At 64.5% G+C, this 55568-nt stretch carries 54 protein-coding genes (2 of these 54 only partly in view); 28 read left to right on the top strand and 26 right to left on the bottom strand.

Features of this window, described 5'->3' with window-relative positions; translation table 11 throughout:
• Nucleotides 1–831: the 3' portion of a retropepsin-like aspartic protease family protein gene (locus tag ISP20_RS12110; RefSeq protein ID WP_204636353.1), read on the top strand. The gene continues 501 nt to the left of window position 1, outside the view; only the last 831 of its 1332 coding nucleotides appear in the window; its start codon lies off the left edge, out of view; the stop codon is at nt 829–831.
• A 6-nt stretch (nt 832–837) separates the two neighbouring features.
• Here ISP20_RS12110 and ISP20_RS12105 read toward each other — a convergent pair whose 3' ends face one another.
• The 3 genes from ISP20_RS12105 to ISP20_RS12095 are packed head-to-tail and all read right to left on the bottom strand — an operon-like array spanning nt 838 to nt 3788.
• Nucleotides 838–1641 carry an amidohydrolase gene (locus ISP20_RS12105; protein WP_204636352.1) on the bottom strand — a complete coding sequence of 268 codons (804 nt, stop codon included), beginning with the start codon at nt 1639–1641 and terminating at the stop codon, nt 838–840.
• Nucleotides 1629–2774: a pyridoxal phosphate-dependent aminotransferase gene (locus ISP20_RS12100; RefSeq protein WP_204636351.1), complete on the bottom strand. Its 1146-nt coding sequence runs from the start codon at nt 2772–2774 to the stop codon at nt 1629–1631. The genes ISP20_RS12105 and ISP20_RS12100 overlap by 13 nt, the downstream gene beginning before the upstream one ends.
• Before the next feature lie 60 nt (nt 2775–2834).
• Nucleotides 2835–3788, bottom strand: coding sequence for a LysR substrate-binding domain-containing protein (locus tag ISP20_RS12095; RefSeq protein WP_204636350.1), 954 nt, complete (start codon nt 3786–3788; stop codon nt 2835–2837).
• A gap of 114 nt (nt 3789–3902) precedes the next feature.
• Between ISP20_RS12095 and ISP20_RS12090 the strand changes: the two genes are divergently transcribed.
• Nucleotides 3903–4487, top strand: a complete 585-nt coding sequence (locus tag ISP20_RS12090) for an FMN-dependent NADH-azoreductase (protein WP_204636349.1) — start codon at nt 3903–3905, stop codon at nt 4485–4487.
• Between the two features lie 39 nt (nt 4488–4526).
• On the opposite strand, the gene ISP20_RS12085 is transcribed toward ISP20_RS12090, so the two are convergent.
• Together ISP20_RS12085 and ISP20_RS12080 are read right to left on the bottom strand one after the other, a co-directional pair.
• Nucleotides 4527–6203 carry an amidohydrolase gene (locus ISP20_RS12085; protein ID WP_204636348.1) on the bottom strand — a complete coding sequence of 559 codons (1677 nt, stop codon included), beginning with the start codon at nt 6201–6203 and terminating at the stop codon, nt 4527–4529.
• 114 nt (nt 6204–6317) lie between these two features.
• The gene (locus ISP20_RS12080; RefSeq protein WP_204636347.1) at nt 6318–6554 is read right to left on the bottom strand and encodes a hypothetical protein; all 237 of its coding nucleotides are present in this window, start codon (nt 6552–6554) and stop codon (nt 6318–6320) included.
• A 172-nt stretch (nt 6555–6726) separates the two neighbouring features.
• Between ISP20_RS12080 and ISP20_RS12075 the strand changes: the two genes are divergently transcribed.
• Together ISP20_RS12075 and ligD are read left to right on the top strand one after the other, a co-directional pair.
• Nucleotides 6727–7122 carry a hypothetical protein gene (locus ISP20_RS12075; RefSeq protein ID WP_204636346.1) on the top strand — a complete coding sequence of 132 codons (396 nt, stop codon included), beginning with the start codon at nt 6727–6729 and terminating at the stop codon, nt 7120–7122.
• Between the two features lie 26 nt (nt 7123–7148).
• A complete protein-coding gene (gene ligD, locus ISP20_RS12070; RefSeq protein WP_204636345.1) occupies nt 7149–8051 on the top strand; it encodes a non-homologous end-joining DNA ligase in 903 nt (300 codons plus the stop codon).
• 3 nt (nt 8052–8054) lie between these two features.
• Here ligD and ISP20_RS12065 read toward each other — a convergent pair whose 3' ends face one another.
• From ISP20_RS12065 to ISP20_RS12055, 3 genes are all read right to left on the bottom strand, one after another.
• Nucleotides 8055–8450 carry a response regulator gene (locus ISP20_RS12065; protein WP_204636344.1) on the bottom strand — a complete coding sequence of 132 codons (396 nt, stop codon included), beginning with the start codon at nt 8448–8450 and terminating at the stop codon, nt 8055–8057.
• 156 nt (nt 8451–8606) lie between these two features.
• Nucleotides 8607–9257, bottom strand: a complete 651-nt coding sequence (locus ISP20_RS12060; RefSeq protein ID WP_204636343.1) for a response regulator — start codon at nt 9255–9257, stop codon at nt 8607–8609.
• A complete protein-coding gene (locus tag ISP20_RS12055; RefSeq protein WP_239535748.1) occupies nt 9218–10768 on the bottom strand; it encodes a sensor histidine kinase in 1551 nt (516 codons plus the stop codon). Before ISP20_RS12055 ends, ISP20_RS12060 begins: the two co-directional genes overlap by 40 nt.
• A 398-nt stretch (nt 10769–11166) precedes the next feature.
• On the opposite strand from ISP20_RS12055, the gene ISP20_RS12050 reads away from it, so the two are divergent.
• Nucleotides 11167–11862, top strand: coding sequence for a response regulator (locus ISP20_RS12050; protein ID WP_204636341.1), 696 nt, complete (start codon nt 11167–11169; stop codon nt 11860–11862).
• Nucleotides 11863–11921: 59 nt separating this feature from the next.
• Nucleotides 11922–12380 (top strand): glycine zipper domain-containing protein, encoded by a 459-nt coding sequence (locus ISP20_RS12045; protein WP_204636340.1) that lies wholly within the window; start codon nt 11922–11924, stop codon nt 12378–12380.
• A gap of 40 nt (nt 12381–12420) precedes the next feature.
• Here ISP20_RS12045 and ISP20_RS12040 read toward each other — a convergent pair whose 3' ends face one another.
• From ISP20_RS12040 to ISP20_RS12030, 3 genes are all read right to left on the bottom strand, one after another.
• A complete protein-coding gene (locus ISP20_RS12040) occupies nt 12421–13602 on the bottom strand; it encodes a BamA/TamA family outer membrane protein (protein ID WP_239535746.1) in 1182 nt (393 codons plus the stop codon).
• 64 nt (nt 13603–13666) lie between these two features.
• Nucleotides 13667–14569, bottom strand: coding sequence for a DUF2950 domain-containing protein (locus ISP20_RS12035; RefSeq protein WP_204636338.1), 903 nt, complete (start codon nt 14567–14569; stop codon nt 13667–13669).
• A gap of 11 nt (nt 14570–14580) precedes the next feature.
• Complete coding sequence (locus ISP20_RS12030; protein ID WP_239535744.1) at nt 14581–16011, bottom strand: DUF3300 domain-containing protein; 1431 nt, start codon at nt 16009–16011, stop codon at nt 14581–14583.
• 235 nt (nt 16012–16246) lie between these two features.
• Here ISP20_RS12030 and ISP20_RS12025 point away from each other — a divergent pair, with 235 nt between their 5' ends.
• The 3 genes from ISP20_RS12025 to ISP20_RS12015 all read left to right on the top strand — a co-directional run bounded on the left by ISP20_RS12025 (nt 16247) and on the right by ISP20_RS12015 (nt 18612).
• A complete protein-coding gene (locus tag ISP20_RS12025; RefSeq protein WP_204636337.1) occupies nt 16247–17095 on the top strand; it encodes a hypothetical protein in 849 nt (282 codons plus the stop codon).
• 27 nt (nt 17096–17122) lie between these two features.
• Nucleotides 17123–18292 (top strand): hypothetical protein, encoded by a 1170-nt coding sequence (locus ISP20_RS12020; protein ID WP_204636336.1) that lies wholly within the window; start codon nt 17123–17125, stop codon nt 18290–18292.
• A 104-nt stretch (nt 18293–18396) separates the two neighbouring features.
• Nucleotides 18397–18612: a rubredoxin gene (locus ISP20_RS12015; protein WP_204636335.1), complete on the top strand. Its 216-nt coding sequence runs from the start codon at nt 18397–18399 to the stop codon at nt 18610–18612.
• 204 nt (nt 18613–18816) lie between these two features.
• Here the strand turns inward: ISP20_RS12015 and ISP20_RS12010 are convergent, their stop codons facing one another.
• The gene (locus tag ISP20_RS12010; RefSeq protein ID WP_204636334.1) at nt 18817–19740 is read right to left on the bottom strand and encodes a DUF2950 family protein; all 924 of its coding nucleotides are present in this window, start codon (nt 19738–19740) and stop codon (nt 18817–18819) included.
• A 47-nt stretch (nt 19741–19787) separates the two neighbouring features.
• Nucleotides 19788–21161, bottom strand: a complete 1374-nt coding sequence (locus ISP20_RS12005; protein ID WP_204636333.1) for a DUF3300 domain-containing protein — start codon at nt 21159–21161, stop codon at nt 19788–19790.
• A 496-nt stretch (nt 21162–21657) separates the two neighbouring features.
• On the opposite strand from ISP20_RS12005, the gene ISP20_RS12000 reads away from it, so the two are divergent.
• On the top strand, nt 21658–22698 hold the full coding sequence (locus ISP20_RS12000; RefSeq protein WP_204636332.1) for a helix-turn-helix domain-containing protein: 1041 nt from the start codon (nt 21658–21660) through the stop codon (nt 22696–22698).
• Nucleotides 22699–22715: 17 nt separating this feature from the next.
• On the opposite strand, the gene ISP20_RS11995 is transcribed toward ISP20_RS12000, so the two are convergent.
• Nucleotides 22716–24107: an aminotransferase-like domain-containing protein gene (locus ISP20_RS11995; protein ID WP_204636331.1), complete on the bottom strand. Its 1392-nt coding sequence runs from the start codon at nt 24105–24107 to the stop codon at nt 22716–22718.
• A gap of 178 nt (nt 24108–24285) precedes the next feature.
• Here ISP20_RS11995 and ISP20_RS11990 point away from each other — a divergent pair, with 178 nt between their 5' ends.
• Together ISP20_RS11990 and ISP20_RS11985 are read left to right on the top strand one after the other, a co-directional pair.
• Nucleotides 24286–24666, top strand: a complete 381-nt coding sequence (locus ISP20_RS11990) for a hypothetical protein (protein WP_239535742.1) — start codon at nt 24286–24288, stop codon at nt 24664–24666.
• Between the two features lie 5 nt (nt 24667–24671).
• Nucleotides 24672–25883 (top strand): lipase family protein, encoded by a 1212-nt coding sequence (locus tag ISP20_RS11985; RefSeq protein WP_204636330.1) that lies wholly within the window; start codon nt 24672–24674, stop codon nt 25881–25883.
• A 2-nt stretch (nt 25884–25885) separates the two neighbouring features.
• On the opposite strand, the gene ISP20_RS11980 is transcribed toward ISP20_RS11985, so the two are convergent.
• The 3 genes from ISP20_RS11980 to ISP20_RS11970 all read right to left on the bottom strand — a co-directional run bounded on the left by ISP20_RS11980 (nt 25886) and on the right by ISP20_RS11970 (nt 28856).
• Nucleotides 25886–26314, bottom strand: a complete 429-nt coding sequence (locus ISP20_RS11980) for a hypothetical protein (RefSeq protein ID WP_204636329.1) — start codon at nt 26312–26314, stop codon at nt 25886–25888.
• Between the two features lie 3 nt (nt 26315–26317).
• Nucleotides 26318–26644 (bottom strand): autorepressor SdpR family transcription factor, encoded by a 327-nt coding sequence (locus tag ISP20_RS11975; RefSeq protein ID WP_204636328.1) that lies wholly within the window; start codon nt 26642–26644, stop codon nt 26318–26320.
• A gap of 142 nt (nt 26645–26786) precedes the next feature.
• Nucleotides 26787–28856: an alkaline phosphatase D family protein gene (locus ISP20_RS11970; RefSeq protein ID WP_239535740.1), complete on the bottom strand. Its 2070-nt coding sequence runs from the start codon at nt 28854–28856 to the stop codon at nt 26787–26789.
• 314 nt (nt 28857–29170) lie between these two features.
• Here ISP20_RS11970 and ISP20_RS11965 point away from each other — a divergent pair, with 314 nt between their 5' ends.
• Complete coding sequence (locus ISP20_RS11965; RefSeq protein ID WP_204636326.1) at nt 29171–30016, top strand: class I SAM-dependent methyltransferase; 846 nt, start codon at nt 29171–29173, stop codon at nt 30014–30016.
• 1 nt (nt 30017) lies between these two features.
• Here the strand turns inward: ISP20_RS11965 and fosX are convergent, their stop codons facing one another.
• Together fosX and ISP20_RS11955 are read right to left on the bottom strand one after the other, a co-directional pair.
• Nucleotides 30018–30425, bottom strand: coding sequence for a FosX/FosE/FosI family fosfomycin resistance hydrolase (gene fosX / locus ISP20_RS11960; protein ID WP_239535812.1), 408 nt, complete (start codon nt 30423–30425; stop codon nt 30018–30020).
• A gap of 62 nt (nt 30426–30487) precedes the next feature.
• Nucleotides 30488–31852 (bottom strand): amidohydrolase family protein, encoded by a 1365-nt coding sequence (locus tag ISP20_RS11955; RefSeq protein ID WP_204636325.1) that lies wholly within the window; start codon nt 31850–31852, stop codon nt 30488–30490.
• A gap of 412 nt (nt 31853–32264) precedes the next feature.
• Here ISP20_RS11955 and ISP20_RS11950 point away from each other — a divergent pair, with 412 nt between their 5' ends.
• Nucleotides 32265–34493 (top strand): DUF5916 domain-containing protein, encoded by a 2229-nt coding sequence (locus tag ISP20_RS11950; RefSeq protein ID WP_204636324.1) that lies wholly within the window; start codon nt 32265–32267, stop codon nt 34491–34493.
• Here ISP20_RS11950 and ISP20_RS11945 read toward each other — a convergent pair.
• Entirely contained in the window at nt 34475–35725 is a 1251-nt protein-coding gene (locus ISP20_RS11945) for a LysR family transcriptional regulator (protein ID WP_204636323.1), read from the bottom strand. The genes ISP20_RS11950 and ISP20_RS11945 overlap by 19 nt on opposite strands.
• A gap of 269 nt (nt 35726–35994) precedes the next feature.
• On the opposite strand from ISP20_RS11945, the gene ISP20_RS11940 reads away from it, so the two are divergent.
• The 6 genes from ISP20_RS11940 (at nt 35995) to ISP20_RS11915 (ending at nt 42375) form a co-directional block, all read left to right on the top strand.
• Entirely contained in the window at nt 35995–36852 is an 858-nt protein-coding gene (locus ISP20_RS11940) for an amidohydrolase family protein (RefSeq protein WP_204636322.1), read from the top strand.
• Nucleotides 36849–37748: a substrate-binding domain-containing protein gene (locus ISP20_RS11935; protein WP_204636321.1), complete on the top strand. Its 900-nt coding sequence runs from the start codon at nt 36849–36851 to the stop codon at nt 37746–37748. The genes ISP20_RS11940 and ISP20_RS11935 overlap by 4 nt, the downstream gene beginning before the upstream one ends.
• A 62-nt stretch (nt 37749–37810) precedes the next feature.
• On the top strand, nt 37811–39103 hold the full coding sequence (gene dctA, locus ISP20_RS11930) for a C4-dicarboxylate transporter DctA (protein ID WP_204636320.1): 1293 nt from the start codon (nt 37811–37813) through the stop codon (nt 39101–39103).
• 89 nt (nt 39104–39192) lie between these two features.
• Complete coding sequence (locus ISP20_RS11925; RefSeq protein WP_204636319.1) at nt 39193–40650, top strand: carbohydrate porin; 1458 nt, start codon at nt 39193–39195, stop codon at nt 40648–40650.
• Nucleotides 40651–40670: 20 nt separating this feature from the next.
• A complete protein-coding gene (locus tag ISP20_RS11920) occupies nt 40671–41342 on the top strand; it encodes a 4-carboxy-4-hydroxy-2-oxoadipate aldolase/oxaloacetate decarboxylase (protein ID WP_204636318.1) in 672 nt (223 codons plus the stop codon).
• Between the two features lie 10 nt (nt 41343–41352).
• Complete coding sequence (locus ISP20_RS11915; protein WP_204636622.1) at nt 41353–42375, top strand: amidohydrolase family protein; 1023 nt, start codon at nt 41353–41355, stop codon at nt 42373–42375.
• 28 nt (nt 42376–42403) lie between these two features.
• On the opposite strand, the gene ISP20_RS11910 is transcribed toward ISP20_RS11915, so the two are convergent.
• Nucleotides 42404–42871: a hypothetical protein gene (locus ISP20_RS11910; RefSeq protein ID WP_204636317.1), complete on the bottom strand. Its 468-nt coding sequence runs from the start codon at nt 42869–42871 to the stop codon at nt 42404–42406.
• A gap of 391 nt (nt 42872–43262) precedes the next feature.
• Here ISP20_RS11910 and ISP20_RS11905 point away from each other — a divergent pair, with 391 nt between their 5' ends.
• From ISP20_RS11905 to ISP20_RS11895, 3 genes are read left to right on the top strand one after another with little or no spacing between them, the layout of a single operon-like run.
• Nucleotides 43263–44786: an efflux transporter outer membrane subunit gene (locus tag ISP20_RS11905; RefSeq protein WP_204636316.1), complete on the top strand. Its 1524-nt coding sequence runs from the start codon at nt 43263–43265 to the stop codon at nt 44784–44786.
• Nucleotides 44787–44806: 20 nt separating this feature from the next.
• Entirely contained in the window at nt 44807–45976 is a 1170-nt protein-coding gene (locus tag ISP20_RS11900) for an HlyD family secretion protein (RefSeq protein ID WP_204636315.1), read from the top strand.
• Nucleotides 45973–46992 (top strand): DUF2955 domain-containing protein, encoded by a 1020-nt coding sequence (locus tag ISP20_RS11895; protein WP_204636314.1) that lies wholly within the window; start codon nt 45973–45975, stop codon nt 46990–46992. The genes ISP20_RS11900 and ISP20_RS11895 overlap by 4 nt, the downstream gene beginning before the upstream one ends.
• Nucleotides 46993–46997: 5 nt before the next feature.
• Here ISP20_RS11895 and ISP20_RS11890 read toward each other — a convergent pair whose 3' ends face one another.
• Nucleotides 46998–48641: an alpha/beta hydrolase gene (locus tag ISP20_RS11890; RefSeq protein WP_204636621.1), complete on the bottom strand. Its 1644-nt coding sequence runs from the start codon at nt 48639–48641 to the stop codon at nt 46998–47000.
• Nucleotides 48642–48682: 41 nt separating this feature from the next.
• A complete protein-coding gene (locus tag ISP20_RS11885; RefSeq protein WP_204636313.1) occupies nt 48683–49354 on the bottom strand; it encodes a MarC family protein in 672 nt (223 codons plus the stop codon).
• Between the two features lie 191 nt (nt 49355–49545).
• Here ISP20_RS11885 and ISP20_RS11880 point away from each other — a divergent pair, with 191 nt between their 5' ends.
• Nucleotides 49546–49929: a lysozyme inhibitor LprI family protein gene (locus ISP20_RS11880; RefSeq protein WP_204636312.1), complete on the top strand. Its 384-nt coding sequence runs from the start codon at nt 49546–49548 to the stop codon at nt 49927–49929.
• 109 nt (nt 49930–50038) lie between these two features.
• A complete protein-coding gene (locus ISP20_RS11875; protein WP_204636311.1) occupies nt 50039–50323 on the top strand; it encodes a hypothetical protein in 285 nt (94 codons plus the stop codon).
• Between the two features lie 657 nt (nt 50324–50980).
• Here ISP20_RS11875 and ISP20_RS11870 read toward each other — a convergent pair.
• Together ISP20_RS11870 and ISP20_RS11865 are read right to left on the bottom strand one after the other, a co-directional pair.
• The gene (locus ISP20_RS11870; RefSeq protein WP_204636310.1) at nt 50981–52111 is read right to left on the bottom strand and encodes an FAD-dependent monooxygenase; all 1131 of its coding nucleotides are present in this window, start codon (nt 52109–52111) and stop codon (nt 50981–50983) included.
• Nucleotides 52112–52157: 46 nt separating this feature from the next.
• Nucleotides 52158–53084, bottom strand: coding sequence for a helix-turn-helix transcriptional regulator (locus ISP20_RS11865; RefSeq protein ID WP_204636309.1), 927 nt, complete (start codon nt 53082–53084; stop codon nt 52158–52160).
• A 167-nt stretch (nt 53085–53251) separates the two neighbouring features.
• Between ISP20_RS11865 and ISP20_RS11860 the strand changes: the two genes are divergently transcribed.
• Nucleotides 53252–53851 carry a TetR/AcrR family transcriptional regulator gene (locus ISP20_RS11860; RefSeq protein ID WP_204636308.1) on the top strand — a complete coding sequence of 200 codons (600 nt, stop codon included), beginning with the start codon at nt 53252–53254 and terminating at the stop codon, nt 53849–53851.
• Between the two features lie 511 nt (nt 53852–54362).
• On the opposite strand, the gene ISP20_RS11855 is transcribed toward ISP20_RS11860, so the two are convergent.
• Entirely contained in the window at nt 54363–54605 is a 243-nt protein-coding gene (locus tag ISP20_RS11855; RefSeq protein WP_204636307.1) for a hypothetical protein, read from the bottom strand.
• Between the two features lie 207 nt (nt 54606–54812).
• Between ISP20_RS11855 and ISP20_RS11850 the strand changes: the two genes are divergently transcribed.
• Both ISP20_RS11850 and ISP20_RS11845 read left to right on the top strand, forming a co-directional pair.
• Complete coding sequence (locus ISP20_RS11850; protein ID WP_204636306.1) at nt 54813–55124, top strand: hypothetical protein; 312 nt, start codon at nt 54813–54815, stop codon at nt 55122–55124.
• Between the two features lie 167 nt (nt 55125–55291).
• A protein-coding gene (locus ISP20_RS11845) for a LysR substrate-binding domain-containing protein (protein WP_204636305.1) crosses the window boundary here: on the top strand, nt 55292–55568 show its 5' portion. Its footprint extends 653 nt past the window's final position; only the first 277 of its 930 coding nucleotides appear in the window; its start codon is at nt 55292–55294; its stop codon lies off the right edge, out of view.

Below are 55568 nucleotides of genomic sequence, written 5' to 3'. Positions count from 1 at the left end.
CCCGAAGCGGTGAAGCGCGACAAGGTCGGCCTGCCCCGCTCGCTCGCCGCCATCAACGGCAAGCCGCAGGAAGTGGTGCTCGACACCGGCGCCAATCTCTCCGTCGTTTCGCTGTCCACCGCGCACAAACTCGGCCTGCGCCTGCTCGACGGTGCGGCCAGCGTGGGCAGTGCCAGCCGCCAGGCGGTGGCCTCGCGCATCGGCGTTGCCGATCGCCTGGAATTCGCGGGACTCACCCTGAGCCATGTGGCGTTCCTGGTGCTCGACGACCAGCAACTGAACATGCCGGTGCCCGGCGGCTACCAGATCGACGCCATTCTCGGCTTTCCCGTGCTGCGCCAATTGCAACGGCTGGAGTTCACTGCCAACGGCAAACTGCTGCCATCGCGCAGCGAGACGGCGCAGCCCGGCGAAGGCAACCTGCGCATGGCCGGCAGCGACCTGTATGTGGAAGTGATGCTCAACGACCTGCCGGTGGCCATGCATCTGGACAGCGGCGGCGCTGCCTCGTCGCTCTCTTCGCAGTTTGCGGCGGAACATCCGACGGTGGTGAAGGGCCTGAAATCCAGGCAGGAGCATGTTGCCGGTGCCGGCGGCTCGCGTGCCCGTCAAGCCGCCAGCTGGCCGCAGGTGCGCGTGCGCATCGGCGACCAGCAGACGGTGTTGCCGGCGATCGGCATCTCGCTGAGCGACGCAGGCAACGTGAAGGAACCGAACGTGTTGGGCGGCGACATCCTGCAGTCGTTCGATCACTGGACGATCGATTTTCCGCGCATGCAGTTCGAAGTGGGCCATCCGCTGCCGCGCCCGCTGGCCAAGCCCGCGGGCTGAGCGGCATCAACCCGGATCGAGCGTGAAGCGGTCCGCGTCCATCCAGGCTGGAAAACGCTCACGATGGGCGAGCAACGGCGCCGGATCGATGGTGACGGTGACCACCTGCTCCTGCGGGCCCAGCTCCACCAGCGGCTCGCCGACGGGATCGAGCACCGCACTGTCGCCGGCGTACGGCAGGTCGTTGCCGTCGACGCCCACGCGATTGAGGCCGATCACGTAGCTGAGGTTTTCGATGGCACGCGCACGCAGCAACGTGCGCCACGGCTGGCGGCGCGGCGCCGGCCAGTTCGCCACGAAGATGGCCAGGTCGTAGTCCATGCCGCCCGCTGCTTCTTCAAGGCGACCGTTGCGCAGCCACACCGGGAAACGCAGGTCGTAGCAGACTTGCGGAAGAATGCGCCAGCCCTTGAGTTCGACGATGAGTCGCTCGGTGCCGCCGCCGTAGCGCGTGTGCTCGCCCGCCATGCGGAACAGATGGCGCTTGTCGTATTGCTCGAAGCTGCCGTCCGGGCGAGCCCAGATCAGGCGGTTGTAGACCGTGTCGTTCTCACGAATGGCCAGGCTGCCGCAGAGTACCGCGTCCACTTCCTGCGCGAGCGCGCGCATCCACGCGACACCTTCGCCTTCCATGGTGTCGGCGCTGGCACGCGTGTCATTGCTGAAGCCGGAGAGAAACGTCTCCGGCAAAACGACGAGGTCGCTCTTCCCGGCGACGCGGCGCACCAGCTCGCCGTAGTACTCGCGATTGGCGGGGGCATCGTGCCAGCGCGTGGCACCCTGGATCAGGCTGACCCTCAGAGCTTGCATAGGCGCTCCGCGGCGGCTTCCATGGTGGCATCGCTCTTGGCAAAGCACAGGCGCAGATAGTGCGTGCCCGGTGCCTTGTCGTAGAACGGCGTCAGCGGAATGGCGGCCACGCCCCCTTCCTTCACCATCCACTCGCAGAAGGCCACGTCGTCCTTGTCGCTGATGGCCGAGTAATCGACCAGCTGGAAATAGCCGCCCGGCACGTCGAGCAGCTTGAAGCGCGAGGGCTTGATCAGTTCGCGGAAGCGGTCGCGTTTGACCTGGTAGAACGAAGGCAATTCCAGATAATGCCCGGGCGTGCTCGCCATGAATTCGGCGAACGCCACCTGCGCCGGATGGAAGGTGCAGAACGTGAGGTACTGGTGCACCTTGCGGAATTCCGCCGACAGCGCCTTGGGCGCCACCGCATAACCGAGCTTCCAGCCGGTGCAGTGATAGGTCTTGCCGAACGACGACACCACGAAACTGCGCGCCGCCAGTTCGGCATGGCGCAGCACGCTTTCATGCTGCGCGCCGTCGTACACGATGTGCTCGTACACCTCGTCGGACAACACCACGATCTCGGTATCGCGCACGATCGCGGCCAACTCGTCCAGATCGGCCGCGGACAGCACCGCGCCCGTAGGATTGTGCGGGCTGTTGATCAGGATCATTCGCGTCTTTGGCGTGACTGCATCGCGCACGCGCTGCCAATCGATGCCGAAGCTGGGCGCCTGCAGCGGGATATGCACGGCACGTGCGCCCTGCAGCTCGATGGCCGGCTCATAGCTGTCGTAAGCGGGATCGAACACGATCACTTCGTCGCCCGCGCGCACCACGGCGGCAATGGCGGCGAACAGCGCTTCGGTCGCGCCCGAGGTCACGGTGATCTCGGTGTTGGGATCGAGCTTGTGGCCGTACAGACGCTCGGTCTTCAGCGCGATCTGCTCGCGTAGCGGCTGCAGACCGATGCCCGGCGCGTACTGGTTGCGGCCTTCGGCCATGGCGCGGGTGATCGCGTCGCGCAGCGGCTGGGGCGGTTCGAAGTCCGGAAAGCCCTGGCCGAGGTTCACGGCCTTGTGCTCCACAGCGAGCTGGCTCATGACGGTGAAGATGGTAGTTCCAACTTTGGGAAGCTTGGTTTCGATCTGCATGATCCGGATGTCTGGATGGCTAAACGAGGATGCTAACACGCGACGTATGGCGTGCCAGCGTCAGAGATATTTACCGCACTGCGCGTGCTTCTCGCGTACGGTATCGGGCAGCTTCTCCGCAAGAAAATCCACGAAGGCGCGCACGCCGGGCAACAGGCCGCGGCGGCTGGGGTAGACGAAGTGCATTGTGCCTTGCGGCACGCTCCATTCGGGCAGTACCACTTCCAGCTCGCCACGTTCGATCGCCGGGCCGCAGACGAATTCCGGCAGCAGGGTGATGCCGATGCCTTGCTTGCAGCACTGCAGCAACGTGTTGAAGTCGCCGCAGATCAGGCGCGGGTGGATGTCCACCAGCACGCGTTCGTTGTTGCCATCGAGCAACTCCCAGCTCTGGGCGCCTTCGTGCTCCTGGTTGGTGAGCGCGGGCAATTGGGAGAGATCGGCCAGTTCCTTGGGATGGCCATAGCGCTTGAGCAACTCGGGGCTGGCGACCAGCAGCACGCGCGACTGGCCGAACGTGCGCACGACCAGGGTGGCGTCGGTATCGAGCTTGCTGCGCACGCGGATGGCGATGTCGAAACCCTCGCCGATGACGTCGACGCGGCGGTCGGTGGCGTGCAGCCGCACCTGCATCTTCGGATGCAGCGCGAGGAACTCCGGCAGCATGTGGCCCACCACCGTCTGCACCAGTGACACCGGGCAGCTGACGCGCACCACGCCGCGCGGCTCGGAGCGCACCTCTTCCACCGCCTCCTGCGCCGCCCTCGCCTCTTCCAGTACGGCGCGGCAATGGCCGTAGAAGCGTTCGCCGACCTCGGTGACCACGAAGCGGCGGGTGGTTCGCTGCAGCAGGCGCACGCCCAGGCGCTCTTCCAGTTGCGCGATGCGCTTGCTCAGGCGGGACTTGGGAATCCCCAGGGCGCGGCCCGCGGAGGAAAAACCGCCGTGTTCGACCACCGCGGCGAAGAAATACAAATCGTTGAGATCCTGAAGGGCGCCTTCCAAAACCGCCATCGCCGTTTCCTTATCAGAACAATACGTTCGAATTCCGCCGACTTATCAGCTGATTGTCCGAAGAATACCTTAGTCACGTCGCCGGCGGACCCGGCCCGTCACTGAGGAAATACCATGAAACTGCTGCATCTCGACGCAAGCGCCCTGGGTAGCCACTCCGTCTCGCGTGGCCTTACCGCTGCCATCGTAGGCGAATTCACCCGTAATAACCCGGGTACGGAGGTCATCTACCACGATCTGGTGGCCAATCCCCTGAACCACTGGACTCCGGTGGCCGATGCCAGCGACCCCGTCGCCGTGCAGGGCAGCCAGATGATCGAAGAGTTCCTGGCCGCCGACGTGGTGGTGATCGGTGCCCCGATGTACAACTTCTCGGTGCCCAGCCAGCTGAAGGCCTGGATCGACCGTATCGCCGTCTCCGGCAAGTCGTTCCGCTATACCGCCAACGGTCCGGAAGGCCTGGCCGGCGGCAAGCGGGTGATCATCGCCTCCTCGCGCGGCGGCATCTACAGCGAGGGCAGCGCCGCCCAGCCGATGGACTTCCAGGAGACCTACCTGCGCGCCCTGTTCGGCTTCCTCGGCGTGACGGACCTCGAGTTCGTGCGTGCCGAAGGCGTCAACTTCAGCGAAGACCACAAGGTCGAAGCCCTCAAGTCGGCGCACGCCGCCATCGGCGTGGCCACTCGCAAGGCCGCGTAAGCAACACCACGCTGCACCGTCCCCCGCAGACGCCGCACCTCAGGGTGCGGCGTTTGTCGTTCCGGCGCGATAGACCGCCTTGCCATCCACCCAGGTGCTGAGCGGCTTGAGGTCGGCGATCTGGCGTGGCGGCACGGTGAGCGGGTCGCCGCTGAGCACCACGAAGTCGGCACGCATGCCGGGGCGCAAGGCGCCCACCTGGTCTTCCATGAAGGACGCATAGGCGGCACCGCGCGTGAAACCGGCCAGCGCCTGGATGCGGCTCACGCGCTGGTCCGGCAGCCAGCCGGCCGGCGGTTGTCCGTTGAGATCCTGCCGCGTCACGGCCGCATATAAGCCCAGCATCGGATTGACCTGCTCCACGGGGAAATCCGAACCGAACGCCAGTGGCACCTTCTCCTGGATGAAGCGCTGCCACGCGTAGGCGCCCTTCAAGCGCTCCGCACCGAGCCGCTGCTCGGCCCACGGCATATCGGACGTGGCGTGGGTTGGCTGCATCGATGCGATCAGATGCAAGGAGGCGAAGCGCGGGATGTCGTCCAGCGCCACGATCTGCGCGTGCTCCACGCGCCAGCGATGATCGCTGTCGGCGTGATCGCCCAGCACGGCCTGATAGGTATCGAGCACATGGCGGTTGCCGCGATCGCCGATGGCGTGCGTGGCGACCTGCACGTGGCAGCGATAGGCCTTGTCCACCGCCGTGCGGTAGGCCTCCGGCGAGGTCACGAAGATGCCCTTGTTGCCATGGTCGTCGCTGTAGTCGGCGAGCAATGCCGCGCCGCGGCTGCCCAACGCGCCGTCCATGTAGAGCTTCACCGTGCGCATCTGCAGACGGCCGCTGGCATCCGCCCAGCGACCGCCCTGGTTGCACAGCCACTCGAGCGCCTCATGGTTGCCGTCGGCCATTTCATAGAGGCGCAACGGGATCTCGCCGGCCGCTGCCATCTCCTGCAGCACCTTGAAGTCCTGCAGGCTTACGCCCGGATCGTGCACGCCGGTCAGGCCTGCCGCGACGGCATCCGCGAAAGCAGCCTTGTAGGCATCGCGCGTCTGCTCGTGCGTCAGCGGAGGAATGGCCTGGCCGACCAGGGCCTGGGCGCCATCCACCAGCACGCCGGTCGCGCGCTTGCCGACGCGTTCGATGCGGCCGCCTTCGGGTTGCCAGTCGCCGTCCAGCGATTTCGTGGCGTGCTTCATCGCCGCCGTGTTTGCCCAGGATGCATGGCCGTCCACGCGCTCGAGGTACACGGGCCGGTCGGGAAAGGCCGCATCGAGATCGGCCGCCGAGGGAAAGTGCTTGTCGGCCCAACGGTTCTGATCCCAGCCACGACCGATCAGCCACACCCCGGCCGGCAGTTTTGCCGCGGCGGCCTTGAGGCGGGAAACCACTTCCGCGCGGGATGCACTGCCGACCAGGTCCACCTGGATGTGGGTCATGCCCAATCCCAGCATGTGCCCGTGGGCATCGATCAAGCCGGGGATGACGGTGGCGCCTTTGGCGTCTTCGATGGTGCTGCCGGGAAATTGCTTCTGCAGGTCAGCGGTATCGCCGACGGCAAGTAGGCGTCCATCGTCCTTCCAGGCCAGCGCAGTGGCTTCCGGACGTGAGGGATCCATCGTGTGGATATGGGCGTTGACCAGCAGCGTGGTCGCCTGAAGCGGCAGTGCGGCAAGTGCGAGCAGAACGATCGAAGAACAGCGAAGCGGCAGTCGCATGAGGGAATTCCGGGCGGAAGGATCAGGCGACTTTGCCCAGCCCGGCTTCGGCACACAAGCGGCCCTGCAGCATGGATGTACCCAGGGCGCCCCTACGCCCCGTGTACAAAGGACTTACGCGGCCTGTTCCAGCACCGCCGCCGGACGCGCGTACTGCGCCAGGCGAATGGAGGTGTCGGTGCCTGGCATCTCCACGCACACCGAACGACCGGAACGCAGGTGTTCGTCGCGCGCCACTTCGCGGGCAAGCTTGATGGCACTGCCAAGCCGCAGATCACTGAACAAGGAAGAACCGAGCCGGCATACGGACCACGAACCGTCCGCAGACTGCTTGAGTGAATAGGTGACCATGGATGCAACCCTGTGGGGGAAAAAGAGGTTCCTGCCACTAGCTGATCGTGTACGCCTCCGGCGCGACGATCTGTCCGTTACGGACTAAGAGAGCATGCCGTTGTTACAAGAATCGTCCTATCGGGACGACGCCTGAAAATGTGTAGGAATGTGACTACGACAATTGGGATAGATGCGCCTCTGCATCTGTTTCACCAGAGATACACATGCGCTTGTTGTCCATGAACGCCGCGGCACGCCGATGGCCTTGCTGGCGGAATTCACATCGATCTATCACCCGTCGTTAACTGTCACGTCGTCAATTTCGGAGACCCGATCATGGAGTCTTCCGATGACGGATGGCACGCAAGAATTTCACCCGCCGTTGCATCCCGCGTTCGATGAACTGCTGCAGCTTTATCGCATGCTCGAACTGGAAAACGAGCTGTTGCGCGGACAGCTCCGCAGGCATCCGGTCGGTGAGCTGCAGATCCGCGAAACGGAGCGCAAGATGATGGAACTGCGCGGCAACACGCCGCTGGCCATGCCGGAGCACCTGACGGCGTTGATGGCTCCGCGGCCGGACTAGACCGCAACCACGGCATGAGAGCGTCCATGGCGACCAACGAACTCAACGGTGTAGTGGTGACGCATCCCAAGCGCGTCGTGTTTCCCGATGACGACATCACCAAGCAGGACGTTGCCGACTACTACGATGCGGTGATGGATGCGTTCCTGCCGGGCGTCCAGGGACGGCCGACGTCGGTATTCCGCTTCCCGGAAGGACTCGCCGAGACGGGTTTCTTCCAGAAGCACCCGATGCGCGGACTGCGCCGCGTGGGCCACGTCCGGCTGCGCGAGGAAAGCGGCTCGCTGGACGACTACCTTTGCCCCGGCGACGCGGCCTCGGTGATCGAACTGGTTCAGTACGGCACCATCGAATTCCATCCTTGGGCGTCGCGAGCCGATGCGCTGGAACAACCCGACTACCTCGTGTTCGATCTCGATCCGGGCCCGGGCGTGGCGTGGCGCGAGGTGATCGAGGCGGCGCGCTGGCTGCGCGATCGACTGTCCAAGGTGGCGCTCAAGAGCTTCGTGCGCACCACCGGCGGCAAGGGCCTGCATGTGCTGGTGCCGCTGCGTTCCGCTTGCCGCTGGGAAGATGCCAGCGGCTTCAGCAGCGCCTTTGCCCATCAGCTGGCCAGCGAACGTTCCGACGGCTTCACGGCGACATCGGTGATGAGCGAACGCAAGGGACGCATCTTCATCGACTACCTGCGCAATACCCGCGGCGCCACCAGCGTGGCCTCGCTGTCCTTGCGCGCACGCGCCGGCGCACCCGTCGCCATGCCCTTGCGCTGGCAGGACCTGGGGCGATGCGCGAGCGGACATGCTTTCGACATCCGCAGTGCCAGGCAGCGGCTTGCGCGACTGCGCAGCGATCCGTGGGAGGGTTTTGCGGTCATGCGGCAAAGCCTCGAGCAGGCGATGCGTTCGTACGGCGCGTCCAGTGAATGACGCTCAGCGTCCCAGCAACGCATCGAGGCGGCCCAGCGCCGGCGACAGGAAATAGCGGCCTTCCAGCACCTGCCGCAGCGCCTCGACCAGTTCGTCGCCGGCCGAGGCTTTCAACACATAGCCCTTGCCGAGCGACAAGGCGGCCTTCGCCAACATCGCATCGTCGTACATGGTGATGAACACCACCGGCAACCCGGGACGATCGGCAAGCAGCTCGCGGGCCGCCTGCAGGCCGTCCATGCGCGGCATGCTGATATCGGTCACGACCACGTCCGGATGCAGGCGGCGCACCGCTTTCACCAGGGCCTCGCCGTGGCCTACCACCGCCAGCACGTCGAATTCCTCGCCCAGCAGTTCGCGCAGTTGCTCGGCGACCGGCACGTGATCCTCAGCCAACACCAGACTGGCTCGCTTCGGGCGTGTTTCCGGCGCGTGACCGTGCATTGAACGAGCATCGTCCAATGCCAATTGTTCCGCCACCGAAAGAGAACGACCCTCCGCTAAGTAAATCTACCCATCCGCACGGTCAGCTCTGACTGCGAGCGCGGCATGGCATCAGAACAGCAGTCCGAGATCCTGTGCGCGACGCACCAGCTCCAGCGTGGAATGCACGCCCAACACCTGCATCATGGTGTACTTGTGCGCTTCCACCGTGCGCACCGACAAGCCCAGTTGCAGGGCGATCTGCTTGGAGCGCAGACCCTCGCCGACCAGGCGTAGCACCTGCAGCTGCTTGGAGGTGAGGTTGCGCATGTCGGTCATCTGGCCGCCGATGTAACGCGCACCAAGTGCCGGCGTGACATAGGTGGCGCCTGCCATGACCTGCAGCGCCGCGTTGCGCAGGTCTTCTCCCGCCGAATTCTTCAGGATGTAACCCCGCGCGCCGGCACGCAGCGCGGCAACTGCCAGCGCCGGTTCCATATGCATGGTGAGGAATACGAAACGCGTGTCGAAACCGGCCTGCCGCAATCGCTTGAGCGCATCCATGCCGTTGCAGCGCGGCATGTTGATGTCCGCCACGACCAGGTCCGGCTGCAACCTCTGCACCGCGTCGACCAGTGCATCGCCGTCGGCCACGATGTCCAGCAGGTCGAAATCGTCGTCGAGAATATGTTGGACGCCCTCCGCCACCATGCGGTGATCGTCGGCAATGATGAGCTTGGGCTTTACGCTGGCCCGAGGGCTTCTAGCGGAATTCGTATGCATAGCTCAGTCCCTTTTCCCAGAGTTGATTGCAGGCGACAACTGCCACCGAGCAGTTTCGTGCGTTCGTCGATGCTCATGAGTCCCAGCCCTCGACGGCCCTCTCCTTCCGTGACAAATCCCTTGCCGTTGTCCGTAATGGTGAGTTGAACCTGGTGATGCGCCATCTGCAGCGCCACCTCGATGCGTTGCGCATCCGCATGTCGAAGCGCATTGCCCAGGCCCTCCTGGGTCACGCGATACAGGCAAAGCGCCACGTCTTCCGGAAGATCCTTGGCGTGCGGCGAGACCAGCAACTCGATGCTTGGACCGCCTCGCCGGCGCAGGTTCTGGCACATGCCCGCCAGGGCGGCGGTGAGGCCGGTCTGGGTAAGCATGCTGGGATGCAGATCGTGCGACAGATGGCGCACGTCTTCCGACAAGGCGATCAGATCGCTCTGCAGCTGGCTCACGTCCTGCTTGTTGCAGTCGTCCACCTTGCGCCGTAATGCGCTGAGCCGGATCGATGCCACCGCGAGGCGCTGGTTGATATCGTCGTGCAGGTCGCGTGCGATGCGTGCACGCTCCTCCTCCTGGGCAACGATCAACCGGCCCGCCAGCTCGCGCACTTCGGTGCTGGTGACCATCAGGTCGCGTTGCGTGGTCCTGCGCTGCTCGACCAGCGCCGCCAGGTAGAGCGAGGCGATGGACACGGCCAGCATCCACAGCTGCACGCTGATGGTGGTGAACTCCGATTCCGGCTGCACGAACGGACCTTGATGCGAGAGGCTCAGCTCGATCGCCATCAGGCCGACCACCAGATTCACCACGCAGGCGCCGACGACTTGCGCGCGCAAGGCCACGAACAAGGCCAGCGGCACCGGCGCCAGCAACAGCAGCGGACGTATCGTGGCGATCCCGCCCAGTTCGCGCCAGGCGAGCCAGAGCAGCACGAGTGCCGCCACGGTGATGAGCGGCATGTTCCACCCGGGCAACGTGTCGCGCCGCAGCGACGAACCCGGATTGAGCAGGCTCAGGATGGCCGGCGTCAGCAAGACATAGCCAAGCGAATCGGCCAGCCCCACGTGCCACCATTCCCTGGACAGCCAGGAAGGCAATTCGACCAGCGAAGACATGGCCGATATGACAACGCCTGTCGCTATCGGCAAGGCCACCACGGCGACCACGAGGAAGAGCAGCAACTGGAGGAAATTGCCGGTCGCCTGCTCCCTGCGCAGGTGGCTGAGCGTCCACGCGGCAAGCGTGATGAGCAGGGCGACGGCCAGATTGATGGTGGCGATGCCTTTGGCGGGCAACCCCATCAACAGGGACAGCGACAGCATGCCGAGTATCCAGCCGACGCCGTAAGCCATCCAATACTTGTAGGGAGAACAAAGTAGCAGCGCCAACAACAATGGCCCCGACAACCAGATCACCTGAAAATCGAGCGCGTGATCCCACAAGGCCAACGACAACCACTGCGCAGCCATCGCAGCCAGGCCCGCGCCTATGCCACGCGTCAGATGCTGAGGCAAGGCACCGATAGGTGCTTTGCCAGCGATGATCCCCTCTGCTCCGTGCATCCTTTCGCCCTGCTGCAATCAACAGCTGCGGCCCCTCGAGTGACTCGCCGGACTATCGAAGCCACCCTGCATTTGCCCACGATGCCCGTCATTGCCCCGTGATGGTTTAGGTAGTTCTACGATGCGCGGCTCCCGGAGGTCTTCCTGCACTGCAAGTCCGCCGGATTGAGTCGATGCATATGGGTCAGCGCCGCTCAATGCAGCGGAAAAATCGCTCCGCAAGAGGCTTTTCAGGCCCCAATCCGTAGATTTACGGATGTCGTTTGAGTGAAAGTTCGCTTACCAAGCGGACCTCGAAAGCCCAAGCTGCAGCAGGCGCAAGCAGCGGCTTGGCAGGGGTCTGAGCGATCATGAAAGCGAACGCACGCATCGCTTCCAAAAGTACCCGCAAGCTTCGCGTGCTGCTGGCGGACGAGCACCGTTGCGTCGCCGAAGGCCTGGCAGGACTGCTCGCCAAGCGCACCAGTTCGGTTCGCCTGGTGCACGACGGCGAGGCGCTGATCGAGGCGGTGCTGGAAGGCCAGGTGGATCTGCTCATCACCGACATCGCCATGCCTCCCTTCAGCGCCCTGCAGGCGCTGCAACGATTGCGGCAACAAGGCAGCGACATTCCCGTGGTGGTGCTGTCCACCCACAGCGAGCCCTTGATCGTGCGCGAAGCGATGCAGGCGGGCGCCAACGGCTATGTGCTCAAGCAATCGCCCAGCAGCGAATTGTTCAATGCGATGGCCGAAGTGTGCGCGGGCAACCAGTTCATCAGCCCGCAGTTGATGGCCTCGCTGCTGGAAGCGCCCGAATCGCTGCATCGCCTCACCCGCCGCCAGCGCGAAGTGATCGAATCGATGGCCAAGGGAAAGCGGACCAGCGAAATCGCAGCCGAGCTGGGCATTTCGATACGTACCGTGGAAAGCCATCGCCAGTCGCTGCTCGACCTGCTGGGCGTGCACAGCGGCGTCGCGCTCATTCGCGAGGCGGAGCGTCTTGGACTGATTCCGGTCGCGCCGTACGAGCTGTATGTGGCCGCGGAGGACGAATCGTTGCACTAGCCCCGCTACCACGAGGCTGGCCCGGTCCGCCTCTTCTCACACCGTCAAAGGGAGCACACATGAACATCTCAAGCCTGCGGCACACCGGATGGGCGCTCGTCTTCATCGCTTCGGCGGCGGCGGCCCAGCAACTGCCCGCCACCTACCCGGCCAACGGACAGAACGCCAACCAGCAACAGGCCGACAAGAGCGCGTGCATGTCCTGGGCGCAGACCAATGCACCGACCCAGGCCGCGCCTCCGCCGCAAACGGGACCGGCGGTGGGCGGCGGCCAGCGCGTTGCCGGAGCCGCGCGTGGCGCCGCGGCAGGTGCGGTGATCGGCGGTGTGGCGAATGACGACGCGGGCCATGGCGCGGGTGTCGGCGCGACGGCCGGCGTGGTGGCCGGCGGCATGCGGGCACGCGAACAACGGCGACAGCAGAACGCGGCGTCGGCCGCCACGCAGAACCAGAACGCCGCCAACCTCGGCCAGGCCTACAGCGCCTGCATGAAGGGCAAGGGCTATACCGTCGGCTGAGCCGATGGGCGATGCCGGGCTGCGAGCCTCCTGGTGAGGCTCAGCGCCATGCGCTGCCCACCTGGATGTAATACGCGTGATCGCCTTCGCTCCAGGCCCAGTCGAGCCCGGCGTACAGCCCCAGCGTGCGTGAAATCAGATAGCGGAAGCCCACGCCTTCGGCCGTGTGGGTGCTCGCATCGCCAAAATCCAACGTTCGTCCCCATGCCTTGCCGGCGCCGCCGAAACCGAGCAAGGCCCAGCGCGGACGGAAGTTCCAGCGCAGTTCCGCTTCCAGCACGCCCACGTTCTGGTCCTGGTAGCGCCCATAGGCGATGCCGCGCAGGTCGATGGACGGCTGCTGATAGAACGGCACGTCGCCGCGTGCGGAACGGTAGTCCGCGCGCGTGCCCAACACCCAGTCGCGGCCCAGCGGGAAATAGCCGTAGGCGTGCGCGCGGTAACTCTGAAACGTGTTGTCGCTGCCGAATGCCGGCGAGTAAGGGGTCGCTTCCAAGCGCCATAACCAGCCCTTCGACGGCGTCAGCGTGTTGTCGCGCGAGTCGTAATCCAGCCCCAGCCCCAGACCGGATGCACGATGGGCGAAGTCCCTGGGCTGGAAGTATTGATCGTTGCTGCTGAGGTTGAGGCGGCTGTCGAGATCCATGTAGATCCATCGCACCGAAAGGAACAGATCGCTGTTCCCCAACCGGCGCGACACCTTCTGATAGGAAAAGATGCCGTCGAGGTTGTAGCCGATCTTGCGGGGCGCGAGCCGCAATCCCTGCGTGTAGTAATCGAGGTTGACGTTGATCTTGCCGACTGCGCCGGCGTACCGCCAGCGATCGTCCTTGAAGTGAAACGAGCCGCCAAGGCCGTAACCCCAGGTACCGTTTTCCGTCTTGAAGGCGGCTGCGCCATAGATGTCCGGCGGAATGCGCAACCCGCTTTCCTTGGAGGCTTCCGATTGTTTGGGCGCTTGGAAGAACACCGCCGCCAGTCCGCCGCCATTACCCACGGCGGGCTCGGTGATGATGATGGGTACCAGCAACGCGCCCTTGTGCTGCAGCAGCCAGCGCGACATGTCCAGCGCGCCGTCCTCGGGATCGCGGAAGTTGTTCCACCACGAGGTCGGCTTCTCATCGGGAGACTCGGGCACACGCTCCGGTGACAACGGAGTGGACGCCGCCTGCTTGCCGTCGGGTGCGGCCTGCGCGTGGAGATGTGCTGTGCCCAGCAGCATCCCCATCGCGATGAGCCAGCGTCCCGTCGTGAGGTGTGACCTCCTGACCGGCATGAAGCTTGGATCAGTTCGGTGCGGGGACGTCGACTTCCTTCCAGCTGCTGTCCGGGTCGAACGCCTTCATCGACTGCGCCGTCGTGGCGCCATTCTTGCCCAGGTCTTTTTCGAAGACCTGGCCGTCATGGCTGACCATGAAACTCATCACGCCGGTTTCGCCGTACTGCGCGGGCCAGGCGACCAGTGCGAAACCGTTGGTCATGCGCTTGCCGACCAGATAGTTGTACGCACCTCCCGGCGCGGACGCCCCTTGCGCGGTGAGGATGCGATAGTGATAGCCGTAGTAGCCCTGCCCCGGCACCACGTTGGCGAATTTCGGCCCGAGCGGACTCGGCGGCTCGTCGCCCGTCACCGGCCAATACAAACCGTCGTGCTTGCCGGACGTGCTGAGCAGGCGCTGCGCATACTGCAGCACCTTGTCGCCGTCGCGATCCTGCGAGGCGTAATCGCGTTGCGCGTCGTAGTAGGCAAGCAAGGCCTGTTCGACGGCGAGTTCGTTCTGCCCGATGTGGCGTGTGCGTATCTCCTGCTGCGCACCGGCCAGGTCGAAGTGCCAGCCGCCGCTTCCCTGCACCAGCGGCATCGGCAATACCCAGTTCTCCTTGCCCACATCCAGGTGTGCCTTGCCGTCGGCCGTGTCGATGCGATGGCTCTCGTCGTAGCGCTTCAGGAACAGGTCCACGTCGTCCTGATCGATGCCTTCGGTGGGTATGTAGTCTTTCCAGTTGCTGCCCAAGACCTTGGCCAGGGCGGCCTGGTCATGGTCGCGAACGGCCTGCACGAAGGCGCTGGCGGCGGCGTCGGCCGATGGATAGCTCGCCTGCTGAGCCAGGGCGGCGCCGCAAAGCACACAGCCAGCCCAGAACATCGTGCTCAAGGCCAGGCGACGGATCATGGGAGTGCGATTCATGGTCATGCTCCTCAACGACGACGGCCACCGCCACCCGCCCGGGCCGGCGCGGGTCGGGACATCTGCCGGCCGGCACCTGCGCCGGCGCCACGGGACTGCGACATCGAGCGCTGACTGGACTGCCCGCGATTCATTTGCGTATGCGCCGAACCTGGCGATTGCCCGCCGCTGAACGCGTTGTTGCGCGGTCCCTGCGATGCGCGATCGCCAGCGAAGTTGCCGCGCTGCTGCGCGCTCGCATTGCCTCGATTCTGTCCGCCCAGATCGCCGCGCCCCTGACCGCCGACGTTGCCCCGATCCGCGCCGAGGTTGCCTCGATCCACGCCTCCGGCAGCGCCCTGGCCACCACCAGGCCGGTTGCCGCCGGACGGACGATTGAGTGCCGCGCCCGTCTCGCCCGCACCGCGCCGCGCGGCCATCGACGAGCCGTTGCCGGTGGAGCGATCAAAGCTCTGCAATGCGCGCTGACGATTCGCATCGTTGCCGCGGAACGCCTCGCGCTGGTTGGCGCCACCCACGCCCTGCCCATAGCGCTCGCGACTGCCCTGATCGCGATAAGGCGTGCCGCGCCGATTGGACGGGTTGTGGTTCCAGGTCGCCCGGTTGTTGCCGTTGCCGCTGATGCGGTTGTTGACGTTGTTGATGTTGTTGTAACGGTTGACGTTGATGTCGACGTCGCCATGGCCCCAGTTGAAACCGCCCCACAGCGAGTTGACGGCGGCAACACCCACGCCGAAGGCAATGCCTGCTGCCAGGCCGGTGGCCACCGGATAGTAGTAGCCGGGCGGTGGCGGCCAATAAGGCGGCGGGTAGCTGGGATAGGCCCAGGTGCCGTAGACCACGGTCGGGTTATACGACGGTACGTACACCACTTCCGGATTGGCCGGCTCGATCTGGATCACCGTGGTGCTCGGCGCCGCAGCACTGGCTGGCGCCTGCTGCACCACCACCTTTTGCTGCTCGGTGGTCTTCAGGTTGCCGGCCTTCTGCGCCTGCGCGCGCAGACGCTGCACGGAGGCCATCACGTCGTCCGGCTGGGCAAGAAACGCATCGCCCATGTTCTGCACCCATTCGGGCTGCTGCTTCATTTGCGCGAGCACCTGGGGAAAAGCCACCAGCGACTGCACGCTGGGATCCCAGCTCTGGTTGGAGACCTGCTTCACTGCATCGTCGCCCTGCACCTTGGGATGCGCCGCAGACCACGCGGCGGCATCGGCCACGTTGCTCGGGTAGGTGCAGGCCATCAGCACCTGCGACAACAACGCGTCGGGATACAGCGCCACCGGTGCGAGCATCTGGTCGAGCTGCTGGTTGTTGTAGACCTTCTGCCCGGCAGGCGGTGCACTCTGCGTGCTTTGCGCAGCCACCGGGCCTGCGACCAGTACGCCCAACAGACACAGCAGGCCGAACCGTGCGAATCCGTGGATCCTCGTCGTCTTCATGGTGCCGCTCCCGTGCAGCTCACGCTTGCACCAGCTTGATACTTCGCGCGACGGATTGACCACTGCATTTATGCGCAAGCACGATCAGTAAAACTACTTATGCGCGCAGCTACGGGCTTGCCCGGCGAGTGGACTCGGTAGATTTACCGCGGACCGCTAGGTAGTAGTTCGCTGTGCCCCAGGCGTGCGCCGCACGACCATATCGCTCACCCGCCGATCCCTGAGGACAGTCATCATGCGCCGCATTGCGTTCCCGCGCTTTACGTTGACCCGCGCCGTCATGGCTGCTTCCTGCGTTGCGGCCCTGGCGGCTCCCCTGGCGAAGGCGGACACGCCCGACTATTGGGATGGCGACTGGCACGGCAGCATCCAGCCGTATGGATGGCTGCCGGGCATCAGCGCGGAGACGCGTTTTCAACTGCCCAACAACGGCGGCACGGTCAACCAGAAATCCGACAAGGACCTGTTCGACTACCTCAGTGGCGCTTTCATGATCGACGGTACCGTGCGCAAGGGAAACTGGGGCTTCTACGGCGATTTCGACTGGGTGAAGTTCTCCAACGAGAAAGGCCGCTTCACCAACATCGGCGGCGACCGCATCGGCGCCAGCGCCAATCTCGATACGCGCTGGGGCATCAAGGGCGGCATGGTGAACTTCGCCGGCCTCTACACCCTGGCGCACGGCCAACAGGGTTACATCGACCTGGTGTTCGGCGTGCGTTATCTATGGATCAAGGGCAACCTCGACTGGAATTTCAATCTCACCGGCAACGGTGGGCGCGTGGATATCGACAACAGCGGCCATCTGCACAACCAGACCCACGTCACCGACGGCATCGTAGGCATCCGCGGCCGCTGGTCGCCGTTTGAGGAAAGCAACTGGTTCTTTCCCTACTACGCCGACGTCGGCGCGGGCAGTTCGGACAACACCTATCAGTTGATGCTCGGCGTGGCCTACGGCTTTCACTGGGGCGATATCGCGCTCAACTATCGCGACGTGCAATACAACCAGGGCGACGACGACAAATTCCTCAAGCGCGTGCAGCTGAGCGGACCGGCACTCAGCTTCACCTGGCATTTCTGAGCATGGCGTGTCGCCGAAGCTAGGCGGATGACCGAACCCACTGCCAGCATCTTCGAAGAACCCAAGCACGTCGCCGTGCTTCGGCGGCTGCGCCTGATCAAGCCGGCGCATCGCGCCCAGGCCTTTCGCCGCGTGCTCATCGCGATGGCCTTCGCCTGGGTCCCGCTGGCCGTGCTTTGTGCGATGCAGGCGTTCGTTTCCGGACACCAGGAGTTGCTGCATGCGTTCTTCACCGATGTCGCGGTGCACGCGCGCTTTCTGCTGGCCGTGCCCATCCTGATTCTTTCCGAGTACATCATCCTGCCACGGCTGGACCTGACCGCGCAGCACTTCCTCACGTCCAAGATCATCGACGAAGCCGACCGCCAACGTTTCGACGACGCCGTCGCATCGACCCGGCGCCTGAGCCTGGGCGTATGGCCGTCGGCGACCATGACGTTCATCGTCTATGCGTTTGTGATCACCATCGTGCTGACGGTACATCAGGACGCGCTGCCGATCTGGCATTACGCGGCGGCATCGACACACCGCTCGCTGGCCGGCTGGTGGCACATGGTGATCAGCCTGCCGCTGTTGCTCGGGCTGCTGCTCAGCTGGGTATGGCGCGTGGGCGTGTGGACGCGCTTTCTTCATCAGGTCTCGCACATGGGGCTGCATCTGGTCGCCTCGCATCCCGACAAGGCCGGCGGCCTGCTGTTCGTGGCGTTCTCACCGAGGATGTTCACCCCGCTCGCGCTGGCCATCGGCATCATCACGGCGGGAACGTTCGCCAACGAGGTGATCCACTTCGGCTGGAACCCGATGGACCATCCTGCCACGCCGATCGCCACCGCCATCATGGTGGTGGTCATCTTTCTCGTTCCGCCGCTGGTCTTCGGGCGCATGTTGTTGATGGCGTGGCGGCGGGGAATCTTCGAGTACGGTGCGCTGGCCAGTCGCCTGGGCACGCAGTTCGAAAACAAATGGCTGGGGCCGGACCGGGTGGTCGATCCGGAGTCGCTGGAAAAGCCGGACTTCTCCTCGACCACCGATCTGTACGGCGTGACCGCGAACGTCTATTCCATGCGGCCCATCCTGTTCGACCCGCGGGCGGCGCTATCGCTGGCCGTGGCGGCACTGCTGCCGTTTGCGCCGATCTGGCTCTCGGTGATTCCAGCCAAGGTGATCCTCTCGCAATTGTTGAAGATGGTGATCTGATCGTTCGCCACCGTGCGTTCCGGCAAGGAACGTGCGGACGGGCAAATGCGCCCGCGCATGCTTCAGGAAAATTCCCGCCAACAGTCATCCGGGAGTTTCCCAGCATGAATCGCATCTACGTCGACGATGTGTTGTGCACTCGCTGCGGCCGCGTTTACGAAGCCAGCAGGGGGTGTCCGTCATCGGGCATTCCTGCGGGCACCGCTTGGGAGGCCGTTCCCGCCCATTGGCGCTGCCCGGATTGCGGTGCACGCAAATCATCGTTCGAATCGTTGGAATTGATCTACCAGCGGGCGCGCTGCGTCCTGAGCGGGTTCTGATCGCGGGCAAAGCGGTGCTGAAGACGTAAAGCGGGACGTTCGCGATGCACCACACTTCCCACTCTCCCCTCCGGTGAGAGGGTTGCGGTGAGGGACCCATCTTGCCTCATCGCCTCAACTGGATGGCTTTTGGCCGTCCAAACAACAACGACCCCGTCGGGCCGTTGTTGTTGGTGCTGCTGACCCGTCATGCGGGCATACTGATTATTCCGCCGGCGCCCACCCATCGCGCACGTCATAGGCTTTGATCGCCGCAGCAACCTGCTCCGTCGAGGGGCCCAGATTCTTTTCGTACAGCACGCCATCGCGATCGATCAGGAAGCTCATGAGGCCGGTGTCGCCGTACTTTGCCGGGGTGGCCAGGATGGCGAAGCCGCCGGTCATCTTGCCGTCGACCACGTAGCTCTTGCCGCTTTGCTGGGCATCGAGAATGCGGAACACGTAGCCGTCGAAGATCTGGCTGCCTTCGGCGCAGGTCGCGCATGCCTGCATGTCGCGCAGGTTGCCGAGCGGGCTTTCCATGTCGTCCTTCGCAGCATCCCAGTACAGGCCGTCATGCATGCCAGGCTTGCTGATGATGCGCGAGGTGTACTGGTGTTCGCGTTCCTTATAGTCCTCTTCCGCCAGCGCCATGGCATTGGCGGCATCCATGGCGAGCAGCTCATGGCTGCCGATGCGTCGCGCCTGGATCTCGTCGGTGCCGGCCAGACCGTCGAAGCGCCAGCCCAGGGCGCCGTCCTTCTTCAACGGGAAGGGATAGGCGTAGTTGTCGGCGCCGACGTAGAGAATCTCGCTGCCATCATCGAGCATTGCCCAGCGATGCATGGCGTCGTACTTGCGCACGAAGGCCTTCTGCGCACCGGCATCCTCGGTGACGTCGCCGCTGGAAAGCACGGAAGCGGCAGCGGGTCCGAGGATCGAGGCCACCGACGGATCGTCGCCGGCGCGCACGGCCGCCACCAGCGCCTGGCCGGCTTGCTCCGGCGTGCTGAAGTATTGCGGCATGGCTTGCGCGAAGACGGGGGCCGACTGGATCAGGCCAAGCGCCGCAGCCGTCGCCATGGCGAGGCCGCAGAGGAGACGCGGGCCAAGCGTGGCCGCGCGTGACTGGAAAATTGCCGTGGTCATGGTTTACCTGCGAATAGAGGGATGAAGGTGATTGGGATGACCGCGCCTCAACGGCGGCGGCCACCACCGCCGTGGAAGGACGGCATGCGTGCGTGCGCCATGCTGGCGTGACCGCGGAAGCTCTCCGCACGGCTGGACGCACCGTTGCCGCTCCAGGCCGAATGCGCGCGATTGCCGGCAAAGGAATTGAACCGACCATCGTCACCGCCGAACGCATGCGGCGCGGCTTCGGCGTCATGGCGATAGCCGTCGCCGTTCGCACCAAAGCCTTCGCGCGCCGCACCCATCGGTCCATAGCCGCCGTTCTTCCAAGTGTCGCCACCGTCGGCGGGATAGCGGTTGGCCATCCGGTTGTCGTAGTGCTGCATGGCCGGACTGCCGGGCGCCCACGGACCGGAACCGCGCGGGCCGTAGCCATCGTGGCGCCAGGTGTCGCCGCCATCGGCGGTGTAGCGATTGGCCAGGTAGTTGTCGTAGCGCTGCATGCGGGCGCTGCCGGGAGCCGGCGGCCCATAAGGATGCGGGCCATACGGCCATGGGCCGTGCGGGCGCGGGCCCCACGGGCGGTAACCGTTGTAGCTGTAGTGGTTGCCGTGCCAGATGTTGTTGTTGATGTAGGTGGTGTGGTTGTAGATCACCGTGCCGCCACCGCCCCAGTTGACGTTCCACGCATTGAAGCCCCAGTGGAAACCGCCGCCGCCGCCGACGATGCCGATGCCGGCGCTGAAACCCGCGCCGATGAACACGCCGCCGCCGAAGGTGATCACCGGCGACGGCGCCACGAACACCGGCCGGTAATACGGCACCACATACGGCACGCCATAGACCACGGCCGGGTTGTACTGCGGCACGTACACCACCTGCGGATTCGCCGGCTGGATCACGATGGTCTGCGGCGACTGCTGCACCACGTTGATCTGCTGCGTCGACTTCAGCGTGCCTGCCGCCTGCGCCTTCGCACGCATGGCCTGCACGGCCACCATCACGTCGGTGGGCTGGTTGTGATAAGCCTCGCCCAGGCTGGAGGTCCAGGAAAGATTCTGCGCCAGGTCCGACAACACGCTGGGAAACTGGGTGAGCGCCTTGACGCTCGGGTCCCACGTCTGTGCATTCACGGCCGACGACAACGCCGTGCCGGTGAGATCGCCGTGCCCGCTCAACCAGTCCTGCGCGATCGACACCTGGTCGGGAAAGGTCGCGGCGTTGAGGCACTGGGCCACCAGCGCGTCGGGATACAAGGCGATCGGGGCGACCAGCGAATCGAGCTGGCTGGAGGTCATCGGCGCGCTTGCCGGCGCGCCCGGCGGCATGGCCTGGGCGGAAGACGTGGCATCGTCGGCTGCCGACGGCAGGCTGGCGACGGCCAGTCCGACCGCACACGCCAGCGCGGTCAGTGCATGGGTGGTGCTCTTGCTGATCATGTGCAATTCCCGAGGAAGTGAACGATTCCGCCGGTCGAGGCAACGAGCGCGCCGCTGCGGATGGCGTGCAGTCTTCCAGCGGTCCCGCCCGGACGCTTTCCGGAACGCACCCGCTTTTTTGGCTACGCAGGATTCATTTCGAAATCGCACGGTCGCGTTGCTTGCGGATGCCTTTCCAGACCCTGCAGGCCCCGCTGACGCACTTGGCTGCCGCACCGCTGCTAGTCCCCGGTGAACAGCCGCCCACCCGTTCCATACATACAATTTTCAAGGCTTTGCCTGGCCATTCTTATTCGTATGCAACGCTCATATCCCTGCCATTTATGGGCTTTAGCCAACTAAAACAGACGCTTGAGCGGAACCGGCATAGGCCGAATTTCGAGTTGACTTCGCAAAATTGTATGCATACGATGCGCACCTTCTCGCAACATTGATCCAATCAATGTCGCGGGACATGCAGGGGTTCCGTTGCTTGTCCATCTTGGGAGCAGGACAGATGCATCCGATCTACACACAGAGGGCGCCGCTCAGTTCCGGTCGCCACCGACATTCACGCCATCCGGCGACCTCCGCCACCCGTCATGCGCTGGCCGTCCATGGCGAACGCGCCTGGCGCCAGCCCGATCTCGACCTCGAGCAGGCCGGTCAGCCGGTGGTCGCTTCGCACTGGGCCGATCACCGCGCGACGCCGCGCGAGCACACGGCGCAGAGTCCACGCGGCTACTACGTGGCCAGCATCTTCATGCGCTCCACCCAGCTGGCGCTGAGCGCCGATGCCCATGACGTGCATCGCGGCGAATGGCGTGCCGGCAGCTTCCATATGAGCGCGCCGGGCCAGCAGCTGCGTGCGCGCTTCGAGTCGCCGTGCGACATCCTGCATCTGCATCTGTCCGAGGCTTTCGTGCGCCGCATGGCCCTCGCGGCGGACTCGTTGCATTTGATGGCGGCACCGACGCCGGTGCATGTGGCGCAGGACAGCGTGATCGAACAACTGGCGCGCGCCCTGCTCGCCGCCGACGACAAGATGTGTGGCCGCGAATACGCCGAGCGCGTCGCCGCGCCCATCGTCACCCGCTACTTCCACCTGTTGTCGCAGGCCCATCTGAACAGCAACGAGCCCCGCCGCATCGCGCTCCCCCGCTGGCGGCTGCAGCGCGTGCACGATTACGTGAAGGCGAACCTGGGCAGCTCCGTGACGTTGTCGGACATGGCCGCGGCGGCAGGTTTGTCACCGATGCACTTTGCCGCGCAGTTTCGCGTGGCCACCGGCCAGCGTCCGCACGATTACCTGCTCCAGTGCCGCATCGATCGTGCGAAGACCTTGCTGGCGACCAGCAACCGCACGCTGATCGATGTGACGCTCGAAGTCGGCTTCTGCACGCAGGCCCATTTCACCACGGTGTTCAAGCGCTTTACCGGCACTACGCCGAACCTGTGGCGCCGGAACAACTTCCATCCGTTGTCGACGGAACCAGGCAGCGCCGAGGCGTCGCACGCCGGCGCCAGCGTGCATAGCTTGCACGCATCGACCATGTAAGCACGCTGCGGCGACCGTCAGACGACGGTCGAGGACATCATCGGCAGTTGCGTCAGCAAATCGGCAGCCATGCCCAAGCCGCTCCGCAATTGTTCGCGCGTCGCCGACGCGCCCAGCGCAATACGCACCGCTTCGGGTGAGCTGCCCACGCTGAACGCCTCGCGCCCCACGATGCCCATGCCGGCATTGCGCAGACCGCCCACGAATTCGCCGCTGGTCCAGGGCTCGGGCAAGCGCAGCCAGAGATGAAAACCTTCTTCGGGCATCACCAGCTGCGAGCGTGGCAACATGCGCGCGGCAATCGCCAGGCGTTCTTTCGCTTCCGCGCGGATCGCCTGTACCACCCGCTCGGCCGTGCCTTCCTCGATCCAGCGCGAGGTGACCGCCGCGCTCAACGAGGACACCGTACCGGAGGTGGCGCGCATCACCGAGGTGAGGCGTGCGGCGGACCACGCGTCGGGGGTCAGCACATAGGCCACCACCAGCGCCGGTGACAGGCATTTGGAAAGACCGGCGATGTGATAAGTGAGGTTCGGCGCCAGCGCGGCCAGTGGCGTGGGCGCCTCGGTCGGCAGCGAGCCGTAGTCGTCGTCTTCGATGATCGGCAGGTTGTGCCGCTGCATCACCGCGGCCACCGCCTCGCGCCGTGCCAACGGCATGGTGATGGTGGTCGGGTTGTGCAGCGTGGGCATGCAGTAGAAGGCTTTGGGCGCTTCCGACTGGCAGACCGCATCGAGCGCCTGCGGGTCGACGCCGTGTTCGTCCATCGGTACCGGCACCAGGCGAATGCGCAACAGCGCGGCCAGTGCACGTACGCCGGGATAGGTGAGCGCCTCCACCGCCAGCGTATCGCCGGGTGAAAGCAACATGCTCAATACCGAGTGCAGACCGCCCTGCAAGCCGGCGGTCACCAGTACGCGGTCGGCGGCGATAGCCGGGATGCGCGAGGCCAGCCAGCGTGCGCCCACCTCGCGGTCATGCGCCGTGCCGCCGGGCGGCTGATAACGCATCAGCAGATCGGGGCCGCGCTCTTCCACGCTGCGCAGGCCCTGCCACATGCGGGCCAGCAACGCGGGATCGTTGAATTCCGGCGGATGATTCATGCTCATCTCGACCGCACCCACCGTCACCGTGCGCGGCGGCGGCAGCGGCCGCTTGCGCACGAAGGTGCCGCGGCCCACTTCCGCATCCACCAGCTCGCGCCTGGCCGCTTCGGCATATGCGCGAGTCACCGTGGTGAAGTCGATGCCCAGCCATTCCGCCAGCGCTCGCATGGGTGGCAGGCGGTCGCCCGGTGCCAGCCGGCCGGCTTCGATGTCCTCGCCAATCGCATCGGCGATGGCCAGGTACATCGGGCCGCGATTGGCCGGCAAACGGGGTTTCCAGCTCAGTGGGCGGGTCTTGGCCATCGGCCTTTCGCAATGTATGGATGCATTGTTGCATTGTATGCATGCCGCGGGACAAGTCCACCCCGGGACAAGGCTGGCTCCCGCACCGTTCGATTTGGAAAGACCCCCTGCAAACCGGCAATGGCCCTGCCCGGCCGGTCGGCACAATGCGTCGCCATCACCCATGGCAGCGATACCCATGAACACGCTACGACGCAGGCTCCCTTATGCCGTGACCGCACTCGAGCAGCGCGATGCGCGCCGCCGTGCGCTCGACGACGATATCTGCGTGCACATCTTCACCTCTTCGTCGGTGATGGTCGGCGTCTGCCTGACCGTGGTCGGCATTCTTCGCGTGGTGGTGACGCTGCGCAGCGAGGACGTGCTGGGCGACGACCTGCTGACCATCAACACGATGGTCTACCTGGCGTCCGCCTTCCTTTCCTATTGGGCGCTGCGCACGCGCAGCGTCAAGCGCAATCATCGGCTCGAATACACCGCCGACGGCGTGTTCCTGGTCGGCATGGTGTTCACCGTGATCAACACGGCGTTCATCACCTGGGCGATGACGGTGGGTTGACGAACATGGCGCACCGTCGAGGAAAAATCGCCACCGCCGTGGCGCTGTGCGTGCTCGGCATCGCCGGCCTGTCGATGTGGAGCGGCGCCGGCGTGCGTGACGCCCGCGCCGACGCCGCGCTCTACAGCATCGACGACGCGCAGGCGAACGGCGCGCCCGGCTCGATCATCCGGGTCGAACCCATGGACGGCGCGCCGCTCGGTGCCAGCGCGTATCGCGTGCTGTACCGCTCCATCGGCGTGCATGGCGAGCCCATCGCGGTATCGGGCGTGATCGTGATCCCAGCCGGGCCCGCACCGGCCAGCGGACGTCCCGTGGTGGCCTGGGCTCATCCGACCACCGGCGTCGTGCCCCGTTGCGCGCCTTCCGAAGGGCGATTCGTCTTCCAGACCATGATGGGACTGCGTGACATGGTGCGCCATGGCTACATCGTGGCGGCCACCGACTATCCCGGACTCGGCACCGCAGGCCCGCACCCGTATCTGGTCGGCGCCAGCGAGGCGCATGCCGTGATCGACATCGTGCGGGCGGCGCATGAACTGCCCGGCGCCGATGCCAGCGCCGACTATGCCGTCTGGGGCCATTCGCAAGGCGGCCAGGCGGCACTGTTCACCGGCATGTTGAGCAAGCGCTATGCGCCGGCCTTGAACCTGGTCGGCGTCGCCGCCGCTGCACCGGCGGCGGACCTGAAAACCCTGCTGCGCGACGACGCCGACACCGACGGCGGTCGCAACGTCACCGCGATGACCTTGTGGTCGTGGCAACGCGTATTCGGCGCGCCCATCGACCAGGTCGTGGAACCTGCAGCCATGCCCGCGGTGGATGCGCTGTCCAACGAATGCATCGAATCACCGCTGGACATGGTGGAGCGCAACTATTCGCAACGCCCGCTGCGGCAGCAGTTCCTCTCGGTGAAGGACATCACCACCATCGAACCGTGGAAGTCGCTGCTAGAACAGAACGAAGCCGGCACGCTGCCGCCGGAACTGCCGGTCTTCATCGCGCAAGGAGCGGCTGACCGCCTGGTGCTTCCCGCCGTGACGCAGGCCTACGTGCAACGTCTTTGCGAGGCGGGCAGCCGCGTCGATTATGTGGAGCTGCCAGGCGTCCATCACGGCTTCATCGGCAGCGACAGCGCGGTGCAGGCGGTGGATTGGATGGCCGACCGGTTCGAAGGCAAGCCCGCGCCGGACAGTTGTGCACGCGCTCCACGCTAACCTCAGCTCGTCTTCGATGTATGGCCACCCGCCGCCTTCCACACCAGGTAGCCGAGCGAAATCGCGATAGCGGCGATGACGACCGCCACCGAAGCGATGCTTGCGATCTGCTGGGGAGCGAAGATCCACAGCACGGACCAAATCAGGAAAGCCAAGGTCATGGTCCAGCTGGTGACGCGCCTCACCGCCTGCGCCAGGGTTGCATGACGGAGCGAGCGCGGCGGCGGTCCGTACATCTTCGGAAGAAGGTTGGAGTAAGCGGCAAAGCCAAGACCGAGAACGATGTTGAACGCACGCACGACCTGCGTTTGATCGATCCATCCCTGCCTGCGGGCCAGTGCCAGCAGCAAGGCGACGACGATCATCGATGCTCCCAATTTGAGGCCCAGGACGATGTCCTGCCGGATACGGCGACTGGAATGCTCGCTCATGGATCAGCTCCTTCGCGGTTGTTTTCTGGGTTGGCCGTTGCCGGCCGGCTTCGTTGCCGCGCGTTCGACCGCACCGATGCCGAACAACTGGCTAAAGCTCAGCAGCGCGTCTTCCAGCACCGACAACTTCAACTGATAGAGGATGGTGGTGCCGATCTTGTTGGACTCGATCAGGTCGGCCTCGCGCAGCACGGCAAAGTGCGCGGACATGGTCGGCCGCGAAACCGGGAAATGCTCCGACAGTTCGCCAGCGCTCATCGGACGCTGACGAAGCAACTCCAGCACCTTGCGGCGGGTGGGATCGGCCAAGGCCTTGAAGACGTTGTTCATGGAAATGATATTTAGCTAAATATCTAAATAAAAGCAAGTGAAATTTCGACGATTGGCTAAATTAGTGTCGACCTCGCCCCGCATGCTGGCATCGCGAGCGGCCACCGGGGTGCATTCCGGCAGCCGACTCAGCCGTGACGGATCAAATCGAGAACGGCGCATCGCCCTCGAGCATGCGTTGTTCCAGCCGCGGCGACTCGCCCTTCTCCCATAGCGGCACACGATGCTGCACGCGATAGACCAAGGCGCCACCGTCCTCGCGATCGCTGCGCTCGATCGGCCGTGGCAGGCAGACGAACTCCGTTTCGAGCATGTCGCTCGATGCGTGCACGACCGCATAGCCGTGGCCGCCCATATCGACGAAGCTCAGATGCGGCGCATTGTCGGGATTGCTCGCCGCCCGTGCCTTCGCCAGATCACCGCTGTGCGCGTACTCGAGGCAGGAGCGAACGCCATGGCGCAGCAGCATATTGACGGCTGGCTCGGGTTTGGCCGCGCCCTGCCTGTCGGCGAGGAACAGCGGACGCAACGGATGATCCTTGGGAAAGCCATGCTCGATCGCTTCGACCATGCCGGGAGCGGAAATCGAGCCGACCACGAACGCGACGCCCACCGGTTCGAATGCATTGGGCGGCAACGCCTTGGCGGCCAGGCCGGCCCAGAAACTGTGTCGATCGCCGGCTACGGTGGCGAATCCGGTAATGCCTTCGCGCGCCACGAAGTCGTAGATTTCGGCGCGCTCGACATAGGCACTGCTGTGATCGCCGCCGCCAAAGCCTGCGTAACCGGCACCCGGCCACGGCTTGGTCAAACCCTTGGGCAGGTTCTGCGGATCGGCGCGCATATCCAGCGTGGCGGTGGTATTGCCCCAGACCTTCCACGTAGCGTTGGATGCCTTCAGCTGCTGCAGGAACCAGCTTTTCTGCGTGGCACCCAGAATGGTTTGCGCGGGCGTCTCGCGCCTGAAATTGGCCACCTGCTGATCGCCGTAGCGGATCGATTCGGGTGGCTTGCCATGGTTGTAGCTGCGGCCGGCGTCGAGAATCTCCTGTACTTCCTGGGGAATGAAATCCGGGAAATCCTTGCTTGAAAAAACCTTCGCCTCCGGCCGGTCCATCGGCTCTTCCGAGCGATAGCTGCGCTGATCGGTGATGACCAGCTCCACATGCCTGCCCCAGCGCAACGACCGATAGCCGGTGAGGCTGGCCAACGCTGCCAGGTTGTTCGCTTCCTGGCCCAGTCCCGCGTCATCGAAATGCTCGATCGGCGTATCGGTCACGCGAGGCGGCGCGAACCATTCCAGCGAGCCGCCGGTGGTCTTGACGCGGGCGGGATGAAATTCGAACCACGCCTGGTTGGCGGCGACCTTGCGGGTCTGCGCCGGATGGGTCTGGCCGTCGAATTTCTGCAGGCTCTGCCAGCCCAGCCAACTGAATTCGTGGTTGTCCCAGATCGGTACGAAGGGGAAACGCGCCCGCGCATCCTGCAGATCGGGATCGTGGAGATAGGCGCGATAGATCGAGCGATAGTCGTCCACCGTGGTCGGCACATGGAAGTCGCCGTGCTTCTCGCCATGCGCATAACGCACGACGTCGCGAATGTGGCGGTCATACATGCCTTGCGGGCGGTCTTCCGGATACCAGACGATCTCGTAGATGAAATCGCCCAGATGCAGTACGAAGCCGAGGCGATCCTCGGGAGCAGCTCGCTCGTCTTCGTAGATCATCCGGCGATAGGCATTCTGCGCGCCCATATTGGCGTTCTGGCAGGAGACGAATGCGAAGCGCACTGGACGCGTATCGCCCTCTTCCGGCGCGGTCAGGGTACGGCCGATGCGGCTGCCGTTGCCTTCGTTGTCGGTGAAGCGATACCAGTACTCGCGGGCCGGTTTCAGTCCGCCGATCAACACCCGGCAGGTCCAGTCCGACTCGATGGAAACCTTCGCCTTGCCGGTGGCCACCACGCGCTCGAACGCCGCGTCTTCGGCCACTTCCACCTGCAACGACCAGCGTTTGCGCGGATCGGTGGAGGGATAGCGGGTCCACAGCATGACGCTATCGGGGTTGGGATCGCCCGACGCGACGCCTTCGGGATAGCGCTCCCGGCATTCGCGCCACGCCACCTTCGACTTCGCAAAACCTGGCCTGCTCCAGATGGCAGCCGCACCGAGCGCAGCCGCCGCCGCGAGAAACTGACGTCGAGTAAGTTGCATCACTGTGTCCCGATAGGTGCCGCAACCGGCACGCCCCAGCGCATATCGAGCCACTGCCCGGGACCATGCCAACGCAAAGTCCGATGGACGTCCCGATATGGAACAACGCCGCAGGATAGCCAGCGGGGGCGCCAGCGACCCGTGTCGATGGACACATGACTAATGACAGGTCACGGCTCGCTGCCTCGGCAGTATTCCTGGCCGACATTTGCCGCTAGCGTGGCGGCTGCACGCCCGCAGGCCGTTGCACTGGCGCGAGGCAGGTTTGACGCGTATTCATCCGCCATGGCACTGCCCTATTCATGCGTGAACCTATGACTGGATCGGCCACCGCAACGGGACTGCTTGGCGACACGCCATCGCGCGACTACGCCGGCAAGCTCCGGCGGTTCAATGCGTTTGCCGAACCGGAAATTCGCCAGGCCATGGCGAGCCTCGCCTTGAAGCCCGACATGCGCGTGCTCGACGCGGGCTGCGGCACCGGTGAGGCACTGCGCTGGCTCGCCGACGAAGTGGGCCCGGAGGGCGCCGTCATCGGCATGGACCTGTCAGTGCCGCACCTGAAGGCGGCCCACTTGATCGCACCGGAGAACGGAGCACTGGTGCTGCAGGGAAACATGCTCGATCCGCCGATCGCCCCCGCCAGCGTCGACCTGGTCTGGTCGGTCAACGCGATCAACCATCTTCGTTCGCCCGCCGCCGGCCTCGACGCCCTGCTCGCGCTGATCCGCCCTGGCGGTCGGCTGGCGCTCGGCCAGAGTGCGCTGTTGCCCGATATGGTCTTTGCCTGGGATTCGCGCCTTGAGCGCCTGGTCAACGAGGCCGTCCGGCAGTACTACCGCGATCGCTACCGACTCGACGAACGCGAGCTGACCTGGATTCGCGCCATCGTGGGTCTGCTGCGGCAGGCAGGGCTGAGGCAGGTGCATGTACGCACTTTCATGATCGAACGCGTCGCGCCCTTGCGGGTCGAAGACGAAAACTATCTGGTGGAAGCGATCTTCCGCGGCACCTGGGGAGATCGGCTGCAGCCGTATCTATCGGACAGCGACTACGAAGAGATGATGCGTCTGTGCGATCCACAACATCCCGACTTCGCCTTGCGCCGTCCCGATTTCCACTTCCTGCAGAGCTTTACCCTGGCGGTCGGCCATCTCTGAATCAGCACGCGAGCCGATAGCGCGCCAGTCGCTCTTCCAGGCTTCCCGTGTGCAGTTCGAACAGATGATTGTCGAAATCGTAGAAGTACAGCGAGGCACCCTCGCCTTCCACCCTGGCCCGGGGCGGCTTGATCTCCACGCCCAGCGCGCGCAGCCGTTGCTCGAACTCCGGCAACGCTTGCGCGGACACCTTGAACGCCAGGTGCCGGTAGCTGCGCTCCCCGAGTGGCTCGCCCTCCATGGCGGCGATCCACACGCCGCCGAGCACGAAGAATTTTTCCCGCGAAGTGGAGAAGTTGCGGCCCAGGCTGTCGTAGACCTCCTCTGCCCCGAGTCCCTCGCATAGAAACGTCGCCATCCTGTCCAGATCGCGGACAACGAAGGTCACATGGCTTATGCCTTCGATCATCATCAGGCTCCTCGGGGTTCATCGACCGCGCCGCCGGCCTTCGAGCCGGCGGCGCTAGACAGTTACTGAGCCGGCGGCATGGCCGAAGCACGCCGATAGCTATCGCGCACGCCATCAGCAATCTGCCTGAGCCCTTGGCCGTCCCACCATTGGCCATGCGCCATCACGCCCAGCGGGGTGCGCAGCGTGGAGAGATTATCGAGCGGATTCTCGGAAGAGAGAACAAGGTCGGCGCGATCGCCTGCAGCCACGATGCCGAATGGCTCGCCTCCTTTCGTCCGTGCGATGAATGCGCCAGGGTTTCGGGTCGCGGCGGAAAGTGCCTGGAAACGCGTCAGCCCCGAGGCTTCGAGTTCGTCCAGGTCGTCATGCAGGGAAAAGCCCGGCAGCATGCCCGGCACGGCAGGCGCATCGGTTCCCGTGACCAGCTCCACGTTGGCATCGGCCATGGCCTTCACCATCGAACGCAGGAAGGCGAGCTTCGCGTCCAGCTTCGCCGTCTTGTTGACGTAGTCGCTGCGCTGCCAGGCGAGGCGATCGTTCGGCGACAGATAGGCGGATTCGGGACGCGCAAGAAAGCCGGCAACGACATCGGGATGCTGGATCTGGTGGCCGATCGCCGCGTAAGTGGCCATGTCGGCGGTCACCGTCGCGTGGTACTTCCTGGCCAGCGCGATGGCATCGGGAATGCGCTTGATGTCCGGCGGCGTATCGGTTTCCTCCACGCCCCTGGGGGTGAAGTAGGTATAGAAAAACTCCTCCGCATGCGCCACCAGCACCTGCCCGGCAGCGAGCTGATGCTCGAGGCGAACGGAGGTCACGCCGTGGCCGACCAGGGGCAAGCCAAGGCGATGCCCTTCCTCCGCGAGCGCGTCGAACACGTCGGGCGCCAGGCCCACATAGACCTTGATGAAGTCGTATCCGTTGGTCTTGGCCAAACCTACGATCGCGCGCGCCTCGGCTGGGGTCTTGATCAGGAAGCCGTTGTAGTCGGGCGTTCCGTCGACCAGGAAGGCGGCGTAGACGTGCGGAGCCGGAATGGCTCCCTTGTTGGCAGCAGGTACGGTGCTGTCGAGAAAGCCGGAACGGGCGCCGCCCATCTGCAGCACCGTGGTGACACCCTGCGCCACGTAGACGCCTAGATCGTTGCGCGTCTCCGAATGCGTATGCATGTCGGCCAGGCCGGGGGAAAGATACGCCGTCCCGTGGCCGTCGATCATGCGTGCATTCGCCGGCACGGCAAGGTGCGGGCCGATCGCGACGATCCGGTCGCCCTCCACGATCACGGTTTGATCGCGCAGCACGCGTTCGCGATCCATCGGCACGACATTTACATGGACGAAGGCCGTGGAAGCAGGTTCTGCTGCGGTTGCGGCGACGGGACACAGGTTGGCGACGACAAGCAATCCAAGTAGTAGACGACGCACGTTTTCTCCTTCGGTGCGATGAAAACAGAGACGGATGATCGATGGGCGCCACGCCGGATTTCCGCGCGCGACGTACGAATGCTCGAGCGACACACGGCCAGGCCACGGGTCCACTCCATTGCAAGGCAAGCACGGCGCATGCCAGCGCCAAATCGCTGTGCTGCTTGCGCGCGAGCCATGCTTAAGCTGTCCGCGGACACTCAGGGATGTACGCGGACATCAGTGCATGGCGCGCAACGCAAGCGCGGCGTCGCCAGGAAACAACTGCTTAGCGGGATTCGCAGGATGGCATGGCGATTGCTCCATGCATTCGCAGCACTCAAGCCAGCATGCGCGCGTGTGGGCCATTGGTCATGACAACCGGTTCGCCATCCAACGCATCTGATCCCCGTCACATCGCCATGAAATCCCCATGCCATTTCGCGCTGTCCTGTTGTTCGCCCTGCTCGTGTTGTCCCTTGCTGCAGGTGCCGTTGAAATCGACGGCCATATCGATCCGGCCGAGTGGGCCGGTGCGTTGCACATCACCGATTTCCGCGACGTGCAGCCGCTTTCCGGCAAGCCCGGCAGCATGCCCACCGAAGCGTGGGTGCTGTCCACGCCCAAGGGCCTGGCCATCGCCATTCGCGCCACCCAGCCACCTGGCGTGCCGCGTACACACCAGAAGACGCGTCGCGACGAAGACGCCCTGGTCGACCGCATCAACGTGATGGTGGATTTCAATGGCGACGGCCGTACCGGCTACGACTTCGAAGTCACCTCGACCGGCGGCATTGCCGACGAAGTGATCACCAACGAATCGACCTTCAGCTACGACTGGGACGGCGTGTGGGACCACGCGGTCAGCGAAGACGAACAAGGCTGGTCGGTCGAAGTGTTGATTCCCTGGTACGTCGCGCAGATGCGCGCCGCCAGCGACGGCAAGCGCACCATTGGCCTGTACTTGGACCGCATCGTCGCCAGCACGGGCGAGCGCATGGCCTGGCCGGTGGCCAGCTTCAGCAAGCCGCGCTTCCTGTCCGACTTCAAGCGCATCGAGATACCGGCGTATACGCAGGCGATGTTTGCGGTCACGCCGTATCTGGTGGCAACCACGGACCGTGTTCGCGGCCGCACCTCGTTCCAGGAAGGCGCCGACGTGGTGTGGAAGCCGAACGGGCAGACGCAACTCACGGCCACCATCAATCCGGACTTCGGCCAGGTCGAGAGCGACGACCTGGTGATCAACTTCACGCCCGAGGAAACCTTCCTCACCGACAAGCGGCCGTTCTTCACCGAGAACCAGGGCATCTTCGATTTCAGCCTGCTCGATGACTATACCCAGCTGGTCTATACGCGGCGCGTGGGTGGCACATCCGACGACGGTTCGGGGCCGGCGGACATTGCCGGCGCGGTGAAACTCAACGGCAGCGTGGGCGCCACCAGCTATGGCGTGCTCGCCGCCCAGGAGAAAGGCGACGCGGGCCGCACGTTCGGCGCGTTGCGCATCAGCCAGTACATGGGCGATCAGAGCCTGGGCATGCTGGCCACCACGGTCGAGCATCCCTGGCTGGATCGCTATGCCAATGTGTTGGGCATCGACCATCGCTGGAAGCCGAGCGCGAGCTTCGACATCACCAGCAATATCATCGCCAGCCACATCGACCAGCCCGGACACAACAGCACCGGCACCGGCGCGACCACGGTGATCAACAACGAGCTGTCGCCGGTATGGAGCCAGCAATGGCTGGGCATGCACTTCACCGACAGCCTAGACGTCAACGACTTCGGCTATCTGGACCGCAATGGCTTCAACTACGGCCATTACGAAGTGCGCGAGCGCCTCACCGGCTTGTCGCCCGACTCGTCCTACAGCTCGCACTACTGGCGTTACCGCATCACGGTGATGAACAACACGCACGGCCTGCCCCTGGAGCGCGAACTTCGCCTGACCCGCGACAGCTTGCGTCGCGATGGTGGCGAGGAAATCTGGCAGCTGCGCGTAGACACGGCCGGATACGACGATCTGCTCACGCGCGGCGGCAATCCTTTGCACCTGCCGCCCAATGTCACGTTGACGTATGAGCGTACCCGCCCGCGCATCGGCAACTGGTCGTGGACCCTCGACGGCACCGTGACGGGCAACGAACTCACCGGCGCGCGGCGCCTGGGCTATCTGCTCAAGTGGCTGCCGACGTATTTCATCAGCGATGCCTTCAGCGTGTTCCTCGGCGGAAGCTACGAGCGTGATCCGTACTGGATGATCTGGCAGCACGACAATGTGGTGGGCGCGTTCGATGGCAAGACCTATGGTGTCAATGCCGGTCTCAACTGGAACTTCGGAACGCGCCAGGAGCTGCGGGTCAAGTTGCAGGCGCTCGGCGTCGGCGGCCATCTGCGGCAGGCCTACGAGATCGACCGCGATGGCCGCGCCATCGCCAGCAACGAACCGATCGAACCGCTGGGCGTGGTCAACCTCGGTTTCCAGATCCGTTACCGCTATGAGATCGCGCCGCTGTCGGATATCTACGTCGTGTACAACCGGGGTGGCTACGATTCGGATATCGCCGACGACAACGCCACTTCCAACTTTCGACGCAGTTTCGATCTGCGGAAGGTCGAGCAGGCCTTGGTGAAGGTCTCCTATCGCCTGGAGTTCTGACTGCTGCGCTCCACTTCCAGACGCGTGCGTTCCTCGCCCATTTCACGGGCCATCGCGGCGAAGCGTTCCTGCATGGCGGTGGGACGCCAGTCGCTGCGCCGGACCATGGCCATGCGCCGGCGCAGCACGCCGCCCTCGATGGGAATCTCGGCCAATGCACCGACCTGGCGTTCGAACAGGAACTGGTCGGCCGACATCAGCGTCAACCATTCACCCTTGAGCATGAGTCCGCGCGTCACCAGCACCGAACCGCATTCGATGCGCGGCGTGGGCGGTTCGACACCGTGGGTGCGGAACAAGGTTTCCCAATTGCGCCGCATTGGCACGCCCAGCGCCGGTACGGCCCAGGGATAGGCAAGCAGATCCTGGATGGTGACGCGCTGCTTGTGCCTCAGCGGATGAGCGCTGTTGCCGACGATGGACAGCTCATCGTCGAACAGGCCTTCCTGGTCCACGTCGTTGGCAGGCGCGGGATAGCGCATGGCGCCGCCGATCACCAGATCGATGTCGCCATGGCGCAGCGCAATCAGCAGTTCGCCGTAGGGCGCTTCGCGCACTTCCACCGAGGCGCCGGGATGCTCCTGCGCAAATCGCGCCAGCAGATCGGGCAGGAAGACGGAACGCGCCATCGGCAAGGTGCCGATGCTGATGCGGCCGCCGCCGTGCTTGCCGGCGGCGATTTCGTCCAGCCCGGTGCGCAATTCGGCCAGCATCAAACGCACGAAGCGCACGAAACGACTGGCCAGATCGGTAGGCCGCACAGCACGCCCCGCTCGTACCAGCAACTCCGCGCCCAGCGCATCCTGCAGTTCGCGCACGGCGCGGTACACGGCCGGTTGCGATAGTCCGATCTGTTCGGCGGCGACGGCGTAACTGCTGAAGTTCTCCACCGCCACCAGCGCGCGCAGTTGAATCATGCTCACGCGCCGCTCGATATGGTCCAGCGGCGCCAGGCGCGCCGAGCGGCGCACCAGGCGCACGCCTTGCGTGAGATAGCGCAGTGCATGTTCGACGCGAACGATCCAGGCCTGCCCGCTGACGGTGGGACGCATGCCGGCCGCCGCGCGCTCGAACAGTCGTATCTCCAGGTTGCGCTCCAATTTGCCGACCGCCTGCGCGAGCGCCGGCTGCGAAAGACTCACCTGCTCCGCGGCACCGCTCATGCTGCCGGCGCGGGCGATCACGCTCAGCGCGTCCAGGTGGCGAAGATTCAGCGCGTAAATTTTATCCATGGACAATTAATAGCATTTACTTATGACCCGATAGTAAAACGAATTTGGCAACACTAGTGATTTGGCGCAACTTCCGATCCCGAAATGCGAAGGGGCGAAGACCCCCGTAACAGTCGATATCAAAGTCGAAAGTCTGAAGGCTGTCTTTTCGTTGCGCAACGCAGCATAAAAAGCCCGCCGATTGACGCCTCCCTTGATCTGCTGATTGTTGCATCGCAAGAAAGACGCCTCTGGCGCCTGACACCGCAGACCATGGATTCGCGCTACTCATGCACATCATCGATTCGCACCTGCACGCCATCGCTCCCGATAACACCAAATACCCGAAGGCCCCCATCGGCGGGCATCAGTCGGAGTGGTCGCAGCAGCGCCCCGTGGACGCCGAGGGCGTGGTCAAGGCACTCGACCAGGCCGGCGTCGCCAAAGCCGTGGTGGTGCAGGCGTCGACCGTGTACGGCCACGACAACCGCTATGTGGTCGATGCGGTGCGCGCCTATCCGGAGCGCCTGGTGGGCGTGTACTCGATCGATGCGCTGGCGCCCGATGCGGTGGAGCGGATCGATCATTGGGAGGCCGAGGGCTTGCACGGCTTCCGCCTGTTCACCACCGGCACCACCATGCCCGGGCAGTCGGATTGGCTGGGCCATCCGGATTCGTATCCGGCGTGGGCACATGCCGAACGCAAAGGCATCCCCGTGTGCCTGCAGATGACCATGCAGGGCCTGCCCACGCTGCGCAACCTGCTGGAACGTTTTCCGGACTCGCGCGTGCTGCTCGATCACTGCGCCCGCCCGACGCTGGATGATGGCGCGCCGTACGACGCCGCGCAGGCCTTGTTCGAGATGGCGCAGTTCAAGGGCGTGCATCTGAAGCTGACCAACCGCACGCTCGCGTCCGCCGCACAAGGCCGCTCCACTCCGGCCGAGTTCCTGGAAAAACTGGTGGCAACCTTTGGCGCCGAACGCATTGCCTGGGGTTCCAACTTCCCGGCAACGGAAGGTTCGCTTGGCGAGCTGCTGGCAAGCGCGCGCGAAGCACTGTCCAGCCTGCCCGACGACCAGCAGGCGATGATTCTCGGCGGCACCGTGGCACGCATCTACCCGGCCTTGGCGGGAGTCGTGGCATGAGCCAGCCCGTGCACCTGAAAGCGGTGTTGAAGACCACGGCGCTGACCACGCCGCTGAAGGATGGATCGCTCAAGAGCGACCAGGTGACGCTCGACTTCACCGAGATCAACCCGATCCATCAGGCCTTTGCCCCGATGGTGCGCGAAGCGGCATTCGACCTCTCGGAGCTGGCCATCGTCACCGCGCTTCAGGCCGTCGCATTCAAGCGGCCGGTGGTGCTGTTGCCGGTGGTGGTGGCGTCGCGCTTTCAGCGCGGCTGCCTGATTTCGTATCGTCCGCACGGCGAGGTGAAACCTGAGCAGTTGCGCGGCAAGCGTATTGGCGTGCGCTCGTACACGCAGACCACCGGCATGTGGGTGCGCGCACATCTTGTCGAAGACTATGGCCTGGCCACGCCCGATATCCGCTGGATCACCCATGACCCGGCCCATGTGGAGCAGTACCAGGATCCGTCGTTCGTCGAACATCCTGCGCACGGCAAGGGCCTGCTCGAGATGCTGCACGATGGCGACATCGATGCCGCGATCTTCGGCAACGACCTTCCCGAAGGCGACGACTACGTGCCGGTGATCGCCAACGCCAGGGCGCGGGACCTGGCCTGGGCGCAGCAGCACGGTTTCGTGCCGATCAACCACGTGGTGGCCGCCAGCGCGGATGTCTGCGCGCGCGAACCTGCCGCCGTGCGGGCCGCTTACAACCTGCTGGCCCAGGCGGAGCACCAACAACCTACGCCTGAGGCAGGTCCACGCAAGACCTTGTCCGGCTTCGACGCCTTGCGCGCTCCGCTGGAGTGGATCATCGATGCCTGCCTGGAACAGGCGCTGCTGCCCCGGAAACTCAGCTTCGACGAGGTGCTTGGCCCAGCCGATGCCTTGCTGAAAGGAAACATGGCCTGACATGAACGACGGCACCGCCACACGCAGCGCTGACGCGGCATTTGCCAAGAGTTAGTTGCATCATGACCCGACCGGTAAATCTCCAAGCCCACATGATTTCGCAACGGCGACCGCTCTATCGAGACCTGACCTTCCAGGTGCTGGCCGGCATCGTGCTGGGCGTGCTGGTCGGCGTGCTGTGGCCGAATGTCGGCGCCGCACTCAAGCCGCTCGGCGACATCTTCATCCGCCTGATCCAGATGGTGGTGGGGCTGATCATTTTCTGCACGGTGACGCACGGCATTGCCAGCGTGCGCGACCTGGGCAAGGTGGGCCGCATCGCGCTCAAGGCGATGGTGTATTTCGAAGTGGTCACCAGCATCGCGCTGGTGATCGGCCTGGTCGCCATCAATCTGCTCAAGCCCGGTGTCGGCATGCACGTGGACTTGGCCACGCTCAAGCACGGCGTGGATTCGGTGGACGCCACAAAAGTGGCGCCGCACGGCTTCGGCGAGTTCCTGACCAACCTGGTGCCGACGTCGGCCGTGGGCGCTTTCAGCCAGGGCGACATCCTGCAGATCCTGCTGTTCTCGGTGTTGTTCGCCTGCGGCCTGGCCAGCCTCGGCGAGAAGGGGCAGCCCGTACTGCACGTGGTCGACGTGGTGCGCGAAACGCTGTTCTGGATCATCCGCGTGGTGATGAAGCTCGCGCCGATCGCGGCCTTTGGCGCGATTGCCTTCACCACCGCCAAGTTCGGCATCAGCAGCCTGCTGCCGCTGGGCAAGCTGGTCGGTGAGTTCGTGCTGACCTGCGCCGTGTTCCTGCTGGTGGTGCTGGCGCCGATCTCCTACGCCTGTGGCTTCAGCCTGCTGCGATTGATGCGCTATTTCCGCGAGGAACTGGTGCTGGTGCTTGGTACCAGTTCGTCGGAAAGCGTGTTCCCGCAGCTCACCGAAAAACTCACCCGGCTGGGCGTGGACGAATCGGTGGTCGGCATGGTGCTGCCTACCGCTTACAGCTTCAATCACGACGGCACCTGCCTGTACTTCGCGGCGGTGACGGTGTTCCTGGCGCAGGCCACCGATACCGCGCTGGGCTGGCAGGCGCAGCTGGGCCTCCTGCTGATCCTCTTGCTCACGTCCAAGGGTGGCGCGGGCGTATCGGGCTCGGCCATCGCCGTACTGACCCTCACGCTGGCGGCGACGAAGACCATTCCCGTCAGCAGCATTGCCTTGATTCTTGGTGTGCACCGCATTTTGTCCGCCGCCTTCGTGTTCGTGAACATCGTCGGCAATTGCGTTGCCACCGTCGTCGTCGGCCGCTGGGAGAAAGCAGTGGACCTCGACAGGCTTCAACGAGAACTACGAGCGGGCTGACGAGCAGAACGATCATGCCCTCAAAACAACTTGAGTTCGCGGCTCCCCTGGGCGCCGCGATGGGGAGGATTGCGTCAATGAAAGGCTTGATGACACGACAATCGCTTTATCTCGGCCTGATCGCCGCGCTACTGGTGCCCGCCGTGCATGCGCAAGATGTGCCGGCCGCGGCGGACACCGGTCCGAGTGCGAACTGGGCCGACACCTATGCGACGTCGCAGCAGGACAATAGCGGTGGCGATGCCGCCGCGGCGCCGCCGAGGGCGACCTACAAGGAACCCGCGCTGCCTCGCCCGGATTGGGTGCAGAGCCTGATCGACGACGGCGTGAACATCCGCGCCAGCCTGGTCGACCAGTACGCCAAGAACACCACCGGCGGCGTCTACCAGGGCAGCCACAACGTGGGCCAGTTCTATATCGGCGCGGATCTGGACCTGGCCAAGATGTGGGGATGGACGGGATCCACCCTGCACTTCACCGTCTATCGCGATTACGGCCTGAGCCTCAACGCGCTCGTCACCGGCACCTATACCAAGCAGCAGTACATCTACAAGAATCCCTATACGCGCTGGCACCTGGGCCTGTTCTCGTACGAGTACAAAGGCCTGGACGACCGGCTCGATATCCAGGTCGGCCGCCTGGGCAGCACCACCTACTTCGGCCACTTGGTGGTGAACTGCCAGTTCACTTCCGCCAATACCTGCGGCGAGCCGCGCATGCTGGTCTCGGAAACCGGCCTCAGCCTGCTGCCGTCGGCAACCTGGGGCGGCAACGTGAAGTACAAGACCACCGAGAACACCTATGTCGACATGGGTGCGTTCGAGGTCAATCCCACCATCCAACCCAGCAACGGCTTGAACTGGGGCATCGAACATGCCACCGGTTACACCGTTCCGGTCGAATTCGGTTGGGTGAAAAACGATCCGCGCGCCGAGCAGTATCCGTTCGAGCTGAAGGGCGGCGCCTATGTGAGCACGGCCCCGCTGACCGACATCAACCTCAACACGCGCGGACAGCCGCTGGGTATCAAAGGCGGCACCGCCGCCACCGACAACCACGTGCGCGACGGCATCTACATGATGGGCGACAAGGTGATCTGGCGTCCGGACCCGGACTCGCCGCGCAGCTTCAACGTGTTCGGCGGCTGGGTGCAGCAGCTGGAACAGCAGGAAATCATGCGCCAGCAGATCTATGCCGGCTTCGTCATGACCGGTCCGTTCGCGTCGCGTCCCTACGACACGGTGGGCCTGAACATTTCCGAGTTCGAGTTGACCTCGGCCGAGCGGGCGTTTCTCGCCGAGGAGCGTGCCAAGCTGGGCGGCAGCGGCTGGAATGCGCGCCACCAGACAGCGGCCGATCTCACCTACAGCTACCACATCGTCAAGGGCCTGGAGCTGATGCCGAGCGTGCAGTACATCGTGCACCCGGACAATTCGAGCATCCCGAAGACGCCGGTACTGCCGAAGAACCTGCTCGTCTACGCCATCGGCCTGCGCGTGGACATCGGTGTACTGATGGGCTTCAAGCCTGCCGCCGCCAACGATTGATGTTCGAAAGAGGAAAAGCCATGTCCGTCGTAGTCACCCGTATCGAACGCGCCGATGCCAGCGTCATCGCCGAGCTGGCGCTCGCCGGCGTCGCCACCGTGCATGAAGCGCAGGGCCGCAGCGGCCTGATGCAGTCGAACCTGCGGCCGATCTACGGCGGCACGCGCATCGCCGGCTCGGCCGTCACCGTGCTGATGCCGCCGGGCGACAACTGGATGATGCACGTGGCGATCGAGCAGTTGCGCGAAGGCGACCTGCTCGTTGCCGCCACCACCAGTCCCTGCGAAGACGGCTATTTCGGTGACCTGCTGGCTACTTCGGCCAGGGCGCGCGGTTGCCGCGGGCTGATCATCGATGCCGGTGTGCGCGACGTGCGCGATCTCACCGTGATGGGCTTCCCGGTATGGAGCCGCGCGATCCATGCACAGGGCACGGTGAAGGAGACGCTGGGCTCGGTCAACGTGCCGGTGGTGTGCGGCGGCGCGCTGGTCAACCCGGGCGATGTGGTGATTGCCGATGACGACGGCGTTTGCGTGGTGCCGCGCGCCACGGCCGCCGCCACCCTGGCCAAAGCGAAGGATCGCGAAGCCAGGGAAGAAGAAAAGCGCCAACGTCTCGCCGCCGGCGAACTGGGCCTGGACATCTACGACATGCGCGAGCGCCTGGCCTCGAAAGGGCTCACCTATGTCTGAGCGAGCCCCGTTGATCATCGACTGCCACGGACACTACACCACCGCGCCGAAAGCCCACGATGCCTTTCGGGAAGCGCAGCTCAAGCACTTCGCCGATCCCTCGCAGCCGTTGCCGGTCTATCCCGCCATCTCCGACGACGCCATCCGCGAAAGCATCGAGACCAACCAGTTGCGCCTGCTGCGCGAACGCGGCGCCGACATGACGATCTTCTCGCCGCGCGCCAGCACCATGGCACACCATCTTGGCGACGAGCCGGTCAGCCAGGCGTGGACGCGGCATTGCAACGACCTGATCGCCCGCGTGGTCGCGCTTTATCCGGAAACGTTCATCGGTGTGTGCCAGCTGCCGCAATCGCCGGGCGTGACCATCGAGCATTCGATCGCCGAACTGGAACGCTGCGTCAACGAGTTGGGCTTCGTCGGCTGCAACCTCAATCCCGATCCCTCGGGCGGACACTGGAACGGTCCGCCGCTGACCGACCGCGCCTGGTATCCGTTCTTCGAGAAGATGGTGGAACTGGACGTGCCGGCCATGATCCACGTCTCCGGCAGCTGCAACGCGAATTTCCATGCCACCGGCGCGCACTACATCAATGCCGATACCACCGCCTTCATGCAGTTCCTGGAAGGCGACCTGTTTGGGGATTTCCCGGACCTGCGCTTTGTCATCCCGCATGGCGGCGGCGCCGTGCCTTATCACTGGGGCCGCTACCGCGGTCTGGCCGACATGCTGAAGAAGCCGCCGTTGAACGAACACGTGATGAAGAACGTGTCCTTCGACACCTGCGTGTATCACCAGCCGGGCATCGACCTGCTGTTCCGGGTGATCGACATCGACAACATCCTGTTCGGCTCGGAAATGGTCGGCGCGGTGCGCGGCATCGACCCGACCACCGGCCACCACTTCGACGATACCCGCCGTTACATCGACTCACTGGGCCTCTCTGCCCAGGACCGGCACAAGGTCTACGAGGGCAACGTGCGACGCATCTACCCTCGCCTGGATGCGCAGCTGAGGGCTCGCGGCAGATGATTCATCCCGGCGCGTCCGATGCCTGGCTTCATTCGGCCTTGTTGCCGAGTTTTCGATAAAGCCGAACGATCGCTTCCTCGGCGATCAGCATGACCACGACCACCACGATAAGCGCCACGATCCCGTGGAACGCGCCGTAGAAGCGCACGTCCTCGCCAAACAGCTGGGTGATCGCCTCGAGTATCACGAACTTCGAACCGAACAACACCAGCCAAGCGAAGAAGAACCTGAGGAACTTCATCCAGCCGCCGGGCTTGTCCTTGAAGTAGGCACCGACGCGGTGCTCGACGGCAACCGTCAACTTCAGCAACACCTGCAGCACGATGGCGGCGAGCAGCGAGGTGGTGAACGTATCGACGTAGACGTTCTTCCAGTACTCCGCGAAAAGGTTGAGTACCACCAGATCCATCAGGACCCCGGTGTAATAGCGCACGAACAAGCGTTGTTTGTTCGTGATTCCTTCGCCCGTGACCGGCAGGAGCGCTTCGCTCGTCATCGCTGGGATCCTTGGGTAGGCAGAACAAGGCGCTGGCAACCTATCGCCCGGTACAGCATATGCCTGCGCCGATAGCGCACGATAGCGCAGAGTTCATCGACGTGGCGGCTTGATGTTCCACGCGATGCAAACGATGGGCATGTCGTGCATGGCGCACGAAACGCACTACGGCAGTAGATCTACTTAGTAGTGCTACAGGCTGGATACATCGCGCGTCGCCAAAGCCCGCTGCATGATGGTGAAATGCTTCGCGCACTGCAGATGCTCGAGCAAATTCACACGGAAGCCACGCCTCCGGTTCCAAATTCGTCTGCATGTAAACGGGGCAGCGAACTTCCGGACGGAAGCGCGAAGCGGTTGCTGGTCGCGGCGAGCGACCAGGAGGGGCAGCGTGAATCGGAGGTTGCGAATCAGCAAGCTTCCACCCATCGCTTTGGCCTTGGTCGTCATCGCATGCGTCGATGCGGGTTGCACGCTGGGTCCCGACTATGTGCGGCCGGCGGTCTCCACGCCGCCCAACTATCGTTTTGCCGACGCCGCCGCTCCGGCGCCCTCGGCAACGCTGGCCGATGTGCCCGCCTGGTGGCGCGCCTTTGGCGACAGCGAGCTCGATGCCCTGGTGGACGAGGGCCTGGCTGCCAACCACGATCTCCGTATCGCCACGGCGCGCGTGGATGAATTTGCCGCACTCGTGGTGACCTCCCGTGCGCAAGCCCTGCCCCAGCTGGGCTACGGTGCCGGCGCCAGCCGCCAAAGCGTCAGCCGGAATGCCACCTCGCTGCCTGCAGGCGTCAATCCCATCAGCGAGAACTATTCCACGCTGCTGTCGGCGAGTTGGGAACTGGATCTCTGGGGCAAGATCCGGCGCGAGAACGAGGCAGCACAAGCGAACCTCTTCGCGACCGAAGAAGCGCGCCTGGGCGTTGCGCTGACCCTGGTCTCCACCATCGCCACCAGCTATATCACCCTGCTCGATCTGGATCGCCAGCTGGAGATCGCGCAGGCCACGCTGGACGGCCGCAAGAGCACCGTCGCCGTGTTTCAGATGCGCCTCGACGGCGGCGCCGTGTCCGAGTTCGAAATGATGCAGGTCACGGCGGAGTACGAAACCGCGGCGTCCGCCATTCCGGTGCTGCAACAGGCGATCGCACAGCAGGAGCATGCCTTGTGCGTGCTGATCGGCCGAAATCCCGGACCGATCCGGCGCGGACGCAGCCTGCAGCAATTGGCCACCCCGCCGGTACCCGGTGGACTGCCGTCGGATCTGATCGCCAGGCGCCCGGACATCCTGCAGGCCGAGCAACAACTGGTGGCCGCCAATGCACTGATCGGCGCGGCGCGCGCGCTGTACTTCCCCTCGGTCTCGCTGACCGCGTCCGGAGGCGTTGCGAGCAGGCAACTGGACAACTTGTTCGCCGGCCCGTCGCGCACCTGGTCGTTCGCCGGCCAACTGCTCGGCCCGTTGTTTTCCGGCGGTGCCATCGATGCAGCCAACCAGCAAGCGGAGGCACGCCGCGAGCAGGCATTGGAGATCTATCAGCAGACCATCCAGAGCGCGTTTCGCGATGTCGACGATGCGCTCGCGGCCATCCAGGCCAAGCGCGCGCTGATCGCGTCGCTGCAGCGTCAGGTGACGGCGCTGAAACGCGCCGTGGAACTCACCCGGGAGCGCTATGACAACGGCTATACCGACTACCTCGAAGTGCTCGATACCGAACGCAGCCTGTTCTCGGCGGAACTGTCGCTGAGCGCGGCGCGCGGCGACGGCTACCGCTCCTTGGTGAGTTTGTACCGCGCGCTCGGTGGCGACTGGATCGCCCAGGTGGCGCCCCTGCCGGTGGCGCAACAGCCGACAGCACACGAACACGGCAGCGATGCGGCACGCGTTCCCGGCACCCGGCCGGCCCCACGGTGAGTCAAACGACGAGAGCCACGATGCCCACCGATCCGTCCTCCGAGCAGAACGTGCCCGCCACCGAGCCTGCGGCCGCCGCGCCCGTGGCCGCTGCACCGCCCGACGCCGCTGCAGGCAATGGGCGGCGCGTGCGGCGCCTCGTGCTGGGCACCCTGCTGGTACTGCTGGTGATGTTCGTCTATCACTTGATCGCCGATCGAATCACCCCGTACACCTCGCAGGCAACCGTGGATACGTTCCTGGTGCAGATTGCACCGGAAGTGACCGGACCAGTGGTGTCGGTGGACGTATCGGACAATCGCAAGGTGAAGAAGGGCCAGGTCCTGTTCCGCATCGATCCGCTGCCGTTTCAGATTGCCCTGCGCGCGGCGCAAGCCAATGTCGCGCTGGCAACCCAGGCCGCCGATGCATCGGTGGCCGACGTTCGCGTGTCCGAGGCCCAGCTGAGCCGGCAGCGCGTGGATCTGGCGGCATCGCAGCAACTGGGCAAGATCGTGCTGGATCTGTCGGCCAAGCGGGCACTCTCGGAGACCTCCGCCATCCGCGCCCGCGCCGATATCGCCAAGACCCGCGCCGACATCAGCCGTGTCGAGGCCGAGACGGAGCGCGCACGCATACGCATGGGAGAAACCGGCAACCAGAACGCCCAGGTCCGGCAGGCGCTGGCCGCGGTGGATCAAGCCGAACTCGATCTGCGCCACAGCACGGTGGCCGCACCGAGCGACGGCGTGGTCACCAACCTGCGCCTGTCGCCCGGACAGTTCGCCAGCCGCGGCCAACCCGTGCTGAGTTTCGTCGCCGACGGCCCGCGCTGGATCAGTGCGGCGATGCGCGAGAACCAGCTGGGTCATATCGCGCCGGGCAACCGTGCCTACGTGGTCTTCGACGACCAGCCCGGCAAGGTGTATTCCGCGCACGTCGACAGTGTCGGCTGGGGCATTGCGCAAGGCGGAGAGGCACCCACCGGGCAGCTGCCCACGGTGACCGCACCCAGCGGCTGGCTGCGCGAGCCGCAGCGTTTTCCGGTGCGCATCGTGGTCGATCCAACCACGGATTCCGCCGAGTCGCTTCCACCCAACCGCAGCGGTGCGCAAGCGAACGTCGTCGTGCTCACACGCGATCGTTCGCTGATGAACCCGCTCTCGCGCCTGTGGATCTGGATGGTCGCCATGCTCAGCTACCTGCGATGAACGCCGTCGGCGCACGCGTCGAGCCTCGCGATGAGGCGGCATGGCAAGCCGTGCTGCGTTTTGCCGCGGGCATCGCGGCGGCCTTTGTGGTCAGCGAGATGATGCAGTGGACGCCGTCGTTTCTGGCGCCCGTACTCGCTGCCGTGTTGCTCACCAACCTGCCCGCACGGCCATCGCTGAAGGCCGCGCTGGGACTGATGATCGTGATCACGGCGACGTCGCTGTTCTCATTCGCTGTCGCGTCGCTGTTTCGCGATACGCCGTTCGTGCTGTTCGGGTTGATCGGGGTGTGCGTGTTCCTGGCGTTTCTCGCCATGCTCGGCGGCCGTCCGCCGTTGCCCCCGCTGCTGCTGCTGATCTGCCTGGCGACGATTCCGGTCGTGGTGATGGTTTCGCCCGCGCAGGCGGGCGTCCTGCCCATGGCGTTGATCCGCAGCATGGCGGTTGCGCTGGCGACCATCGCCTTGGCCTATCTGGTCTGGCCGCTTGCCCCCGCGCCCAAACCTGCGCCGCCCCCATCACAAGGTCGCGTCTCGCCCGTGACGATGGCGCTGGGTGGCGTTGCCATCGTGATGCCCTTGATGCTGGTGTATCTGTTGTTTGGTCTGGCCGACGTGTTGCCGGTGATGATCGCCACGGTAATGCTGGTGGCGAACTTCGATCTGCAGCGCGGTCGCTTGCACGCGATGGGCATGATCATCGGGAACTTCGGCGGCGGCCTGCTGGGCTGGCTCATGCACACCCTGTTGCTGACGACGCCGACGCTGCCGTTTCTGGCGGGATTGTTGTTCGTGGTACTGCTCGGCTTCGGCCAGCGCATCAGCGCGGGCGGCCCAGCTGCCGGCATCGCGGTGCTCGCCTGCAATGCGATGCTGATCATACTCAGTACCGCGATCGCCTCCGATCAGGGATCGCTTTCCCTGTGGCTGATCCGCGTGCTGCAATTCTCCCTTGCCGGCGCTTTTGCCGTGGGCACGATGAGCCTGATCTGGCGCGCGTCGGCATCGCATCGATAAGGCATTCATCGTGCGGCGACCTCGGTATTCGCCGGCACCGGTTGCCCAGGGCGCGCCACGGCGTACATCTGCCACGCCATCTGCTTCAGCAACGCATTCGGGTCGTTGCCCTGGGCGTACAGGTCCATGTGCGCCTTGTTGGGAAGAAAGCGGATATCGGCGTGCGCATGCAGGCTATCGAGCACGATCTGGAACTTGTGCACGGCACCGTCCAGGTACCAGGTGTCGTCGGTGCCCACCGCAATATGGATCTTGCCGTCCAGATCGGCTTTCAGCGTCGGCCAATGCGTCTGCACGTAATGGGCGATGTCGTAGCGGTCCACCCAGTAGTCGCGCACCTGGGAATCGATGTCGCCCGTGTAGGGGTCGAACAGCTTCATCGGCGCGCCGTCCACGCCGCGCGGCGAGAACACCCATTCGTAGGACGACAACTGGCCGCCGTACGGACCGAGCACCTGCTCCAGCCGCGCGGCATCCGCGAAGGAACCCTCCGCGTGGAAATGCACGCGGTCGATCGGCCACGGCGTGCCGTCGGGACGGTAATAGAGGTTCACTTTCGGCGCATAGAGATTCACGCCGGAGAAATCATGGAAGTCGACCGGATCGGGCGAGGTCGACCAGGTGCCGCCGAACACCGTCGGGTAGTGCGTCTGCAGCCACAGCGTGGCCCAGCCGCCCGAGGAATGTCCGGTCAGCAGGCGGCCATGCGCATCGCCGTCCATGCGGTAGCGCGATTCGAGATAGGGAATCAGCTCGTCGACGAGTGCATCGCCCCACGGCCCGTTGTTCACCGAATTGGCGAATTCATGCGTACCGGTGGGACTGGACTGGTCGAGGAACACCCAGATCATCGGCGGCATGCTGCCCTGCTTCATGGCCACGTGCACATTCACCACGTCGTCGACCAGCGTGTTCTCGTCGCCGCCGTAGCCATGGGTGAAATACACGGTGGGATAGCGGCGCGTGGCCGAGGCGTCGTAACCGGGCGGCAGCAGCACCCAGCCGCGCATCGCGATGTCGCGCCCCCAGAAGGCGGACAACAGCGCACTGCTGCGTTCCAGTTTCACCGTGTGCAATCGCGCGTCGGCGGCATCGGCGCGCACGGCCGGGCTCTCCCATGGCAACGACCAGGGTTCGGCCCGCGTATGCACGGCTACCAGTTTCAGCACCGCGGGCGTGATGGCCGGAAGCCTGACGCTCACAACCGGGCTGATCAGATCGCCCGTATCGCGGCCGCTGTAGTTGTAGTTGTGGTCCTGATCGAGCACCGCCTGCAACAGGTAGTCGCCTGGCGGCAGATGCGAGAAGCCGGTGGGAAACGCCAGCGCATCGGTGTCGATCTCCACCGTCTGCCCTGGAGCAAGGCGGGCAATGTCGCGTGCCGCGACCGCCGCCTTGTTCGGGTGCCAGGCGTCCGCATCGACCGATGTCACCACGCCGCCCGGCGCATCCGCCCGGGCCGCCAGCGCGGGCGTGGCGAACAACAGCAGACGACCCGACACCGGCTGCGTGGCCGCACCATCCAGTTTCACCAGGAAGATCGGCGGCTTGCTGCGTGCCTGCCATTCCAGCGCGGCACGCACCGACACCGCGGCCACCACGATCAGTGCAAGAAGACAGACTGCGAGGATTTTCCAGGACCTCCGCATCCATGCCCAGATGCCGCCGTGATGAGTGTGGGTGCTCATGGCTAGGACATCAGCGCGGCGACGCCGTGCAGCGAATCCAGCAGGCCCGACAGGCCACTCCAGAAGATCTGCACGCCAATGCAGAAGATGACGAACGCGAACAGGCGCATCACCACCTGTGTGCCGACTTCGCCAAGAAAACGCTGCAGGCGGCAGGCGTAGCGCACGCAAAGGTAGATGCAGAGGCTAAGCAGGACCAATGCCACGCCTACGCCCGCCACGTGCACCGGCAGCGGTCCTTCCTTGGGCGAACCGGTTCCCAGCGCGATGGCCACGGCAATCGCACCCGGCCCCACCGTCAGCGGCAAGGTCAACGGGTAGAAGGCCTGCATGCGCAAGGTCATGCTTCCTCCTGTCACGTCATCGCGGTCTTTCGCATCGTCACCGCGCGACTGCAACAGCTTCCAGCCTGCGACAGCAACGATGATGCCGCCGGCCACGCGCAGCACGGGAATCGAAATGCCGAAAAAGGCCAGCACATAGGCGCCCAGCAGCAGTGAAACGGTCAGCAGGATCACGCTGTTGAGCGTGATGTTGCGTGCCAGCTCGGCGCGCTCCATCTCCGTCGCCTGCGGCACCATGCTGAGCACGATGAAACCCACCGCCGGCGGATTGATGATCGGCAGCAGGCTGGCGAGGATGAACAAGGTGGTCTTGACGAATTCCTGCAACATGGCAGCGCCAACGGTGATGAAGTGTCGCTGTGCATGCTGGGCGTTCCACGTTGCCAATGCTTTCGGGTTGCCACGCGGCCTTTCGAAAACGAACGATGGATGCACTGCAAGCGGACCATCCGTGCGTTCCGGCAAGGCAACCCACCTGCCGGAGTGCATCATAGGGGCCCTCTTCGAGCAGGATTCGACTCATGCGCACGCTTCTTCGATCGTCGGGCCTGCTGGCCGTGCTGGCTTTGCCCCTGCACGCCCAAGTGGCGAGCTTCGATTGCGGCAAGGCCAGCACGCCCACCGAGCGGGCCATCTGCGCCACGCCTGAGCTCGGCCGCAAAGACGTCACCGTGGCCGCCTATTACCAGCTGTTGCTGCGCCTCAAGCCAGCCGCCGCCGGCATGGCCTATCGCGAGTTCGACGATCAAGTCCGCGCCGGGCAGCGCCAATGGTTGCAAGACGAACGCGATGCCTGCCGGGGCGACAGGCGCTGCCTGGATCGCGCCTACGATCGGCGCACCGACGCGCTGTTGACGACATTCGATGCGAATGCCGCGCTGACCTTCGGGCGAGCGCTGAACTGACCCGCGCTTTTCGTGTGAATTGGAAAAACGGCGTGCTGTCAGGGAATCGGCTGTCGGGTGCGATATCTAACCTATGCCTCACCTATTCGGCGAGACAGAGTTCACTACCATGAAGAAAGCACTATTCATCGGCATCGTCCTGGGTGCCGCCTCGACCTTCGGCTGCGCCACGATGGCCCAGCAGGGCGCTCCTTACGTGGACATCGGCTACCGCCATGGCAACCTGCGCAATGCGCAGGAGCACATCGTGCAGGCCTGGCAATTGGTGAGCAACGCGCAGGTCGACAATGACTCGCGCCTGGGCGGTCATGCGGGGCGTGCGAAGGAGTTGTTGAGTGAGGCGAATGAAGAGCTTCGCCTGGCGGCGGATGTGGCGAACGAGCACGGTCGCTAAGCCATCGATCGTCGACTACGCCCGGCCCATGGCGACATGTGCCGGGCGTAGTCATTTTTGGCTTTAGCCGACGACGCCGCAACCTCCGGCTCGTCATCCCTGCGAAGGCAGGGATCCAGTAGACGTGTCGCTTGATTGTCGCGATCCCGCAACCGGGCCGCTTACGACGCGAAGCTAGTCCCGTGGGACGCAGCGGGCGTTTCGACTGCCTGCCGGCAGCCGAGTCACTTTTCTCTTGCTGGCCCAAGAGATCCCACGGGACTAGCTTCGCGTCGAAAGTAACCCAGAGAGAATGGCCTCAAGAGCTGGCAGCATCGTGTTGAATCCAAGCGCGAACGCTCGATGCGTGTCCCACCGAACCTCCACGGGAGGGTACCCCAGGGTTCATTCCGAGCGCTGTGCAACGTGCCCGAATCGCTGAGGACTTAAAGCGGGGCTCCGCTACGCATCGGCTTTCGCCACTGGCGCACGGTGCGGTGCTTGTCTGTGGGAGCGCACCTGTGCGCGACCGCCACGCCGGGATGTATCGCTCCGTAGGTGTGTCGCGCACAGGGTGCGCTCCCACAGTAGATCGTCACCCCCATGCTCCTCACGTCTCCCTCTCTCCTCGGGAGAGAAGGCCAGGTGCATGGGGCATGCGTTGCCAGTGAGGACCCTTCAAGCCACCCTGTTCAACAAATCGTCAAGCACGATCCCATTCTTCGCACGAGTGAATTGATCGTCGGGTGCGGGCCCGCGGCGTTCCAGGTCGACCAATGCCTGATTGAGATCGACGAAGGGGCGCATGCGTTGTTCGTACGCCGCGAACGCTTGGGCGAAATCCTCCGGCGTGCGAGCCAGCTCCCGCGCCAGCACCAACGCACCCACAAGGGCGAGACTGGTGCCCTGCCCCGAGAACGGCGAAGCACAATGAGCGGCGTCGCCGGCCAGCACGACGCGGCCCTCCGACCACGACGGCATACGTATCTGCGCCAGCTCGCCATAGTAGAACTGCGAGGCGTTGCCCATGGCTTCGATCAGCTGCGGGAACACACCGCCGAGATGCGCGGATTTCTCCGCCACCACCGCCTTCTGCGCCGCCACATCGTCGCGTTCAACATGCACGTCGTCAGTGCCGAAGCCCACGCTCACGCGCAACTGCCGATGGTCGAAGCTGGGATAGACCACCGAGCCCATGGTCTCGTCGCGATAGGCGATCTGCCAATGATCGAGGTCGATCAGGTTCGGCGTGGTGAACAAGGCAAGCGCCACGCCCAGCGGCTTCACAAAAGCTTCTTCACCGCCGAAGACCAGCTTGCGCACTTGCGAATACACGCCGTCGGCACCGATCACCAGGTCGAAGCGCCGTTCCGCCCCGCCCTTGAAGACCACGCTGACGCCATCGCTGTCCTGCGTCAGCGCGCGAATGCTGTCGCCCAGCAGGTAGTCGATCCGGCTACCCGCTTTTTCCATCAGCAGCTTGCACAGGTCGTCGCGAAAGATCTCGATATCGGGACTGTCGAGGCGACCGGCGCTATAGGTGCGCTCTTCGGTTCGCTCGATCTCGTTGCCTTCGCTGTCGACGGTCGACATGCCGCGCAGCTGCGTGCGTCGTTCGGCAATGGCATCGAGCAGGCCCATGGCCTTGACCACGTCCAGCGCCACGCCGCGCACATCGATCGCCTGCCCGCCTGCTCGCCATTCGGCCGAACGTTCCACGATGGTGACGCCAAAGCCGGCGTCGTCGAGCCAGCAGGCCAGCGCCAGACCGGCCACGCCGCCACCGGAAATCAGTACGTTCTTGCTCATGGAAGACAACCTCGAAAGGAAGGGTGAATGCTGTGGGAGGGGATGCTCAGCCGAGCTGTTCCAGTCGGCTGCGACGCCATTGCATCGGCGTCGTCTGCTCGAGATTCTTGAACACCGTGGTGAAGTGCGCCTGGGTGCGAAAACCGGCGCAGATGGCCACATCGATGAGCGTGCGCGAGGCGTCCACCAGCAAGGCCTTGGCATGCTGGATGCGACACTGCAACAGGTACTGATGCGGGCGCAGGCCGGTAGCGGCCCGAAACTGCGCCGCGAAATGCATCGGCGAGATGCCCGCCGACGCGGCCATGTCGGCCAGGCTGATGGCCTCGGCGACGTGCTCGCGCACGTAGGCCATCACGCGCTGCAGGCGCCAGCGCGGCAAGGCATTGCGTGCACCGTCCGATGGCGTGGCGCGTGAGCGCAGCACGCCAATGCGCGCCACGATCACCTCCACCATGTGGCGAAAGAACGCCGTATCCGATTCGCATTGGGTCGAGTTGAGCAACATCTTGGTCAGCTGGAGCAAGGTCGCGTCCACCGAAAGATCGAGCCGCTGCGTCGCGGAGGACGACGCCTGAATCATTGCCTGATGACGCCATAGCGATGCCGGGATGCACAGCATCAACCCTTCACGGGCGCCGTGCCACTCGGTGCGGACGATCTGATGCGCATGGCTGAAGTGCATGCCGCCCTGAACCATGTCGCCAAGCGCCATCCACTGCGTGCCCACCAGCACGGACAGCGAGCAAGGCGCCAGGAAGATGCGCACCATCACCATCTCGGCCGGCGTCTGCTCCACTTGCATGACCGCCGTGTCGCCGTCATGGCGCAGCACCAGAGCGCTGACTTCGCCCGCGTCGCGCGGCACGACGATGGTGCCAGCGGGCACATCGACAGGCGGCACCGGCCAGCGGGGCTGGGCCGGCCCAGCGGCAAGCAGGGGTACAGCAGTGGATTTCAGCGCGGTCTGCATGTCGGTCTCCCACCGGCAGAGAGGCCGGTGACGCTTGATAAGGTCGGGTCTTGCCTTGGCCAGGGGAGTGGCAACGTCAAAACCAAGGTATCTTTACAATGTCTAGATAGTTTGAGTACGCCGGAAGCCCTTGTCAACAAAAATCTTTACGATGGTAAGATGAGCCCATGAAAGCCACCCCGTACCACCACGGCGCCCTCCGCGACGCCCTTCTCACCGCCGCCGAGACGATCCTTCAACGCGACGGTCTGCTCGCCCTCACGCTGCGTGCCGCCGCGCGCGAAGCCGGCGTGTCGCACGCGGCGCCCGGCTACCATTTCGGCGACCTGCCCGGCCTGCTTACCGCACTGGCAGCCGTAGGCATCCGTCGTCTGTCGACGCAACTCAGGCAAATCAAAAGCTCGCCGGATCGTCGAACCTGGGATGCCGCCCGCGCCTATCTCGCGTTTGCGCGGGCCAATCCCGCGCTGTTCCAACTGATGTTCCAGTCCGACCGGCTTCAGCCGGACAATCCGTCGCTGGTGGAGGCGCGCACCGAAGCGATGCAGCAACTCGCCCGCACGCGCGGCATCGACGATCAGGAATTTTCTGTGGCGCAACTGGGCCACCTCACCGGCGGCTGGGCCATCGCGCACGGCTTCGCCACCCTGCTGCTCGACGGACGGCTCGCGCCGTTGCTCGGCACCATGCCCCCCGGCAGCACGCCGGAAGACCTGTTCGAAGCCATGCTCGCTTCGGCCGAAAAAGGTTTGATCGGCCAGAACTGATCGCGCGCGCCGCCGGCATCGAATGTCACCATGCGATGCAGACCGATCAACGCGAAGCACACCACCCGCATTCCTGCGTGACGTTCCGACGGTCGGGGAGAGATCCGCGGCAACGCGAGCGCGTTGCACGATGGATGGCATGCATGCAGAAACGAAGTCATGAGCGACTGGGATCGGGGTGGAATCCCATGGGGAAGTCGTCACGACGTAACGCCTAGGCCGGCTCATCCCTGTGCCAGGCCCCTGCATGCACGTTCGCGCAGGAATGCGGTGGGTGCATGCATAGATTGCCAAGGCGGGAGGACAATGGCTTTTCGAATCGCACGCCACGCTTTCAAAACGAACGATGCACGTGCGCTCAAGCCGTTCACACGCCAGACACTGATGGGAGCACCAGCCCTTTGTGGGAGCGCACTTGTGCGCGACAAGCCAACGGAGCGATGCACCCACGCGCGGCTGTCGCGCGCAAGTGCGCTCCCACACATGCTTTGAAGCTCTGGTGCAGCCTCGCTCAGGCCGTCGGTGCGCCATGCGCCACGCCCAGACCGTGACGCTCGAGGGTCGCGTACAGATGCTGCCACCAGCATTGCCGGTCGGCAGCGCTATCCAGCGGCGAGGGCACCACGGGCAGGCATTCGAAGGCTTGCCACACGTCGTCCGCTGGCGCGCCCTGCGACTCCAGCACGCTCAGGTGATTGTCCAGCTCGCTGAAGGGCGAAAGCTGGCACGGCGATTTTTTCTTGGTGCGACCCATGGCATTGCTCCACGTCGGAAAGTGAAGCGACCTTAAGGCGCGCGCCTCACACACGCTTTCCAAAGCCGACACCGTTTTGCCGATTGCCACGATGCGCATCGCAGGCGTGGCATTCGAAAAATCGCGCTGCAAACATGCAAACCTTCGCCCACGATTGGCGCGAGCATCGCCTCGACGCACGACAACCAACGTGCGCGAGGATCATGTATGTCCTGGTATAGGGTGTTCAGTGGCGACCTGCTGATCGGCTGGTCGATGCTGGAAGCCGGCGATCGCCCGCGGGCCACCGCCTTCGGCAACTTTGTGGCATCCCACCACTACGACCGCCTCCAGCCCGATTTCATCGCCTGCCGCGAAGACGACCAGGTGCTGATGGGACTGAACGTGGTCGGCGTGGATGGCAAGCTGAAAGCCGTCTCCGTGCATATCGCCGACTACAGCGACTTCGGCGAAGGCATCTCCATCGCCGTCTACGGCATTTCGGAGCCGCCATTCGACCGGTTGTTTCCCTGCAGCTGAAGAAGATGCCCTGATCGGTTTCACTTGGCCGTCCGGACGGCCGCCATTTCGTAAAGGCACGGTCGCGTGCCGCTTTACGGTGGCGCCTGCTAACGTGAGCCTCGATAATTCCTGCGTTCGCACAGGCCGCGCTGGCCAGGTGCTCGGCTCAACACAGGAGCGCCATCGTGCAATTCCGGCAGCTGCGCTATTTCGCCAAGATCGTGGAAGCGGGAAGTTTTTCCCGCGCGGCGGCGCTGATCCATATTGCCCAGCCCGCGCTCAGCAAGCAGATCGCCGAACTGGAAGACGAGTTCGGCATCACCCTGCTCCATCGCAGCGCGCGCGGCGTCACGCCCACGGCGGCCGGCGAGGTGCTGTACCAGGAAGCGATCAAACTGATCCGCCAGGTGGATGACCTTCCTGCCGTGGTGCGTTCGGCGCAGGGTGAGATCCAGGGCGTGG

This window comes from Dyella kyungheensis, assembly GCF_016905005.1.
GTDB classification, from domain to species: domain Bacteria; phylum Pseudomonadota; class Gammaproteobacteria; order Xanthomonadales; family Rhodanobacteraceae; genus Dyella; species Dyella kyungheensis.
This window is presented reverse-complemented; position numbering and strand designations above follow the sequence as displayed.

Bases quoted from the DNA above. Each gene is read 5' to 3' on its own strand.
- ISP20_RS11865 (WP_204636309.1), bottom strand. From the start codon at position 53,084: ATGCAGACCGCGCTGAAATCCACTGCTGTACCCCTGCTTGCCGCTGGG.
- ISP20_RS12025 (WP_204636337.1), top strand. From the start codon at position 16,247: ATGCGCCGCATTGCGTTCCCGCGCTTTACGTTGACCCGCGCCGTCATG.
- ISP20_RS11860 (WP_204636308.1), top strand. From the start codon at position 53,252: ATGAAAGCCACCCCGTACCACCACGGCGCCCTCCGCGACGCCCTTCTC.
- ISP20_RS12095 (WP_204636350.1), bottom strand. From the start codon at position 3,788: ATGGCGGTTTTGGAAGGCGCCCTTCAGGATCTCAACGATTTGTATTTC.
- dctA (WP_204636320.1), top strand. From the start codon at position 37,811: ATGACCCGACCGGTAAATCTCCAAGCCCACATGATTTCGCAACGGCGA.
- ISP20_RS11890 (WP_204636621.1), bottom strand. From the start codon at position 48,641: ATGCGGAGGTCCTGGAAAATCCTCGCAGTCTGTCTTCTTGCACTGATC.
- ISP20_RS11990 (WP_239535742.1), top strand. From the start codon at position 24,286: ATGAACACGCTACGACGCAGGCTCCCTTATGCCGTGACCGCACTCGAG.
- ISP20_RS11900 (WP_204636315.1), top strand. From the start codon at position 44,807: ATGCCCACCGATCCGTCCTCCGAGCAGAACGTGCCCGCCACCGAGCCT.
- ISP20_RS11885 (WP_204636313.1), bottom strand. From the start codon at position 49,354: ATGTTGCAGGAATTCGTCAAGACCACCTTGTTCATCCTCGCCAGCCTG.
- ISP20_RS11855 (WP_204636307.1), bottom strand. From the start codon at position 54,605: ATGGGTCGCACCAAGAAAAAATCGCCGTGCCAGCTTTCGCCCTTCAGC.
- ISP20_RS12015 (WP_204636335.1), top strand. From the start codon at position 18,397: ATGAATCGCATCTACGTCGACGATGTGTTGTGCACTCGCTGCGGCCGC.
- fosX (WP_239535812.1), bottom strand. From the start codon at position 30,425: ATGATCGAAGGCATAAGCCATGTGACCTTCGTTGTCCGCGATCTGGAC.
- ISP20_RS12000 (WP_204636332.1), top strand. From the start codon at position 21,658: ATGCATCCGATCTACACACAGAGGGCGCCGCTCAGTTCCGGTCGCCAC.
- ISP20_RS11925 (WP_204636319.1), top strand. From the start codon at position 39,193: ATGACACGACAATCGCTTTATCTCGGCCTGATCGCCGCGCTACTGGTG.
- ISP20_RS12020 (WP_204636336.1), top strand. From the start codon at position 17,123: ATGACCGAACCCACTGCCAGCATCTTCGAAGAACCCAAGCACGTCGCC.
- ISP20_RS11880 (WP_204636312.1), top strand. From the start codon at position 49,546: ATGCGCACGCTTCTTCGATCGTCGGGCCTGCTGGCCGTGCTGGCTTTG.
- ISP20_RS12075 (WP_204636346.1), top strand. From the start codon at position 6,727: ATGCGCCTCTGCATCTGTTTCACCAGAGATACACATGCGCTTGTTGTC.
- ISP20_RS11935 (WP_204636321.1), top strand. From the start codon at position 36,849: ATGAGCCAGCCCGTGCACCTGAAAGCGGTGTTGAAGACCACGGCGCTG.
- ISP20_RS12030 (WP_239535744.1), bottom strand. From the start codon at position 16,011: ATGAAGACGACGAGGATCCACGGATTCGCACGGTTCGGCCTGCTGTGT.
- ISP20_RS12040 (WP_239535746.1), bottom strand. From the start codon at position 13,602: ATGCTGCTGGGCACAGCACATCTCCACGCGCAGGCCGCACCCGACGGC.
- ISP20_RS11875 (WP_204636311.1), top strand. From the start codon at position 50,039: ATGAAGAAAGCACTATTCATCGGCATCGTCCTGGGTGCCGCCTCGACC.
- ISP20_RS12010 (WP_204636334.1), bottom strand. From the start codon at position 19,740: ATGACCACGGCAATTTTCCAGTCACGCGCGGCCACGCTTGGCCCGCGT.
- ISP20_RS12060 (WP_204636343.1), bottom strand. From the start codon at position 9,257: ATGCATACGAATTCCGCTAGAAGCCCTCGGGCCAGCGTAAAGCCCAAG.
- ISP20_RS11965 (WP_204636326.1), top strand. From the start codon at position 29,171: ATGACTGGATCGGCCACCGCAACGGGACTGCTTGGCGACACGCCATCG.
- ISP20_RS11970 (WP_239535740.1), bottom strand. From the start codon at position 28,856: ATGCAACTTACTCGACGTCAGTTTCTCGCGGCGGCGGCTGCGCTCGGT.
- ISP20_RS12035 (WP_204636338.1), bottom strand. From the start codon at position 14,569: ATGAATCGCACTCCCATGATCCGTCGCCTGGCCTTGAGCACGATGTTC.
- ISP20_RS11895 (WP_204636314.1), top strand. From the start codon at position 45,973: ATGAACGCCGTCGGCGCACGCGTCGAGCCTCGCGATGAGGCGGCATGG.
- ISP20_RS11850 (WP_204636306.1), top strand. From the start codon at position 54,813: ATGTCCTGGTATAGGGTGTTCAGTGGCGACCTGCTGATCGGCTGGTCG.
- ISP20_RS11950 (WP_204636324.1), top strand. From the start codon at position 32,265: ATGCCATTTCGCGCTGTCCTGTTGTTCGCCCTGCTCGTGTTGTCCCTT.
- ISP20_RS11920 (WP_204636318.1), top strand. From the start codon at position 40,671: ATGTCCGTCGTAGTCACCCGTATCGAACGCGCCGATGCCAGCGTCATC.
- ISP20_RS12045 (WP_204636340.1), top strand. From the start codon at position 11,922: ATGAACATCTCAAGCCTGCGGCACACCGGATGGGCGCTCGTCTTCATC.
- ISP20_RS12090 (WP_204636349.1), top strand. From the start codon at position 3,903: ATGAAACTGCTGCATCTCGACGCAAGCGCCCTGGGTAGCCACTCCGTC.
- ISP20_RS11980 (WP_204636329.1), bottom strand. From the start codon at position 26,314: ATGAGCGAGCATTCCAGTCGCCGTATCCGGCAGGACATCGTCCTGGGC.
- ISP20_RS12100 (WP_204636351.1), bottom strand. From the start codon at position 2,774: ATGCAGATCGAAACCAAGCTTCCCAAAGTTGGAACTACCATCTTCACC.
- ISP20_RS12080 (WP_204636347.1), bottom strand. From the start codon at position 6,554: ATGGTCACCTATTCACTCAAGCAGTCTGCGGACGGTTCGTGGTCCGTA.
- ISP20_RS12050 (WP_204636341.1), top strand. From the start codon at position 11,167: ATGAAAGCGAACGCACGCATCGCTTCCAAAAGTACCCGCAAGCTTCGC.
- ISP20_RS12085 (WP_204636348.1), bottom strand. From the start codon at position 6,203: ATGCGACTGCCGCTTCGCTGTTCTTCGATCGTTCTGCTCGCACTTGCC.
- ISP20_RS11940 (WP_204636322.1), top strand. From the start codon at position 35,995: ATGCACATCATCGATTCGCACCTGCACGCCATCGCTCCCGATAACACC.
- ligD (WP_204636345.1), top strand. From the start codon at position 7,149: ATGGCGACCAACGAACTCAACGGTGTAGTGGTGACGCATCCCAAGCGC.
- ISP20_RS11910 (WP_204636317.1), bottom strand. From the start codon at position 42,871: ATGACGAGCGAAGCGCTCCTGCCGGTCACGGGCGAAGGAATCACGAAC.
- ISP20_RS11945 (WP_204636323.1), bottom strand. From the start codon at position 35,725: ATGGATAAAATTTACGCGCTGAATCTTCGCCACCTGGACGCGCTGAGC.
- ISP20_RS11995 (WP_204636331.1), bottom strand. From the start codon at position 24,107: ATGGCCAAGACCCGCCCACTGAGCTGGAAACCCCGTTTGCCGGCCAAT.
- ISP20_RS12105 (WP_204636352.1), bottom strand. From the start codon at position 1,641: ATGCAAGCTCTGAGGGTCAGCCTGATCCAGGGTGCCACGCGCTGGCAC.
- ISP20_RS11975 (WP_204636328.1), bottom strand. From the start codon at position 26,644: ATGAACAACGTCTTCAAGGCCTTGGCCGATCCCACCCGCCGCAAGGTG.
- ISP20_RS12005 (WP_204636333.1), bottom strand. From the start codon at position 21,161: ATGATCAGCAAGAGCACCACCCATGCACTGACCGCGCTGGCGTGTGCG.
- ISP20_RS11985 (WP_204636330.1), top strand. From the start codon at position 24,672: ATGGCGCACCGTCGAGGAAAAATCGCCACCGCCGTGGCGCTGTGCGTG.
- ISP20_RS11870 (WP_204636310.1), bottom strand. From the start codon at position 52,111: ATGAGCAAGAACGTACTGATTTCCGGTGGCGGCGTGGCCGGTCTGGCG.